Source organism: Rhodococcus sp. F64268 (assembly GCF_023015605.1).
In the GTDB taxonomy this organism is placed as follows: domain Bacteria; phylum Actinomycetota; class Actinomycetes; order Mycobacteriales; family Mycobacteriaceae; genus Rhodococcus.
Map to the genome: position 1 here is coordinate 57,672 of NZ_JALKAI010000013.1, position 48,180 is coordinate 105,851.

The 48,180-nt window shown below is 65.9% G+C and carries 47 protein-coding genes, 1 tRNA gene, 2 rRNA genes and 1 riboswitch (1 of these 51 cut by a window edge); of the genes, 15 read left to right on the forward strand and 35 right to left on the reverse strand.

The features are described from left to right. The 6 genes in view from MWU77_RS22385 to MWU77_RS22410 are tightly spaced (at most 57 nt apart) and all read left to right on the forward strand, a layout consistent with a single transcriptional unit that may run on beyond the window. A protein-coding gene (locus tag MWU77_RS22385; protein ID WP_281499551.1) for an iron chelate uptake ABC transporter family permease subunit crosses the window boundary here: on the forward strand, positions 1 to 60 show its 3' end. The gene continues 1,074 nt to the left of window position 1, outside the view; only the last 60 of its 1,134 coding nucleotides appear in the window; the start codon falls outside the window, past its left edge; the stop codon is at positions 58 to 60. After that, a complete protein-coding gene (locus MWU77_RS22390; protein WP_247274809.1) occupies positions 57 to 932 on the forward strand; it encodes an ABC transporter ATP-binding protein in 876 nt (291 codons plus the stop codon). The genes MWU77_RS22385 and MWU77_RS22390 overlap by 4 nt, the downstream gene beginning before the upstream one ends. 52 nt (positions 933 to 984) lie before the next feature. Continuing rightward, positions 985 to 1,386, forward strand: a complete 402-nt coding sequence (locus tag MWU77_RS22395; RefSeq protein ID WP_247274810.1) for a BlaI/MecI/CopY family transcriptional regulator — start codon at positions 985 to 987, stop codon at positions 1,384 to 1,386. Between the two features lie 13 nt (positions 1,387 to 1,399). After that, positions 1,400 to 2,350 (forward strand): M56 family metallopeptidase, encoded by a 951-nt coding sequence (locus tag MWU77_RS22400; RefSeq protein ID WP_169690175.1) that lies wholly within the window; start codon positions 1,400 to 1,402, stop codon positions 2,348 to 2,350. A gap of 57 nt (positions 2,351 to 2,407) precedes the next feature. Continuing rightward, positions 2,408 to 3,859, forward strand: a complete 1,452-nt coding sequence (gene gndA, locus MWU77_RS22405) for an NADP-dependent phosphogluconate dehydrogenase (RefSeq protein ID WP_247274811.1) — start codon at positions 2,408 to 2,410, stop codon at positions 3,857 to 3,859. Between the two features lie 13 nt (positions 3,860 to 3,872). After that, on the forward strand, positions 3,873 to 4,757 hold the full coding sequence (locus MWU77_RS22410) for a DMT family transporter (RefSeq protein ID WP_247274812.1): 885 nt from the start codon (positions 3,873 to 3,875) through the stop codon (positions 4,755 to 4,757). Here the strand turns inward: MWU77_RS22410 and MWU77_RS22415 are convergent, their stop codons facing one another. Continuing rightward, the gene (locus tag MWU77_RS22415) at positions 4,758 to 5,414 is read right to left on the reverse strand and encodes a trans-aconitate 2-methyltransferase (RefSeq protein WP_374229951.1); all 657 of its coding nucleotides are present in this window, start codon (positions 5,412 to 5,414) and stop codon (positions 4,758 to 4,760) included. A gap of 196 nt (positions 5,415 to 5,610) precedes the next feature. Here MWU77_RS22415 and MWU77_RS22420 point away from each other — a divergent pair, with 196 nt between their 5' ends. The 6 genes from MWU77_RS22420 to MWU77_RS22445 all read left to right on the forward strand — a co-directional run bounded on the left by MWU77_RS22420 (position 5,611) and on the right by MWU77_RS22445 (position 14,333). Continuing rightward, positions 5,611 to 6,957 (forward strand): hemolysin family protein, encoded by a 1,347-nt coding sequence (locus MWU77_RS22420; protein ID WP_169690171.1) that lies wholly within the window; start codon positions 5,611 to 5,613, stop codon positions 6,955 to 6,957. Next, positions 6,954 to 8,054: a hemolysin family protein gene (locus tag MWU77_RS22425; RefSeq protein WP_169690170.1), complete on the forward strand. Its 1,101-nt coding sequence runs from the start codon at positions 6,954 to 6,956 to the stop codon at positions 8,052 to 8,054. Before MWU77_RS22420 ends, MWU77_RS22425 begins: the two co-directional genes overlap by 4 nt. After that, positions 8,051 to 8,968 (forward strand): 3-methyladenine DNA glycosylase, encoded by a 918-nt coding sequence (locus MWU77_RS22430; protein ID WP_169690169.1) that lies wholly within the window; start codon positions 8,051 to 8,053, stop codon positions 8,966 to 8,968. The genes MWU77_RS22425 and MWU77_RS22430 overlap by 4 nt, the downstream gene beginning before the upstream one ends. A 90-nt stretch (positions 8,969 to 9,058) precedes the next feature. Next, positions 9,059 to 11,242: a malate synthase G gene (locus MWU77_RS22435; RefSeq protein ID WP_247274813.1), complete on the forward strand. Its 2,184-nt coding sequence runs from the start codon at positions 9,059 to 9,061 to the stop codon at positions 11,240 to 11,242. 146 nt (positions 11,243 to 11,388) lie between these two features. Continuing rightward, a complete protein-coding gene (locus MWU77_RS22440) occupies positions 11,389 to 13,161 on the forward strand; it encodes a substrate-binding domain-containing protein (protein WP_169690167.1) in 1,773 nt (590 codons plus the stop codon). Between the two features lie 2 nt (positions 13,162 to 13,163). Continuing rightward, a complete protein-coding gene (locus MWU77_RS22445; protein ID WP_169690166.1) occupies positions 13,164 to 14,333 on the forward strand; it encodes a metallophosphoesterase in 1,170 nt (389 codons plus the stop codon). Positions 14,334 to 14,493: 160 nt separating this feature from the next. On the opposite strand, the gene gcvP is transcribed toward MWU77_RS22445, so the two are convergent. The 11 genes from gcvP to MWU77_RS22500 all read right to left on the reverse strand — a co-directional run bounded on the left by gcvP (position 14,494) and on the right by MWU77_RS22500 (position 24,265). Next, positions 14,494 to 17,352 carry an aminomethyl-transferring glycine dehydrogenase gene (gene gcvP, locus MWU77_RS22450; protein WP_169690165.1) on the reverse strand — a complete coding sequence of 953 codons (2,859 nt, stop codon included), beginning with the start codon at positions 17,350 to 17,352 and terminating at the stop codon, positions 14,494 to 14,496. Between the two features lie 166 nt (positions 17,353 to 17,518). Beyond that, a riboswitch (glycine riboswitch) is annotated at positions 17,519 to 17,616 on the reverse strand. 68 nt (positions 17,617 to 17,684) lie between these two features. Beyond that, the gene (locus MWU77_RS22455; RefSeq protein ID WP_374229952.1) at positions 17,685 to 18,311 is read right to left on the reverse strand and encodes a MerR family transcriptional regulator; all 627 of its coding nucleotides are present in this window, start codon (positions 18,309 to 18,311) and stop codon (positions 17,685 to 17,687) included. 250 nt (positions 18,312 to 18,561) lie between these two features. Further along, the gene (locus MWU77_RS22460; RefSeq protein ID WP_169690164.1) at positions 18,562 to 19,035 is read right to left on the reverse strand and encodes a bifunctional nuclease family protein; all 474 of its coding nucleotides are present in this window, start codon (positions 19,033 to 19,035) and stop codon (positions 18,562 to 18,564) included. Between the two features lie 157 nt (positions 19,036 to 19,192). Continuing rightward, complete coding sequence (locus MWU77_RS22465; RefSeq protein ID WP_169690163.1) at positions 19,193 to 19,930, reverse strand: MerR family transcriptional regulator; 738 nt, start codon at positions 19,928 to 19,930, stop codon at positions 19,193 to 19,195. Further along, positions 19,930 to 20,394, reverse strand: a complete 465-nt coding sequence (garA, locus tag MWU77_RS22470) for a glycogen accumulation regulator GarA (RefSeq protein WP_169690162.1) — start codon at positions 20,392 to 20,394, stop codon at positions 19,930 to 19,932. The genes MWU77_RS22465 and garA overlap by 1 nt, the downstream gene beginning before the upstream one ends. Positions 20,395 to 20,546: 152 nt before the next feature. Beyond that, positions 20,547 to 20,951 carry a glycine cleavage system protein GcvH gene (gene gcvH / locus MWU77_RS22475; protein ID WP_169690161.1) on the reverse strand — a complete coding sequence of 135 codons (405 nt, stop codon included), beginning with the start codon at positions 20,949 to 20,951 and terminating at the stop codon, positions 20,547 to 20,549. A 43-nt stretch (positions 20,952 to 20,994) separates the two neighbouring features. Next, on the reverse strand, positions 20,995 to 21,732 hold the full coding sequence (locus tag MWU77_RS22480) for a DUF881 domain-containing protein (protein WP_169690160.1): 738 nt from the start codon (positions 21,730 to 21,732) through the stop codon (positions 20,995 to 20,997). A gap of 3 nt (positions 21,733 to 21,735) precedes the next feature. Then, on the reverse strand, positions 21,736 to 22,095 hold the full coding sequence (locus tag MWU77_RS22485; RefSeq protein ID WP_169690159.1) for a small basic family protein: 360 nt from the start codon (positions 22,093 to 22,095) through the stop codon (positions 21,736 to 21,738). After that, complete coding sequence (locus MWU77_RS22490; RefSeq protein WP_169690158.1) at positions 22,092 to 22,955, reverse strand: DUF881 domain-containing protein; 864 nt, start codon at positions 22,953 to 22,955, stop codon at positions 22,092 to 22,094. Before MWU77_RS22490 ends, MWU77_RS22485 begins: the two co-directional genes overlap by 4 nt. Further along, positions 22,952 to 23,572 (reverse strand): CDP-alcohol phosphatidyltransferase family protein, encoded by a 621-nt coding sequence (locus MWU77_RS22495; RefSeq protein ID WP_169690157.1) that lies wholly within the window; start codon positions 23,570 to 23,572, stop codon positions 22,952 to 22,954. Before MWU77_RS22495 ends, MWU77_RS22490 begins: the two co-directional genes overlap by 4 nt. Before the next feature lie 75 nt (positions 23,573 to 23,647). Next, positions 23,648 to 24,265: a CoA pyrophosphatase gene (locus tag MWU77_RS22500; RefSeq protein WP_169690156.1), complete on the reverse strand. Its 618-nt coding sequence runs from the start codon at positions 24,263 to 24,265 to the stop codon at positions 23,648 to 23,650. Between the two features lie 283 nt (positions 24,266 to 24,548). Here MWU77_RS22500 and MWU77_RS22505 point away from each other — a divergent pair, with 283 nt between their 5' ends. Continuing rightward, on the forward strand, positions 24,549 to 25,436 hold the full coding sequence (locus tag MWU77_RS22505) for a phosphotransferase family protein (protein ID WP_247274815.1): 888 nt from the start codon (positions 24,549 to 24,551) through the stop codon (positions 25,434 to 25,436). A gap of 9 nt (positions 25,437 to 25,445) precedes the next feature. Continuing rightward, the gene (locus MWU77_RS22510) at positions 25,446 to 25,841 is read left to right on the forward strand and encodes an MmcQ/YjbR family DNA-binding protein (protein ID WP_169690155.1); all 396 of its coding nucleotides are present in this window, start codon (positions 25,446 to 25,448) and stop codon (positions 25,839 to 25,841) included. A gap of 36 nt (positions 25,842 to 25,877) precedes the next feature. On the opposite strand, the gene MWU77_RS22515 is transcribed toward MWU77_RS22510, so the two are convergent. Beyond that, positions 25,878 to 26,294 (reverse strand): VOC family protein, encoded by a 417-nt coding sequence (locus tag MWU77_RS22515; RefSeq protein WP_169690154.1) that lies wholly within the window; start codon positions 26,292 to 26,294, stop codon positions 25,878 to 25,880. Positions 26,295 to 26,412: 118 nt separating this feature from the next. Beyond that, positions 26,413 to 27,063 (reverse strand): NAD(P)-dependent oxidoreductase, encoded by a 651-nt coding sequence (locus MWU77_RS22520; protein WP_169690153.1) that lies wholly within the window; start codon positions 27,061 to 27,063, stop codon positions 26,413 to 26,415. Between the two features lie 141 nt (positions 27,064 to 27,204). Here MWU77_RS22520 and MWU77_RS22525 point away from each other — a divergent pair, with 141 nt between their 5' ends. Then, entirely contained in the window at positions 27,205 to 28,212 is a 1,008-nt protein-coding gene (locus MWU77_RS22525) for an AraC family transcriptional regulator (RefSeq protein WP_169690152.1), read from the forward strand. Positions 28,213 to 28,273: 61 nt separating this feature from the next. Here the strand turns inward: MWU77_RS22525 and MWU77_RS22530 are convergent. The 21 genes from MWU77_RS22530 to MWU77_RS22625 form a co-directional block, all read right to left on the reverse strand. Next, positions 28,274 to 28,347, reverse strand: a tRNA-Pro gene (locus MWU77_RS22530). A 91-nt stretch (positions 28,348 to 28,438) separates the two neighbouring features. Then, complete coding sequence (gene der / locus MWU77_RS22535; protein ID WP_247274816.1) at positions 28,439 to 29,869, reverse strand: ribosome biogenesis GTPase Der; 1,431 nt, start codon at positions 29,867 to 29,869, stop codon at positions 28,439 to 28,441. Further along, entirely contained in the window at positions 29,866 to 30,528 is a 663-nt protein-coding gene (gene cmk, locus MWU77_RS22540; RefSeq protein WP_247274824.1) for a (d)CMP kinase, read from the reverse strand. The genes der and cmk overlap by 4 nt, the downstream gene beginning before the upstream one ends. Positions 30,529 to 30,557: 29 nt before the next feature. Then, positions 30,558 to 31,610 carry a pseudouridine synthase gene (locus MWU77_RS22545; protein ID WP_247274817.1) on the reverse strand — a complete coding sequence of 351 codons (1,053 nt, stop codon included), beginning with the start codon at positions 31,608 to 31,610 and terminating at the stop codon, positions 30,558 to 30,560. Between the two features lie 10 nt (positions 31,611 to 31,620). Then, positions 31,621 to 32,253, reverse strand: coding sequence for an SMC-Scp complex subunit ScpB (gene scpB, locus MWU77_RS22550; RefSeq protein ID WP_247274825.1), 633 nt, complete (start codon positions 32,251 to 32,253; stop codon positions 31,621 to 31,623). An 89-nt stretch (positions 32,254 to 32,342) separates the two neighbouring features. After that, complete coding sequence (locus MWU77_RS22555; RefSeq protein ID WP_247274818.1) at positions 32,343 to 33,221, reverse strand: ScpA family protein; 879 nt, start codon at positions 33,219 to 33,221, stop codon at positions 32,343 to 32,345. A 3-nt stretch (positions 33,222 to 33,224) separates the two neighbouring features. After that, positions 33,225 to 34,112 carry a ParA family protein gene (locus tag MWU77_RS22560; RefSeq protein WP_169690284.1) on the reverse strand — a complete coding sequence of 296 codons (888 nt, stop codon included), beginning with the start codon at positions 34,110 to 34,112 and terminating at the stop codon, positions 33,225 to 33,227. A 324-nt stretch (positions 34,113 to 34,436) separates the two neighbouring features. Beyond that, positions 34,437 to 35,360, reverse strand: coding sequence for a site-specific tyrosine recombinase XerD (gene xerD, locus MWU77_RS22565; protein ID WP_169690149.1), 924 nt, complete (start codon positions 35,358 to 35,360; stop codon positions 34,437 to 34,439). After that, positions 35,360 to 35,986 (reverse strand): NUDIX hydrolase, encoded by a 627-nt coding sequence (locus MWU77_RS22570; RefSeq protein ID WP_247274819.1) that lies wholly within the window; start codon positions 35,984 to 35,986, stop codon positions 35,360 to 35,362. Before MWU77_RS22570 ends, xerD begins: the two co-directional genes overlap by 1 nt. A 3-nt stretch (positions 35,987 to 35,989) precedes the next feature. Beyond that, on the reverse strand, positions 35,990 to 37,750 hold the full coding sequence (locus MWU77_RS22575) for a CTP synthase (protein ID WP_247274820.1): 1,761 nt from the start codon (positions 37,748 to 37,750) through the stop codon (positions 35,990 to 35,992). Between the two features lie 172 nt (positions 37,751 to 37,922). Continuing rightward, the gene (locus tag MWU77_RS22580) at positions 37,923 to 38,867 is read right to left on the reverse strand and encodes a copper transporter (RefSeq protein ID WP_169690147.1); all 945 of its coding nucleotides are present in this window, start codon (positions 38,865 to 38,867) and stop codon (positions 37,923 to 37,925) included. Next, a complete protein-coding gene (gene steA / locus MWU77_RS22585) occupies positions 38,864 to 40,048 on the reverse strand; it encodes a putative cytokinetic ring protein SteA (RefSeq protein ID WP_169690146.1) in 1,185 nt (394 codons plus the stop codon). The genes MWU77_RS22580 and steA overlap by 4 nt, the downstream gene beginning before the upstream one ends. A gap of 98 nt (positions 40,049 to 40,146) precedes the next feature. Further along, the gene (gene recN / locus MWU77_RS22590; RefSeq protein WP_169690145.1) at positions 40,147 to 41,916 is read right to left on the reverse strand and encodes a DNA repair protein RecN; all 1,770 of its coding nucleotides are present in this window, start codon (positions 41,914 to 41,916) and stop codon (positions 40,147 to 40,149) included. After that, a complete protein-coding gene (locus MWU77_RS22595) occupies positions 41,917 to 42,861 on the reverse strand; it encodes an NAD kinase (RefSeq protein WP_169690144.1) in 945 nt (314 codons plus the stop codon). Further along, the gene (locus MWU77_RS22600; protein ID WP_169690143.1) at positions 42,858 to 43,682 is read right to left on the reverse strand and encodes a TlyA family RNA methyltransferase; all 825 of its coding nucleotides are present in this window, start codon (positions 43,680 to 43,682) and stop codon (positions 42,858 to 42,860) included. Before MWU77_RS22600 ends, MWU77_RS22595 begins: the two co-directional genes overlap by 4 nt. A gap of 1 nt (position 43,683) precedes the next feature. After that, a complete protein-coding gene (locus tag MWU77_RS22605) occupies positions 43,684 to 43,902 on the reverse strand; it encodes a hypothetical protein (RefSeq protein WP_169690142.1) in 219 nt (72 codons plus the stop codon). Positions 43,903 to 43,955: 53 nt separating this feature from the next. After that, complete coding sequence (locus MWU77_RS22610) at positions 43,956 to 44,972, reverse strand: HAD-IIA family hydrolase (RefSeq protein ID WP_169690141.1); 1,017 nt, start codon at positions 44,970 to 44,972, stop codon at positions 43,956 to 43,958. After that, positions 44,969 to 45,526 carry a hypothetical protein gene (locus MWU77_RS25055; RefSeq protein WP_374229953.1) on the reverse strand — a complete coding sequence of 186 codons (558 nt, stop codon included), beginning with the start codon at positions 45,524 to 45,526 and terminating at the stop codon, positions 44,969 to 44,971. The genes MWU77_RS22610 and MWU77_RS25055 overlap by 4 nt, the downstream gene beginning before the upstream one ends. A 44-nt stretch (positions 45,527 to 45,570) precedes the next feature. Next, the gene (locus MWU77_RS25165; RefSeq protein WP_374229954.1) at positions 45,571 to 46,419 is read right to left on the reverse strand and encodes a hypothetical protein; all 849 of its coding nucleotides are present in this window, start codon (positions 46,417 to 46,419) and stop codon (positions 45,571 to 45,573) included. Next, positions 46,416 to 46,532: ribosomal RNA gene (rrf, locus tag MWU77_RS22620) — 5S ribosomal RNA — on the reverse strand. Before rrf ends, MWU77_RS25165 begins: the two co-directional genes overlap by 4 nt. A gap of 131 nt (positions 46,533 to 46,663) precedes the next feature. Beyond that, positions 46,664 to 48,180: ribosomal RNA gene (locus MWU77_RS22625) — 23S ribosomal RNA — on the reverse strand; the annotation flags it as partial.

Genomic DNA, 48,180 nt, shown 5'->3' on the forward strand with positions numbered 1-48,180 from the left:
CTCGGCGGCCCGTTCCTGCTGTACCTGCTCGTGCGCTCCAACCGGAAGGTGTCCGTGTGACCCCCACCCAGCCCCTCGACACACACGCCGACGGCGCCACCGACCTCACCGGCTCGCGACTCATCGCCGAACATCTCGCACTCGGCTACGGAGACCGTCTCATCGTCGACGACCTCGGCCTCGAGATCCCCACCGGCGTGATCACCACCATCATCGGACCCAACGGCTGCGGCAAGTCCACCCTGCTGCGCGCCCTGAGTCGACTGCTCAAACCCCGCAGCGGGCAGGTCGTGCTCGACGGCCGCCGAATCACCACGATGCGCACCCGCGACGTGGCCCGCGTCCTCGGCATGCTCCCCCAGGCACCCACCGCGCCCGAAGGACTGACCGTCGGCGACCTCGTCGCCCGCGGCCGCCACCCCCACCAGTCGTGGATGCGGCAATGGTCCGGCGACGACGAGGACGTCGTATCCACCGCACTCGCCCGCACCGGCATCGCCGACCTCGCCGACCGCCCCGTCGACGAACTCTCCGGTGGCCAACGCCAACGCGCCTGGATCTCGATGGCCCTCGCACAAGGCACCGACATCCTGCTGCTCGACGAACCCACCACCTACCTCGACCTCGCACACTCCATCGAGGTCCTCGACCTCGTCGATCAACTCCACAGCGAACTCGGTCGCACCGTGGTGATGGTGCTGCACGACCTCAACCTCGCCGTCCGCTACAGCGACCACCTCGTCGTCATGCGCGACGGGAAAGTCATCGCGTCCGGCCCTCCCACCGACGTCATCTCCGTCGAACTGCTCCGCGATGTGTTCGGACTCGACGCCTCCGTCATCAGCGATCCGGTCTCCGGCCGACCCCTGATCGTGCCCATCGGCACCCGCCACGTCTACGGCACCGTCGGCGGCGACACCCCGCCCGAATAACTACGACCCTAGGTAGTACGCGCAAATGTCGGAGACTCCGTAGAATCACGGTATGGCAGCACTAGGCGAACTCGAGCGAGCAGTGATGGACCACCTGTGGTCCTCCACCGAACCCCAAACCGTGCGACAGGTCCACGACGGCCTCTCCGCCCAACGCTCCCTCGCGTACACCACCGTCATGACTGTCCTTCAACGCCTCGCGAAGAAGAACCTCGTCATCCAGCAACGCGATGACCGCGCCCACCGCTACCTCCCGGTACACGGCCGCGACGAACTCGTCGCCGGCCTCATGGTCGACGCCCTCGACCAGGCCGACGAAACCGCCGGACGCACCGCCGCCCTCGTCCACTTCGTCGGCCGCGTCGGCGCCGACGAAGCAGCCGCACTGCGCGCAGCCCTCGCCGAGCTCGAAGCCCAACACAGCACCGACCGGTCCCCCGGACGCGCAAGCTGACACACTCGACTACATGAATGCGACCACAGCGCTCGTATTCGGCATACTTGCGCTTCTCCTCGCGGGCCCGGTGCCCGGCCTCCTCGCCCGCGCCACCTGGCCACACCGCAACCCACGAGCCGCCCTCGTCCTGTGGCAGGCCGTTGCCCTCGCCGCCGTACTCTCCGCATTCAGCTCCGGCCTGGCCATCGCCGCGCTCCTGCTGGTCCCCGGCGAAGACGGCCGCCCCACCACCGGGCCCCTCGAAGAAATCGACGCGCTCGGACTACCCCTGTGGCTGACCTACGTCGTCGTGTTCATGCTCACCCTGCTCATCGGCGGCCGCCTCATCTACTCGACCCTGCGCGTCGGTGTCCGCACCCGCCGCCGCCGCGCCCGCCACCGCATGCTCGTCGACCTCCTCGACCGCCGCGACAACCTCTCCGCCGTCCGCACCCTCCCCCACGTACGGATCCTCGACAGCGCCGACCCCATCGCCTACTGCCTACCCGGCATCCGGCACCGCGTCGTCCTCTCCGAAGGCACCCTCGACAACCTCGACGACGACGAACTGAGCGCCGTCCTGCGCCACGAACACTCCCACCTGCGCGCCCGCCACGACCTGATCCTCGAAGCATTCACCGCCGTCTACGAAGCGTTCCCCCGCTGGGTCCGCTCCGGCTCCGCCCTCGGCTCCGTACAACTCCTCGTCGAAATGCTCGCCGACGACTCCGCCATCCGCCGCACCGGCCCCGCACCCCTGGCCCGGGCCCTCATCACCTGCGCCGACGCCCGCACCCCCACCGGCGCCCTCGCCGTCGGCGGCCCCTCCACCCTGCTGCGAGTACAGCGACTCGCCTCCCCCGGCCCCGACCTGACCATTTCCGCGTGCGCCTACATCACCGCCGCCGCAATCCTCATCATCCCCACCGTCGCCGTCGCCGTCCCCTGGCTCACCGAACTGACCCGCCTGTTCGCCCACTGACACACCTCCTCCCCCGTTCGATTTCGATCACGCCCCATTTCGGGGGAAGCTGTACCCATGACCGTCGAACCCACCGAGACCCCACTCGCCCAGATCGGCGTGACCGGCCTGGCCGTCATGGGGTCCAACATCGCCCGGAACTTCGCCCGCCACGGCTACACCGTCGCGTTGCACAACCGCAGCATCGCCAAAACCGACGCCCTGCTCGCCGAACACAGCAGCGACGGCACCTTCGTCCGCACCGAAACGATCGACGAGTTCGTCGCCTCCCTGGAAAAACCCCGCCGCGTCCTGATCATGGTCAAAGCCGGCGACGCCACCGACGCCGTCATCGAAGAACTCGCCGACGCCATGGAACCGGGCGACATCATCATCGACGGCGGCAACGCCCTCTACACCGACACCATCCGCCGCGAAGCCGCCCTACGCGAACGCGGCCTGCACTTCGTCGGCGCGGGCATCTCCGGCGGCGAAGAAGGCGCCCTCAACGGACCGTCCATCATGCCCGGCGGCCCCGCCGAGTCCTACGCTGCACTCGGCCCACTCCTCGAAGCCGTCTCCGCCAAGGTCGACGGCACCCCCTGCTGCACCCATGTCGGCCCCGACGGCGCCGGACACTTCGTCAAGATGGTGCACAACGGCATCGAATACGCCGACATGCAGCTCATCGGCGAGGCCTATCACCTGCTGCGCGACGCACTGGGCTACGACGCCGCGAAGATCGCCGACGTGTTCGCCGACTGGAACACCGGCACCCTCGAGTCGTATCTCATCGAAATCACCGCCGAAGTGCTCCGCCAGACCGACGCCACCACCGGCAAACCCCTCGTCGACGTCATCGTCGACGCCGCCGAACAGAAGGGCACCGGCCGCTGGACCGTCAAAGCAGCCCTCGACCTCGGCATCCCCGTCACCGGCATCGCCGAAGCCGTCTTCGCCCGCGCCTTGTCCGGCTCCCGCACCCAACGTGCCGCAGCCCGCAACCTGGCCACCGGCACCCTCGGCGCCACCCCCACCGACGCCGCCCAGTTCACCGAAGACATCCGCGCCGCCCTCTACGCTTCCAAGATCGTCGCCTACGCCCAGGGCTTCGACCAGATCGCCGCAGGCAGCGCCGAATACGGCTGGAACATCGACCGCGCCGCCATGGCCACCATCTGGCGCGGCGGCTGCATCATCCGTGCCCAGTTCCTCAACCGCATCAAAGAGGCCTACGACGCCGATCCGGAACTGCCCAGCCTGATCCTCGCCCCCTACTTCCGCGACGCGATCGAAGCCGGCATCGACAGCTGGCGACGCGTCGTGGTCACCGCCACCACCCTCGGCATCCCCATCCCCGCCTTCGGGTCCTCCCTGTCCTACTACGACGGACTTCGCGCCGAACGCCTCCCCGCCGCACTCACCCAAGGCCAACGCGACTACTTCGGGGCGCACACCTACGAGCGCACCGACAAGCCCGGCAAGTTCCACACCCTGTGGAGCGGCGACCACAGCGAAGTCCAAGCCTGACCCGCCCCCGACCATGACCGGCACCGCGGCAGCATCTGTGACGTGCGCACTCGCCGCCGCGGTGCTGCTCGCCGTCAGCATGGTCGCCCAGCAACGCACCGCCGCCGCCGTTCCCACCTCCGGTCCACTCGTCGCCAGCCTCATCCGCAACCCACGCTGGTGGGCGGCGGTGGTCGTGGACGGCGGCGGCTACACCCTCCAAGTTCTCGCGCTCGCTCTCGGCACCGTCCTGATCGTGCAACCCCTGCTCGTCTCGTCGCTGCTGTTCGCCATCCCCATCTCCGCCTACTACACCCGACGACGACCCGACCGCCGCACCCTCCTGCTCGCCGCGGCCCTCTGCATCGCGTTGGCCATGTTCCTGATCGCCGGCAATCCCACCGCGGGAAACATCGACGCTGCCGCCACCCGATGGGCACTGCCCCTCACGATCACCCTGGCCGTCGCCGCCTGCACCGCCGCACTCGGCACCGCCCCCGGAACGCCGAGACGCCGCGCCATGCTGCTCGGCACCGCCGCGGGCATCCTCTACGGCGTCGCGGCCGCCCTCACCAAACATGTCACCGACCTGATGGAACGCGGCCTACCCACCGTTCTCGGTTCATGGCAGCTCTGGACCGTGATCACCGCCGGGCTCACCGGCATGTACCTGCAGCAACGCGCCTTCCAGGCCGGGCCGCTCACAGCCTCCCTACCCACCCTGACGATCGCCGAACCGCTCGCCGCCGCGGTCCTCGGCATCACCGTGCTCGGCGAACACCTCGACACCGACGGACTCGGCCTCATCGCCACCGCCATCGCCATCGCGGTCATGGCCGTGACCACGCTCGCGCTCGCCCGCACCGTCACCACACCGGTGACGGACAAGACCGCAACGACCGAACCCACCCGGTCCTGATCAGGTCCCCGACCGCGACAACACCGCAACCAAGAAATCCGAATCCTCCGCGAACGGGCGCAGATCCCATGTCGACAGCAACAGCTCCGGAGTGAGCCCTCCGGCTGCGGCATCAGCAAGGAACTCTGCGAAGTCGTAGTCGCGGCCCGCACCGAACCCCACCACCGCACGCCCTGACGGCGCCAGATGCCGCGCCAACCCGGCCAACGTCGCCCGACGCGTCGACGGCGCCAAGAACGTCATCACATTGCCCGCACACACGATCGCGTCGAACTCCGCCGCCACACCACGACTCGGCAGATCCAACTCGGCCAGATCCCCGACCAACCACGTCGGGCCCGGATAGTCCTCCTCGGCCGCCGCAATCAGCACCGGGTCGACATCGACCCCCACCACGACATGCCCCACCCCGTGGAGATAGCCACCCAACCGGCCCGGACCACACCCCGCATCGAGCACCCGCGCACCCCGCGTCAACATCGCGTCGATCAACCGGGCCTCGCCCACGATGTCCTCACCCTGCGCCGCCATCGTGCGGAAACGCTCGACATACCAACTCGAATGCGACGGATCCGCGGCGGTGATGTCCTCCCACTGGCTTCGAATGCGCTCGGCCAACGTCCCACCTCCTCGATCGGGCCGCCCAGTGCGAGCCACGTACGTCCCACCCTATGCACTGCACCGCAGCACGAGACAGCCCACGACCCCCGAACTAGAATGACCACTTTCACCACACTGTCCAGGACCAGAGCATCCATCCCGGACCCGACGAGAGGAACACGGTGCCCGCGGCACCCACTATCGGCATGCCCCCGGCCGAAGCCGCCGCCACCCCGACACCGGAGCGGCACTGATGTCCGTCGCCCTGTCCATCCTCAGCCTCCTCGGCTTCGTCGCACTCACCGCAGGCACCGCACTGTTCGTCGCTGCCGAGTTCTCCCTGACCGCCCTCGAACGCAGCACCGTCGAAGCACACGCCCGAGGCGGCGACGCCCGCGCCCGCCAGGTACAGCACGCCCACAGCACCCTCTCGTTCCAACTGTCCGGCGCCCAACTCGGCATCACCATCACCACCCTGATCACCGGCTACCTCGCCGAACCCGTCCTCGCCCGCTTCCTCAACCCGGTATTCGGGGCCATCGGGCTGTCCGAGAACACTGCCGGCACCCTGTCCCTGATCGTCGCGCTCGTCCTCGCAACGTCCTTCTCCATGATCTTCGGTGAACTCGTCCCGAAGAACATCGCCATCTCCCGGCCCATGGCCACCGCCCGCACCACCGCCGGCCTCCAAGCCGGCTTCTCGCTGGTCTTCCGCTGGGCCATCAACGGCCTCAACGGCACCGCCAACCGCATCCTGCGGCGCATGGGCATCGAACCCGCAGAAGAATTACGCTCGGCGCGCTCTCCTCAGGAACTCGGCTCCCTCGTCCGCGCCTCCGCTGAAGGCGGAGTCCTCGACGAATCCACAGCCCGCCTCGTCGACCGTTCACTGCGCTTCGGTGAACGCACTGCCGAAGACCTCATGACCCCGCGCGTGACCATCGAATGCCTCGATCAGCGCGACACCGTCCTCGACCTGATCGCATTGTCCTCCCGCACCGGATACTCCCGATTCCCGGTGATCGACGCCGATCTGGACTCCACACTCGGCGTTGTCCACGTCAAACACGCATTCACTGTCACCGCCGACCGGCGCGGCACCACCGCCGTCCGGGATCTCGCCCGAAAAGTGCCGATCGTGCCGTCGACCCTCGACGGCGACACCGTCATGGAGCGAGTCCGCGCCCACGGAATGCAGGTCGCCCTCGTCGCCGACGAATACGGCGGCACCGCCGGGATCGTGACCATGGAGGACCTCGTCGAGGAGATCATCGGAGACGTCCGCGACGAACACGACGAACCACAACCCGACGCGCACCCACTCGGCAACGGATGGTCGTGCTCCGGGCTCCTGCGCATCGACGAGGTCGAACGCCTCACCGGCTACCGCGCGCCCGACGGCGACTACGAGACGATCGGCGGGCTCGTCCTCACCGAACTCGGTCGCATCCCCGAGATCCACGACGAAATCCCGCTCCCTGCCCGCGACCACGACGACCCCCCGTGGCTCGCCCGGATCCTAGAGATGGACGGCCACCGCATCGACCGTCTATTGCTGACCCCCACCGACCACGACGATCCGGGTCAGGAGCAGCCATGAACGACCTGCTCGCCGTCGCCCTGACCATACTGCTCCTCGCCGGCAACGCCTTCTTCGTCGGCGCCGAATTCTCGCTGATCACCGCCCGGCGCGACCGACTCGAAGCGCTTCACGCCCAAGGCAAGAAACGTGCCCACACCGTCATCGCCGCCGGCGAACACCTCTCCCTCATGCTCGCCGGCTCCCAACTCGGCATCACGATCTGCTCGATCCTCCTCGGTCGCGTCGGCGAACCCGCAATCGCCCACCTCATCGAGAGCCCACTTCACCTGATCGGCCTCCCCGTCCAACTCCTGCACCCCATCGCGTTCGCCATCTCGATCACGCTCGTGGTGACACTGCACATCCTGCTCGGCGAGATGGTGCCCAAGAACATCGCGATCGCCGGACCCGAACGCACCGCCATGCTCCTCGTCCCGATCCACCTGCAGTTCATGCGCCCCGCCCGACCCTTGATCGCCTTCTACAACTGGTGCGCCAACATCACCTTGCGACTGGTACGTATCGAACCCAAAGACGAACTCGACGCGACCGTCACCGCAGTCGAACTGACCGAGATGATCGGTGAATCGCGATCCGAAGGCCTGATCGACGAAGAAGAACACCGTCGCCTGATCCACGCACTGAACACCGGTGGACGCACCGTCTCCGATGTCCTCATCCCGGTCGACGATGTCCGCACCGTGCCCGCCACCACTGCCGGCGTCGCCCTCGGCGCCATCGAACTGGCCGTCACCACCACCGGATTCTCGCGCTATCCCACCCGCACCGCCGCCGGCGGCTACACCGGATACCTCCACGTCAAGGACATCCTCGACCTCGTCCACGACCACACCGCGGGCCCCGACACCGTGATTCCACCAAGCACCATCCGACGGCTCCCGTCACTCCCGCTCGACACCGCACTCGACGATGCCCTGTCCCAACTCCGCCGTACCCGCTCCCACCTCGGCTGCGTAGTCGACCTCACCGGCGCCACGCTCGGCATCGTCGCCCTCGAAGACCTGGTCGAAGAATTCGTCGGCACGGTCCGCGACGCCACCCACCGCATCACCGATCCCACTCCCGGGAAACGCACAGGAGGCACACCCGAGTGACCGAGGCCCCGACCGCCCACCGCGAGGTGATTCTCACCGAGAGCCAATGGACCGCGCGCCGCGACCGACATCGGCACGAGGTCGACGACCTGCTCGCCGCGTATCTGCGCCGGCGCGCGGCGCACGAGAAACATCCCGTTCACGATTTCCTGTTCACGTACTACAGCCACCGGCCCGCTCAGCTGCGGCGGTGGCATCCCGGATTCGGCACCGTTCTGCTCGGGGCGGGTCGCGACTACCGCAACCATCCCGCCTACGAGCGGGTCGTCATCGACGGCACGCCCGGGGTCCGGGTGAGCTCCGACACCCTCGGGCGTCGGTCCGGCACCGTCGAGTTCGTGACCGAACTGCTGACGCGCACTGGTTCGAGGCCCGCTCAGCTCGGCTGTTTCGGGCTCCACGAATGGGCGATGGTGTACCGCACGAGCAGCGACGATGTGCGGCATTCGGCGGTGCCGCTGCGGCTCGGCCACGCCGGCACCGATGCGGTGGTGGAATCAATGCAGTTGCGCTGCAGTCATTATGACGCCTATCGGTTCTTCAGCCCGGAAGCGACGCCTCGCAACGTCGAGCCCCTCACCCGCGATACCCAACTCGATCACGAGCAGCCCGGATGCCTGCACGCTGGTATGGATCTCTACAAGTGGTGTTACAAGCTCTCTCCCCTGGTGGATTCGGACCTGCTGTTGCGTTGTTTCCGGCACGCCGCCGCGGCACGCGAACTCGATATGAGGGCGAGCCCGTATGATCTGGGCGACTACGGCTACTCGCCCATCACGATCGAGACTGCCGCCGGACGCGCACAGTACGTCCGCGAGCAGTCGGCGCTCACCTCTCGCGCCGCGGACCTGCGACAGGACCTGCTCGAACGATGCACCGCCCTGCGCGCGCGTCGAACCGACGTACGCCCCTAGCTACCGGCGGGTAACATAATTGGTGAATTTTCGTGCGGCTCCCGGAACGTGACAACACCGGGCGCACAGCAACCGGAAAGAGTGAGGGTAATGACTGAACGCGTGACCGTCGGCGGACTGCAGATCGCCAAGGTGCTCTACGACTTCGTCAACAACGAGGCGCTCCCCGGCACCGGAGTGGACGCCGAGGCGTTCTGGACCGGAGCCGACAAGATCGTCGAAGAGCTCGCCCCCAAGAACCGCGCCCTGCTCGCCAAGCGCGACGACCTTCAGGCCCAGATCGACACCTGGCACCGCGACCGCGCCGGAACCCCCCACGACGCAGCCGCCTACAAGGCCTTCCTCGAAGAAATCGGCTACCTCGTCCCCGTGCCCGCACCCTTCGAGGTCACTACCGCCGGAGTCGACAGCGAGATCACCTCCACCGCCGGCCCGCAGCTCGTGGTGCCGATCCTCAACGCCCGCTTCGCACTCAACGCCTCCAACGCCCGATGGGGTTCGCTGTACGACGCGCTGTACGGCACCGACGCCATCTCCGAAGACGACGGCGCGGAGAAGACCGCAGGCTACAACAAGGTCCGCGGCGACAAGGTCATCGCCTGGGCCCGCGACTTCCTCGACAAGGCCGCCCCGCTGGCGACCGGCTCCCACACCGGCACCACCGCCTACGTCATCGAGGACGGCGCGCTGAAGGTCACGCTCGCCGACGGCACCGTCACCACCCTCGCCCAGCCCGAGAAGCTCGTCGGCTACCTCGGCGAGACCACCGCCCCCACCTCGGTCCTGCTGCGCAACAACGGCCTGCACATCGACATCCAGATCGACCCCCAGTCCCCGATCGGCAGCACCGACACCGCCGGCATCAAGGACCTCGTCCTCGAATCGGCCGTCACCACGATCATGGACTTCGAGGACTCCGTGGCCGCCGTCGACGCCGACGACAAAACCCTCGGCTACCGCAACTGGCTCGGACTCAACCGCGGCGACCTGACCGAGTCGTTCGACAAGGGCGGTAAGACCCTCACCCGCACCCTCAACGCCAACCGCGTCTACACCGGTATCGACGGCAACGACCTCGAACTGCACGGCCGCTCCCTGCTGTTCGTGCGCAACGTCGGCCACCTCATGACCACCCCCGCCATCCTCGACGCCGACGGCAACGAAATCCCCGAAGGCATCCTCGACGCCCTGATCACCAGCCTCTGCGCCGTCCACGGCCTGCACACCGACGACGCACACGGCGCCCTGGCCAACAGCCGCACCGGCTCGATCTACATCGTCAAGCCCAAGCAACACGGCCCCGAGGAATCCGCCTTCACCACCGAACTGTTCGGCCGCGTCGAACAGGTGCTCGGCCTTCCCGCCAACACCCTCAAAGTCGGCATCATGGACGAGGAGCGGCGCACCACCGTCAACCTCGCCGCCTGCATCGAAGCCGCCTCCGAGCGCGTCGTGTTCATCAACACCGGCTTCCTCGATCGCACCGGCGACGAAATCCACACCTCCATGGAGGCCGGCGCCGTCGTGCGCAAGGCAGCCATGAAGCAGCAGAAGTGGATCGCCGCGTACGAGGACTGGAACGTCGACACCGGACTCGCCGCCGGGCTGCAGGGCAAGGCACAGATCGGCAAGGGCATGTGGGCGATGACCGACCTCATGGCCGACATGCTCGAGCAGAAGATCGGCCAGCCCAAGGCCGGCGCCAACACCGCGTGGGTCCCGTCCCCGACCGGCGCCACCCTGCACGCCACCCACTACCACGAGGTCGATGTCTTCGCAGTGCAGGACGCATTGAAGGGCGCGCCCCGCGCCACCGTCGACGACATCCTCACCATCCCGCTCGCCGAGAACACCGACTGGTCCGACGCCGAGAAGCGCGAAGAACTCGACAACAACTGCCAGTCCATCCTCGGCTACGTGGTCCGCTGGATCGACGCCGGTGTCGGCTGCTCCAAGGTTCCCGACATCCACGACGTCGCACTGATGGAAGACCGCGCGACCCTGCGCATCTCGAGCCAGCTCCTCGCGAACTGGATCCGCCACGGCATCGTCACCGAGGACGAGGTCGTCGCCGCCCTCGAGCGGATGGCACCGGTCGTCGACCGTCAGAACGAAGGCGATGCCACCTACCGGAACATGGCACCGAACTTCGACACCAACATCGCCTTCCAGGCCGCGAAGGAACTGATCCTCGAAGGCGGCACGCAGCCCAGCGGCTACACCGAGCCGATCCTGCACCGTCGCCGCCGGGAGTACAAGGCCGCAAACGCCTGACCCCGACACCCCCAGGAGGAGCGATGGGCCCCGATCCGCGTGGATCGGGGCCCATCGTCACACCACCGGGGCAGGCATAGACCGGTACTCTCGACACCTCACTAGACTGCTGGGGCCCGACCACAACGAAACGAGGCGAGAAACCCGTGGCTCGACATCGCGGATCCGGTGGAACACGTGGCGTCAGCACAGGCATCATCGTTTCCCTGGTCGCGGTCGCCCTACTGGTTCTCGGCATCATCGGCTGGCTCCAGCTCCGCAATCGAATCGACGAACAGGCCACCGAAGCAGCCAGGACCTGCGTAGAAGGCGACGTCGAACTGCGCATCGCCGCCGACCCGCTCATTGCCCCCACCCTCTCCGACCTCGCCGACACGTGGAACGCCGACGTCGCACCCGTGATCCGCGACTATTGCGTCACCGCTCACGTCGCCGCCACCGAATCCACCACGGCCGCCGCGACCCTCGCCGACGGCACCTGGAACCCCGAACTCGGACCCGAACCCGCTCTCTGGGTGCCCATCGACACCCGCGCCGCCGACCGTGCGGGCTCGAGCGCGAGCGGGCAACGTCGATCCCTCGCCACCTCACCGCTCGTCCTCGCCACTCCCACAGCCCTGAACAACGGACTCACCACAGCCGGGGTCGATTGGCGCGACCTACCGTCGCTGCAGTCCGTGCCCGGATCCCTCAGCGCCCTCGGCCTGGCCCCTTGGGAATCTCTGCGCATGGCACTGCCCACCGGAACAGACAGCGATGCCACGACGTCCGCCCTCGAAGCCGTCGCCACCACCGGGACAGGACCGCTGACACGCGACGAAGCACAGTCACCGGACGTCGTGACTGCAATCACCGAACTCGCACTCGGCGCCGACGCACTCGACATCGCGGCAGGCCCTTCCACCGCGGACGCGCTCACGGCACTCGCCACGAACACCGCCCCCGATTCCCCGATCCACGCAGTGCCCGCGGTAGAAAAACAACTGCACGACGCAGTCACTAATGGAACCGCCGCAGACCTTGCCGGATTTCGTCCCGCAGGTGCCACGCCCATCGCCGACTTCCCCGCAGTGATCCCGAGCGCCCCCTGGATCGACGAAACACTCTCCCGGGCCGCCGGAGAGTTCATCGACTACGTGCGCAACCCCGACCAGGCCCAGGACTTCCTCGATGCCGGCTTCCGGAACCACGACGGTGATTCCCCCGTTCGATCCGACTTCTCATTCGCGCCGGTCGTCGAGGTCCTCACCCCGGCAGATCCCTCCGCCGGCGACGCCCTCCTCGATATCCGCCTCGACCCCCAACCGCCTGTCAAGACCACCGTGCTCGTGGACACCACCACCTCCATGGCCACCACCGCAGAAAATGGCAACACCCGACTCGACGACACTGCGACCGCAATAGAGAACGTTCTCCGCCGTTCCCCGAACTCCTCGATCATCGGGATACATGTCTTCGACGACACATCGTCCTCCCGAGTCGCTGTTGCCCGCGATGCGCTCACCGGCGAGCAGCGCGCGGCGCTGAACTCTGCACTCGACGCAGTCACCCCCACCGAGACTGCGCCGGTGTACGAATCGATCCTCGCCGCGTACGCCGATGCCGTCGACAACTACGATCCGTCCAGACCGAACTCGGTGCTCGTGATCCTCGACAGCGACGACGAGAGCCTGGACGGCAACGAGACGAACACCGACGTCGATTCCGGCACCGGTACAGGCGACGAGCTTCTCGACGGAATCAGCGAGCTCACCGACAGCGCATCACCGGTTCGGGTGGACATCGTCGTACTCGGCGACGATGTCACCGACCCCGAGACACTGCAAGACCTCACCGCCCGCACCGGCGGGTCGTACTCCACGCTCGCCACCACCGCGAACGACGATCTGACCGCCTTACTCCGAAAGCTCACTTCCTGACCGTGATCCGACTGCTCGTCGCGGGGACGTTCCTCGCCCTCATCACCTACTGGTTCCACCGTCGCCTCGTACGAGCGCCCGGCCTCACCGGGAGAGCCGCACTGGCGGCCGATATCGTCCTCGTAGCGTTACTCGCGGCCGCCTCGATCGCGTCCGTCACCGGCACTGTTCTCGACCCCGCTTGGGCACGTCCGCTGGGCTTCCTCGGCTACAGCTGGTTCGCCGCAGGTCTCTACTTGATCATCGGTCTCCTCGTCATCGGCGCTTTCTGCCTCGGGGCACGGCTCGTGCGACGATTCCGCAGGGGTAAGTCCCCCTCGGAGGAAGCCGGCGCATCGCACCGACCACCACGCCGTGCACTCCGGATCGCAACGGCCACCCTCGTTGCCGCCACCGTCGCCACGATCGGCTATGGAAGTCTGATCGAGGCAGCCAATCCTCGGCTCGTTCACTCCACCATCGCCCTGCCCGGGCTTCCGGACGAGTTCGACGGCATCCGCGTCGCCTTGATCACCGACTTGCACGTCGGTCCGGCACGCGGCGCCGGGTTCGTGCGGGGAGTCGTCGATCAGGTTAACGAACAGCGACCCGACCTCATCGTTCTCGGCGGGGATCTCGCTGACGGCACCGTCGAATTGGTAGGTGACGACCTCGCGCCCCTCAGCGAGCTTCGTGCCCCGCTCGGGATCTACGGGGTGAGTGGCAATCACGAGTACTACTCGGACGACGCCTCGTCCTGGCTCGATCATTGGGAAACTCTGGGTGTGAAGACCCTGCGAAACGAAAACGTCCTCGTGACGCACAACGGCGAGCAGATCGCACTGGCAGGCGTGCACGACTACACCGCTCCCGCACCGGATGCAGCGGATCTACCTCGAGCCATCGAGGGACTGGCTCCGGAGACCTTCGTTCTTCTTGCCGCACACCAGCCGAAACACGTCCTCGAAGCACAGGATCTCGGTGTGGACCTTCAGTTGTCCGGGCATACGCACGGCGGCCAGATGTGGCCCCTCGGATACATCGTCGCTGCTGCAAATCCCACTGTCACCGGGCTGGACCACTTCGGCGACACCGCAATTTACACGTCGCTAGGAGCCGGTGCGTGGGGCCCACCGGTCCGCGTCGCAACTCCGCCCGAAGTTTCCATTCTCGAGCTCGTCACACAGAAGTAGCTGCGCCGCTGCCTGAACAGACCTCCCTTCGATGGTTTTTCAGAGGGGAAGTTCGGTGCCTGAGAGAGCATATATTCGGTATATCTATGTTTTCCGTACGGTACCGAATATTTCGGTCGAAGAGTGTGTGGCTGCGGGCGTTGCCCGCAGCCACAGGACGTCAGCTGCTGTATGCCTCCAGCGGAGGGCACGAGCAGACCAGGTTGCGGTCGCCGTGGGCCCCGTCGATTCGACGGACCGCCGGCCACACCTTTGCGCGCCCCTTCCCCAGCGGAAACACTGCAGTTTCACGCGGATACGGGTGAGTCCACTCCCCCACGAGGCACTCTGCGGTGTGCGGTGCGCCTCGCAGAGGATTGTCGTCGACCGGCCATTCTCCGGCTCCGACCCTGTCGATCTCCGCGCGAATCGAGATCATCGCATCGACGAACTCGTCGATCTCGTTCAAGTCCTCACTTTCGGTCGGTTCGACCATAAGCGTGCCCGCGACGGGGAAACTCATGGTCGGCGCATGGAATCCGTAGTCTGCGAGACGCTTGGCCACGTCATCGACGGTGACACCGGTGTCCCTGGTCAGCTGACGCAGATCGAGGATGCACTCGTGCGCCACCATCCCGTTCGCACCCGTGTACAGCACCGGGAAGTACTCGTCGAGGCGACGCGCAATGTAGTTCGCCGAAGCGATCGCAGTGAGCGAAGCCCGGCGAAGCCCGGAAGCCCCCATCAGCTTGATGTATGCCCACGTGATCGGCAGGATCGACGCCGACCCGTAAGGCGCAGCCGACACCGGCCCCACGCCGCCGAGACCAGGTACAGCGGGGTGACCCGGGAGGAACGGCGTGAGATGCGAACGAACGCCGATCGGACCGACTCCCGGCCCGCCACCACCGTGTGGAATGCAGAAGGTCTTGTGCAGGTTCAGGTGGCTCACATCGCCACCGAACCTGCCCGGCCGGGCCAGACCCACGAGTGCGTTGAGGTTTGCACCATCGATGTACACCTGCCCGCCTGCGTCGTGCACGGCACCGCAGATGTCCTCGATCTCGTGTTCGTAGACGCCGTGGGTCGACGGGTAGGTGATCATGATCGCGGCCAGCCGTTCAGCGTGGTCGGCGATCTTCGCTCGCAGATCGTCGAGGTCGACGTCACCGTTGGGACGGCACGCCACCACCTCGACACGCATACCTGCCATCACCGCAGAGGCGGCATTGGTTCCGTGCGCGCTCGACGGAATCAAGCAGGTGTCGCGGTGGTCGTCACCGCGGCTCAGGTGGTAATGGCGGATAGCGAGCAGACCTGCGTATTCACCCTGACTGCCTGCGTTGGGCTGCAAGGTCACGGCGTCGTACCCGGTCACTGCGGCGAGCCAGCGTTCGAGATCCGAGATCAGGTCCCGGATTCCGACGGTCTGATCCGCGGGAGCGAACGGGTGCAAGCCCGCGAACTCCGGCCACGTGATGGCTTCCATCTCAGCCGCGGCGTTGAGTTTCATCGTGCAGGACCCGAGCGGGATCATGGTGCGGTCAAGCGCGAGATCCTTGTCGGACAACCGCCGCAGATACCGCATCATCGCGGTCTCCGTCCGGTACTTCGTGAACGCCTCGTGCTTCAGGAAGTCACTGGTTCGGCCGAGCGCCTCCGGGATGGATGCTCGATCGGCTGCGACCGTCTCCTCAGCGGCGATACCGAACGCGGAAAGCACACTCGCCACGTGTGCATCCGTCGTCGCTTCGTCGCAGGAGATCGACACGTGGTCCGCGTCGACGAGATACAGATTGACCGACCGCTCGGCCGCCGCTGCTACGACCTCGCCGGCGCGCCCCGGAACCCGGACCAGGACGGTATCGAAGAAGTCGTCGTGAACGACCTCGACTCCCCCGCGTCGCAGCGAGGCAGCGAGCCCGGCCGCATGGGCAGCCACTCGTCGCGCGATTCCGGTCAGTCCCTCCGCGCCGTGATACGACGCGTACATCGCGGCGAGGACCGCCAGAAGCACCTGAGCGGTACAGATGTTGCTGGTCGCCTTCTCACGGCGAATATGCTGTTCACGGGTCTGCAACGCAAGCCGGTAGGCCGAGGTACCGTCGGCGTCGACCGAGACACCGACGAGACGTCCCGGCAGATTCCGCGTGTGCGCCGCGTTTACCGCCAAATATCCCGCATGTGGGCCACCGAATCCCATCGGCACCCCGAATCGCTGGGTGGTGCCGAAGCAGGCATCGGCGCCCTTCTCCCCGGGCGGAGTCATCAGCGTCATTGCCAGGAGGTCCGCGCCCACCGCGACCATCGCACCGCGCTCATGTGCCGCATCGATCACGGGAGCAACATCGAACACCCGGCCCGACGCACCCGGCACCTGCAGGATCACACCGAAGAACTCCCCCTCGGGAAGTCCCTCCTCCACAAGGTCAGCGGTGACGAGCTCGATGCCGAGCGGCTCGGCGCGGGTTGCGAGCACCGCGGCGGTCTGAGTGAACAGATCGGAATCGACGACGAACCGGTGGCTCTTGGACTTGCGGTTGGCACGACGCAGCAAGGTCATCGCTTCCGCCGCAGCAGTAGCTTCGTCGAGCATCGAGGAGTTCGCGACTTCCATACCGGTCAGGTCTGCGACCATCGTCTGGAAATTGAGCAACGCTTCGAGCCGGCCCTGACTGATCTCCGGCTGATACGGCGTGTAGGCCGTGTACCACGCGGGATTCTCGATGATGTTGCGCAGCAGTACCGGCGGAGTGAGCGTGTCGTAGTAACCGTGCCCGATCATGGAGGTCGCGACCGTGTTGCGCGACGCCAGGGCTTTCAGGCCGGCGAGGACCTCGTGTTCGCTGAGCGGCGCGTCGAGGACATCGAGTCCGTCGGCAACTTCGCCCGCGCAGTGGTCGAGAATGCCCGCGGGCAGTGCCTTTGCGACGAGGTCCTCGAGCGTATCGACTCCGACAACGTCGAGGATCCGACGCATCTCCTGCGCATCGGGTCCGATGTGACGATCGGCGAAATTCCAGGTGACGGCATCTGTCATCGCAGCTCCCAGGCTGGTCGGCGAGGTTCGCACGTGCGCGGTCGGCACGGGCGGTTCCTCCCCCTCTGTCCTGAGCTCGCGAGGCGAGCGCCTGAGAGATTCGGTCCTGGTCGGCGAACCTTTCCCCGTGGGCGGGTGGGTGCTCCCACCACTTTCCAGAGACGTCGTAGCTCACGCGGTCCTGGGTGCCTGAGAGATTGACGGGGAGGTGCTGCTCCTTCGGCGCCCGGACATGTTGGTCCGGGGCTCTCCCGCGGGACGGCGACGCATACCGATTCTAGAGCACGAGCGGGCCGATCGAGTCCACCCTCTTCCGGAGGGTGACATACGCCCTATCCGATGCGGCGGTTGATGCGGTTTCGACGGCGGGAAGCCAGTTCGTCCTCGGGCTTCTCTTCGACGTCGTATCCCTCTGCGCGCTCGGCCGGGAAGTCCGCGATACTGCCCGTCAATTCCCGGACTGCCCCACTGACTGCGATACCGAACACACCTTGCCCGCCTTGAAGCAGGTCGACGACCTCTTCCGGGGATGTGCATTCGTAGACAGTGGTGCCGTCGGAGAAAAGGGTGATCTTGGCCAGGTCCCGTACGCCACGGCTCCGGAGGTGGTCGACCGCCACGCGAATGTTCTGCAGCGAGACGCCGGTATCGAGAAGGCGCTTGACTATCTTGAGGACCAAAATGTCCTTGAACGAGTACAGCCGTTGGCTTCCGGAACCCGCCGCGCTCCTGATCGAAGGCACTACCAGATTGGTTCGCGCCCAGTAGTCGAGCTGACGGTAGCTGATACCCGCAATCTGGCACGCGATCGGGACCCGATAGCCGACAAGTTCATCGGGGACCGAGTTGTCGGGAAACAGCCCCGGCTGCAGATCCTCGGAAGTGTCCGATACCGGTACCGGAGCCACGCGATCGCCGGTGCCGGCACCGAGTTGCTGTCCTTGCGGCCGATCTCGCACTTTGTGACTTCCTCTCGCGCGCCCCGTTGTCCCTCGCCACCACGGACCAGGCGGATCCCCTCCGCATCCGATCCCGTACATCCCCCGGTTCACCCGACTTGTCCCGTAACGGATCAACCAAGCGTACGCCCTGTGTGATTCAGGTCGAGCAGCAACACGCCGACTCGGAAAGTAACGTTCGACGATACACGGGTTCGTCGCGGTGCGTCGTCGAACAACTTCGACCCGACCCGTCGGCGCGACGAGCAGATCAGCCGTCTGTTGCCTTGAAGTCGTCGGGCGAGACCGATTCGAGGAATTCCTTGAACTTCTCGACCTCGTCTTCCTTCTCCTCAGGCATCGCGAGGCCCGCTTCCGCCAGAACTGATTCCTCGGCAAATACCGGTGCACCGGTGCGCAACGCGACGGCAACTGCGTCCGAAGGACGACACGAGACCCGCATCTCCCCTTCGAAGAGGAGATCGGCGTAGAACGTACCCTCCTGAAGATCCACTATCCGGACCTCGAGGAGGGCGTGACCGAACGCGTCGAGAAGATTCTTGATCAGATCGTGCGTGAGCGGCCGGGCCGGCTCCACTCCCTGCTGTTCCAGCGCAATGGCGGTCGCCTCCATCTGACCGATCCAGATCGGTAGGTACCGCTCGCCCTCTGCTTCGCGCAGCAGAAGGACAGGCTGGTTCTGGGGTTGCTCGACTCGGATACCGACGATCCTCATCTCGCTCATAACGGCGCCTCCGTCCCGGTGCCTGTCAGTCGCGTGGTCGCTGACACGTACTGCCTGAATTCTAGTGCGCTCGTTCGTGTACGTCAGGTGCCCGAAACCCGAAGACCCACCGCTTCTCGTGCGCAATACCGCTGCAGGGCTACCTCGACGATCGAGGTCAACGATCGAGTGACCCCTGCACCGCCGACTTGACGAGGCATGTATGCAACGTCAGAGACAGCGCAGCCAACTCACGAACCATCTCTTCGGCGCGTTCCCGGGCCCCTGCATCGCGTCCCTTGGCGACAGGACCGGCGATCTGGGCGACGAGGCCCGCTTCGCGGTCTGCCGCCAATTTGAACGCGCGTAGGTGCCGGACTTCCAGTCCGAACCGGGACATTGCCTTCGCTGTCCGCGCCAGCAATACCGCATCGTCGTCGAAGAAGCCTGCCGCACCCGGCGTGAGGAGCCCCGCGCCCACCAGCTCGGTGAGGAACACGGTGTCGATGCCGGCCCGTTCACAGAGGTCGTCTCGACTCACTCGGATCTGGCGGTCGGTACGAAGGTCCTCGGGAGAAACCTCGCCCCGCGCGACCGCGAGCTGGCGCGGTCGCTTGGGGCGAGTTTCGACGGCTCCCACCGTTGCGGCACCACGGTCGATCGCCTCGAGCTGTTCCTTGATCACCTTCAGCGGGAGGTACTGATCGCGCTGCGCGGTGAGCACGTACCGGAGTCGCTCACAGTCCGCGATCGAGAACCGCCGGTAACCCGACGGTGTGCGCTCCGGACTGATCAGTCCTTCGGCTTCGAGAAATCTGATCTTCGAGATCGTCACGTCCGGGAACTCCGGGCGGAGTCGATCGAGTACGGACCCGATCGACATACCTGCCGGCGCCGGCTGGCGGGCAGCGGTCATCAGCTACCTGCGCCCTGAGTGCCCCGCGGGCCTGTCAAGAACACCAGACGGAACTTTCCGATCTGGACCTCGTCGCCATTCGCGAGTACTGCCGAGTCGACGGGCTCACGATTGACGTAGGTGCCATTGAGGCTTCCCACATCGACGACCTGGAACTCGCCGTCGTCCTGGCGGAACTCTGCGTGACGACGGCTGACAGTGACATCATCGAGGAAGATGTCGCTGTCGGGGTGTCGTCCGGCGGACGTGGTGGGCTGGTCGAGCAGGAATCGCGACCCCGCGTTGGGACCGCGCTTGACGACGAGCAGGGCCGCCCCGGCCGGAAGACCTTCGACTCCCGAGACCGGTGCTTCGGTCGTCGCAGCCGCGCCGGTGTTCTCCAATTCGTTCAGGAAGTCGGCACGAAACACCGAAGTGGTTTCCGCTGGGGTCTCTTCGTAGCCCGCGTTGCCGTTCTCGCTCACCGTTTCTCCTTATCCGTTCGATAGTCCGGGTGGTCCCGGACGATCGTCATTCGTTCGCCACCACCACGGTCGGACACGGCACACGCCATACCCGACCGTACCCTGCGCATGCCCCTGGTGCAGGTAGTCGCGGTTACGTCACCCAGGGGATCTCATCCTTCTGTGATCGTTCTGTATCCGGCGGCGTCGAGGGTCCGTTCCAAGGCAGCGTCGAGATCCGACTCGCTACTCGATTCGATATCGATCAGCCACCCTTCTGCATACGGCGCGCTGTTGACCAACTCGGGGCTCGCCTCGAGGTCGCCGTTCACCGCCACGACCGTTGCGGCAAAGGGCGCATAGACATCCGAGACACTCTTGGTGGATTCGACCTCACCGAACGAATCGCCTGCAGCGAGGGCGGATCCGGTGTCGGGCAACTGCACGAACACCACATCACCGAGCTGGGATTGAGCGTAGTCGGTGATACCGATCCGGGCGGTGGTCGCCCCAGTCCGCTGGACCCACTCGTGCTCCGCGGTGTATCGCAGATCGGCGGGCGTCTCGAACTCACTCACGGCAGTTCCTTTCGGGGGCGACGATTCGGCACGAACGTCTGTTTCAGTTTCCTGGCTGAGCGTATTGGCGCGGCTCGATTTCCCGCAAGGCGGGCACCTCGACCTGCGACAACTGCTCGACAGTCAAAGTTCCACCGCGGCGAGCGACCGTATCCACCACACCGCCGGGGATGTTCAACGCCGCAGCGAGCGTCGGCCCGTCCCCGATAGCAGTAACCGTATAGGGCGCCGGGAGATTTCGATCGTCGACAGTGATATCGCCGCCCTGCCCTCCGAACCACGAATCGACGCCGATGCGCACCGCTGTCCCGTCGGCTCCGGCGATCTGCATGGTGTCCGCACCCGCCGCACGGAGTTCCTGAATCGTGTCGAGGACGACCTCGGAGCCGACTCCGTCGAGCGGGTCGTCGATCGTCAGGACGACACCCGGCCCCGACGCGGGAACCGTACCCAGCTGGATCGACAGGTTCTGCAGACGAGCACGGGCTTCGGACAGAGCGGCATCCGAACCGTTCTGCTCGAATCCTTCGAGAGTGCGCTCGAGGCCTGTGATCTCTTGCCGCAGCGCCGCCTCGCGTCGGTTGAGGCTGTCGAGGAGCACGAGCAGGTCGGCGGGGCGGGCGGAGTCGAGAGTGTCTCCCGTCTCGGTATTCTTCACCTGGGTGGCGATAGCCGTGCCGAGCAGGGCGACGAGCAACATTGCAAGCACCGCGTACACCCGGCGCTTGCGCCCGGAGTCCGGCGTGCCCGACAGAGCGTGTCCGGAGGTGTCCTCGGCCATCGCTCACGCCCCGAAAAGTCTGCGGCGCAAGGCCGACGCGTTCCCGAAAATGCGGATCCCGAGGACGACGATGACCGCGGTCGAGAGCTGGGTACCCACGCCGAGCTGGTCCCCGAGCCACACGATGAGTGCGGCGACGAGGACGTTGAACACGAAGGAGACGACGAAGACCTTCGCGTCGAAAATGTCGTCCAGATAGGCACGCAGTCCACCGAATACCGTATCGAGCGCAGCGACCACCGCTATCGGCAGGTACGGCTGAACCAGGTCGGGTACCTGGGGACTGAACACGATTCCGGCTACGATGCCGATCACAAGTGCCAGTACCGCATACAGCGCCTGACCGTGCCGAAGGTGCTTCACCGATTCCCCTCTTCCCGAGCCGATTCGACTGTACGTACCGTGGCTGCCGGCAGTTCGAGCTCTCCTGCCTCGGCGATCGTGAAACCTACCCCGTAGAGTTGTTTGATTCCCGAGAGCCTGAGATAGGCGTCGCTCACCACGAAATCCGTCTGCATCCGGGCCTGCGGTCCGACGGCGGAGACGACGTAGGGCGAGAACACCGGTCGGTTGTCGACGAGCATCGCTCCCCCTGCCTGCCGGACGGTCACGCCGGGTCCGATGCGCACGTCGCCGACCGACACTGCCTCGGCACCGCCTGCCCACAGTGCGTTGACCACCGATTGCAGGTCTCGGTCGAGGACGGTCGCGGCGTCGCCGGTGTCGTGCACCGACGGGTCCGACAGGTTCGGCCGACCCGTCGGATCGGAAAGGGTGACGGTGATCCCGGGGCCGACGACAGGCACGCCGGCAGCCGCGATCTGCGCTGCGCGCAGCGCGTCGAGCGCCATCGCACCCTCGGCATCGTGGGCCACCAGTTCAGCGCTGCGCTGCTCGACCGTGTCGGTCAGTTCATCGCGGCGGGCCACGAGGGTGGCGATGCGTTCCTCACTGGTACGTAGCGAATCGAGAATCTCGGCGCGCGCCTGATCTGCTCCCGGTTCACGATCGAGGTTCTCGGCGTAGGCCGCGCCGAGAACGAGACCGGCAAGAATACAGCCGATGACGAGCCAGGCCCTGGTGCGTGCCGGCGATGCGGCAGCGCGACCCGCAGCCCGGTCCTCGGCGGCGGCACCGTAACCAGGATCGAGGTGGTCCTCGAGCAGCGACTTGAGCAGCGAGGGGACCGGGTTCCGGGGGATCTGTTCCCAGCGACGATTCACTCGGCTGGTCGCTCCTCGTTCGGAGGCACTGCACGGGCGATCCATACGGCCTGACCGATGTAGAGCAGCCCGGTCCAGATGTAGAGCGCCGAACCCCAGATCAGGGCGGCCCAGCCGAGTGGGTGCGCCACGACGGACGTCGCGGGTAGCGCCAGGTCGAGCAGCAGCAGCGGCAATGCGCACATGAGCAGGAATGTCGCGCCTTTACCCAGGTACAGAACGTCGGGCGGGGGCATGCCCCGACGCCGGTATACGGCGAGGGTCGGGACCAGCACGAGTTCGCGCCCGACCAGGATCGCGGCGATCCACCACGGGATGACGTCCCGCACGACCAACGCGAGCAGCGTGGTGACTATGTAGAGCCGATCGACCATGGGGTCGAGCAGCGCGCCGAGCCGGGACGCCTGGTCGAGCAGGCGGGCGAGCTTGCCGTCGGCCCAGTCGGTGAATCCGCTGAGGAAGAGGATCGCGAGCGCCCAGCCGTCCGCGTGGACAACGAGGATCAAGTAGAGGAACAGGGGTATTCCGAGAAGCCGCACGAAGCTGAGCAGGTTCGGGATGGTGAGGATGCGATCGGCACCCGGGCGGACGTCGTCCGGAGTCGTCACGTCACCCATCGTGCCCCCTGTCTTGTCTACGCGGTACGGTCCACCAACCTTTTCACACCGGCCGTGGGGGTCGCCGCGAGGTGGTCAGCGCCATGCGAACACCGGTTGCTCGAGTCCGTCGATACGAGTGTGCCGACCATGGAGGGCAACTTCACGGAACTGGTAGACCACTGCGGCGGTGGGTGCGTGAATGAGGTGACCACGGAACGGCCACTGGATGACCGGCTTGTCCGACTCAGGGATGTCCACGAATCGAGGCTCGCTGTCCAACTCGGCCTCCGTGACGGAGAACAAGACGTCGACCTCGTCGGGGCTCGGTTTCAGATCGGCGATCGTCGTGTCGGACCACACGACGAACGGTGACATCACATATCCGGATCGGGTGACGTAGTCGTCGAGGCGCCCGACGATGGAGTTCGGCGCGGCGTCGAGTCCGAGCTCCTCGTGCAGTTCCCTCAGCGCTGCTTCCTCGGGCGTCTCCCCGGGGTCGAGTCGCCCGCCGGGGAGCGCGAACTGGCCGGGATGTGCACGTAATCTCGTCGGCCTGCGGGTCAGAGGCATGACCGGTTTGCCTGCATCGTCGTTCAGGACAGCGATGACGACCGCGGCATGGCGGCGCCCTTCGAGCGGAATCCGACGCGACTCGAAGCAGGCGAGCGAGTCCTGAAGTGCCGTGTGCGTCAGTGCGTTCGATATGGGCATGGTGCGACATTATCTCACTCGAGTTCGGTTTACCCAGTTATTCCGTGCAATCCGAAATCCGCTAGCCTTTCTGGAGACAGGTGTACTCAGTGCGACTACGCTCTCTCCCACGTTCCGCCGAATCCCACCCCGAAATCCGCGGAGGACCTCATGACCGCCGACCCCGCAGGACTGGACACCGCAGCACTTCGCACCCATCTGCAGACCGCCGCCCCCCGGTCTGCTCGACGGGCCGCTGACCGCCCGCCTCATCAGTGGCGGGCGATCGAACCTCACCTACGGCGTGAGCAACGGCGAGCGGGAACTGGTCCTGCGGCGCCCACCGCTCGGGCATGTACTGGAGACCGCGCACGACATGGCACGCGAGCACCGCGTGATCACGGCGCTGGCAGGAACCGAGGTTCCTGTGCCGCGTACTCATCTCCTGTGCACGGACACCGAGGTCATCGGCGCACCGTTCTACCTCATGGATCTCGTCCCGGGCACTCCCTTCCGTACTGCCGAGGAACTCGCTCCGCTCGGGGAGGATCGGGTGCGTGCGATCTCCGAGCGGACGATCGACACCCTGGCGAGACTCCACTCAGTGGTGCCTGCGACGGTCGGGCTCGAGGACTTCGGCCGGCCCGAGGGCTTCCTCGAACGACAGGTTCACCGATGGAAGACTCAGCTCGATGCGTCCCGGAGCCGTACGCTCGACGGCGCCGACGAGCTATACCGGCTACTGGTCGAGCAGCTGCCTTCGGCGAGCGGCGCTGCGATCGTGCACGGCGACTACCGCCTCGACAACGCACTCATCGACGAACGTGATCAGGTTGCGGCGGTGCTGGATTGGGAGATGGCGACGCTCGGCGATCCGCTCACCGATGTCGCGCTCCTCGTGGTCTACCAACAACTCGCGGACCGGGACGGGCCAGTGCCGGTGTCGACCGTATCGCGTGCGCCGGGGTTCCTCGGCGAGGACGCGATGCTGTCGCGCTACGCGAACGCGAGCGGCAGGAACCTGTCGGAGATGGCTTTTCACCTCGGCCTGGCCTATTTCAAGCTCGCGGTGATTCTCGAGGGCATTCATTTCCGGTTCCTGCAGGGTCAGACCGTGGGTGACGGCTTCAGTGCGTTCGGTGATGCTGTGGAACCCCTCCTCCGCGAGGGGCTTTCGGCTCTGCGACGGTAAGGTACATTCATGCCGCATCCGATCATGTTCGACGAGACGGATCCGTTGCTGGCTCGGGTGCGCACCCTCGCTCTCGCATACCCGGGCGCACACGAGAAGATCTCGCACGGTCGCCCGTTCTTCTTCACCAAGACCTCGTTCGCGGTCTATGGCGGCTCCGAGAAGGACACCCGGGCCCCGTTTCCCCGATCGTTGATCGTCAAGCCCGACCGCGACGAACGGCTTGCCCTCCTCGGTGAACCCCACACGTATCTGCCGATGTATCTGGGTCCGTCGGGGTGGATCGGGTACGACCTCGACCGCCGCGAGGTGGATTGGGAGGAGGTTGCGGAACTGATCGACATGTCGTTCCGCGAGACTGCTCCTGCGAAGCTGGTACGCGAACTGGACGCGCGTCTCGGTTGAGTCGCCCGTCCGGCTCGTGTGCGGGTTCCCTCTCGATCAGTCGGTACTGCCGCTGATGTTGACCATCCACTGGACACCGAACTTGTCGATGCACATTCCGAAGCTGTCGCCCCACGGCGCCTTCTCGAGGGGTATCGCCTCGGTGCCGCCGGCGACGAGTTCATTCCAGTAACCGCGGAGTTCGGATTCGTCGTCGCCGCTGAGGGATATCGAGTAGTTGTTTCCGGGGGTGTGGTCCATTCCGGGGGGCGTGTCCGAGGCCATGAGCACGAAACCGCTCGTGGTGGTGAGCATCGCATGCATCACCTTGCTGTCCACCGCGGCGTCGCCGGTGGGTTGCCCCTCCCCGAACGTGCTGATCTCGAGTTCCCCGCCGAAGACGGTCTTGTAGAACTCGATCGCGTCACGCGCGTTGTCACGGAAGCTGATGTACGGATTGAGTCGAGTGGTCATCGCGAACTCCTGATCTGTTCGGAGGGAAAGTCGGCACTACACGGATGGACTCTGCGTAGTGCCGTTTCTCATCGTGTCCTGTCCGACTTGCTCGCGGAGCCTTTCGACGGATCCCGGCTCAGGACACCGACACGGTTCGCCGCAGGTTCTCCTCGTCGTCGACAGCGGAGGCGAGAACCTGGCCGACCTTGTTGCGCGAGACCTGCCAGCCTGCGAGCTCACCGCGAGTCGAGGTGAACGCGTCTCCGCCGCCTGGCGAGTCGTTCAGGTTGACCGGTTGTACGAGGGTCCAGTCGAGGCCGCTCTCGTGCACGAAGCGATCCTGGATCACGGTGTCGGCGATCTGTGGCCCGAGAAGCAGCGAGAACATGAGCTTGTAACGCAACGGCAGGCGGCCGTCGGTGTCACCCACTCCGTAGGTGGTCTGGACGATCAGGCGCCGCACACCGTGACGTGTCATCGCGTCGATGATGTTGCGGGTCCCGGTGGACCGCACGTCGAGTGCTGTACGCGCCGGGCCGCGCAGCCGTACTCGGACGGGATTCTCGGTGATGCCGAGGGTGACGATGACAGCGTCCTGGCCGCGGACCGCGCGGTCGACGTCATCGAGACAGGTGGCATCCCCGATCACACCCAAGGTTCGGTCGCCGAAGGTGTGCTGCGCATCGGGTGTACGGACCATGACGGTCACGTCGTGGCCGCGGTCGAGGAGTGCGGTGACGGCTGCGCGACCGGAACCGCCTGTTGCGCCGATGACAAGTACTTTCATGGTGTTCTCCTGAGTTCGTTGGTGACGATGTGTCCACCGTATGAACGTTCCTCGAGACGTTCTATGGTCCTCCGTCCGGCCCTTGTGTTCATTCGTCCTACGGGGTTGGACGAATGGACACCCAGCGGCGAGGGTGGACATATGACGATCGACAGGGCTCGGGAGACCACCGACGTGCACTTTCCGTGGACACCGGTCGATCCCCTCGCACATGCCCTTCACCTGCTGCGCATGCGCGGCGGCTTCTACTGCCGGTCGGAGCTGAGTGCGCCCTGGGCGCTGGAGATGCCACCGGTGGCCGACAGCGTGAGCTTCCATCTGGTCGTCTCGGGCGAAATGTGGCTGGAGGTCCCCGGTTCGGCATCAGCGCGGCTTCTCCCCGGAGATTTCGTCATCGTCCCGCACGGCTCGGGACACGTGATGGGCAGCGACCCGAGCATCACCAGCGCGGGGAGTCCGGGGCGCGTGGATCTACTCCCCCAGACGATGATCGGCGACCACTATTCGGTTCTGCACTACGGCGGAGGTGGCGAGCACTCCACCTTGGTGTGCGGGGTCGTCGAGTTCGATCATCCGACTGCGCGACGTCTGGTGGCGTTGCTGCCTCCCCTCCTGCGGATGGACACGACCGGGTCGGCGAGGCACAGCGCGCCGACACAGGTGTTGTCGTTGATGGCCGAGGAAGCGCAGCACGTGCAGCCCGGTGGCGAAGCGGTGCTCACTCGACTGGCGGACATTCTTGTGATCATGGCGATCCGGAGTTGGATCGACTCCGCGCCGGCGGCCCGACACGGATGGATCGGCGCTCTGCAGGACCCACAGGTGGGCCGTGCGCTCGCCGCGGTTCACCACGCCCCCGAGCGGCCGTGGACAGTCGAGTCTCTTGCGCGGGAAGCGGCGATGTCGCGGTCGGCGTTCGCGGCGCGGTTCACCGAGCTGGTCGGGGAACCCGCCATGCGGTACGTCGGTCGATGGCGGATGGAGTCTGCGACCGTCGCGTTGCAGGACGGCGCAACGATCGCCGAACTCGCATCGAGATCGGGCTACGAGTCGGAAGCGGCGTTCTCGAAGGCCTTCAAGAGGATCACAGGCGTATCTCCCGGATCGGTTCGCCGCCGAACGGACGGCACCTTCACCGGCCGCCGGTAGCGCACCGGCCCGGCAGCACGAAGAAGCCCCGGTGAGATCAGATCTCACCGGGGCTTCTCGGTCGGGCTGACAGGATTTGAACCTGCGACCACTTGACCCCCAGTCAAGTGCGCTACCAAGCTGCGCCACAGCCCGCCCGCGCTCTCGTCGAGCGCTCGTTGAGATTACAACAGGTACGGACCGAAAGGCGAATCGGCTGGTCAGCGCCGTTTCCGGGGATTCGGGTCTACTTGCGGCGGTCGCGCTTCTCCCGCACTCGCACGGAGACACGGACGGGGCTGCCGTCGAAGTTGAACTCTTCACGCAGCTTCCGTTCGAGGAAGCGGCGATAGCCTGCTTCGAGGAAGCCGGTGGTGAACAACACGAACGTCGGCGGACGCGTCGCCGCCTGGGTCGCAAACATGACACGAGGCAATCGCCCCCCGCGCATCGGCGGCGGTGTCGCGGCCACCACTTCCTTGAGCCACGTGTTGAGCCGGCCCGTGGAGATGCGCTTGTCCCATGATTCGAGTGCGGTCTCCATCGCCGGCACGAGCTTCTGCACGGCACGGCCGGTCTTGGCGGAGATGTTGACTCGCGCCGCCCACGGCACCCGCAGCAAGTCACGTTCGATCTCGCGACCCAACTCGTGGCGGCGGTCCTCGTCGACCAGATCCCACTTGTTGAACGCGATCACCAGTGCGCGACCCGATTCGACGATCATCGAGATCACCCGCTGGTCCTGCTCGGTGATCGGCTGCGAAGCATCGATGAGCAACACCGCTACCTCTGCAGCATCGATCGCCGCCCGGGTGCGCAAGGATGCGTAGAACTCCGCGCCCGACGCATGGCTGACCCGCTTGCGCAGTCCGGCAGTGTCGACGAACCGCCACGGCTTGCCGCCGAGTTCGACCACCGAGTCCACGGGGTCGACGGTCGTGCCTGCGACGTCGTGCACCACCGACCGCTCGTCACCCGAGAGCTTGTTGATCAGGCTGGACTTGCCGACGTTCGGCTTGCCCACCAGGGCGACGCGGCGGGGTCCTCCCCCACCCGTGCCTTCGCGCGGTGTGGGCGGCATCTTCTCGAGCAGGTCGTCGAGCAGGTCCCCTGTGCCACGACCGTGGGTAGCGGACACCGAATAGGGCTGGCCGAGCCCTAGCGACCACAACGCCGCGGCTTCGGCTTCGACGCGGTCGTCGTCGACCTTGTTCGCGACGAGCAGCACCGGCGTCTTCGACCGGCGCAGCACCTTGGCGACAGCCTCGTCCACCGAGGTCGCGCCGACGGTGGCGTCGACAACGACAAGGATCGCGTCGGCGGTACGCATGGCAACCTCGGCCTGACGAGCAACCGACTGCTGCATCCCTTTGGCGTCGGGTTCCCAGCCGCCGGTGTCCTGGACCATGAAGCGTCGGCCGTTCCAGTTCGCCTCGTACGACACGCGGTCGCGGGTCACGCCCGGGATGTCCTCAACAACGGCTTCCCGGCGACCGATGATGCGGTTGACCAGGGTGGACTTGCCGACATTGGGGCGGCCGACAACCGCCACTGTCGGGATGGGTACGAACTCTTCGAGCTCGGCTCCGGTTTCGAAGTCGAGGTCCCAGTCCGATTCTTCGGACCAGGTGCCGTCGGAATTCCCGTCGATGTACTCCGTTGTGACGTCGTCGCTCACAGCGCCGCTCCCGTCTGTTCGGTGACCAGTGCCGTCAGCATCGAGGTCACCTCGTCGATGTCCATGTCGCTGGTGTCCACGACGACAGCGTCGTCCGCGGCGCGCAGAGGCGACACTGCGCGTGTGGAATCGAGGTGGTCACGGCGCTGCACCGACGCGAGTACCGCGTCGTAGTCGTCGCCGCGGCCTTCCACGATGTTCTGGGCGTTGCGGCGCTGAGCGCGTGCTTCCGCGGATGCGGTGAGGAAGATCTTCACATCGGCATCCGGGAATACCGCGGTGCCGATGTCGCGTCCTTCGACGACGACTCGGTGCGCTGCGAGTCCGAGACGCTGCTGCGCTGCGACGAGCAGTTCGCGTACTTCGGGCACCGCGGAGACGGCGGAGACCGCTGCGGTGACCTCCCCGCCGCGGATCTCTCCGCGCACGTCCCGGCCGTCGAGCCGAATGTCCTCGACGTCGGGGTCGGTACCGATCGACCAGGGCAGGCCGGCGACAGCCTCGGCAATGGCGGCAGGGTCGGTCAGGTCGGCGCCCCGACGTAACACGTACAACGTCGCGATCCGGTACATGGCACCGGTGTCGAGGTATGCGGCACCGAGGTGCCGGGCGAGCCGCTTGGAGACGCTGGACTTGCCCGTTCCCGAGGGGCCGTCCATCGCGACGATCAATGCTCCTGCGGTATCGGTCACAACCCCACCGCCTGGTAGAGACCGCCGACCTCGTTGCGCCCGAGGACACGAAGCGTGCCGGGACGCTGATCGCCGAGCGCGACGGGACCGATATTGGTGCGCACGAGCCGGATCACGGGATGGCCCACGGAGTCGAGCAGTCGTCGCACGATGTGTTTGCGGCCTTCGTGCAGGTCCAGGCGCACGAGGGACTGGCCTTCGTTCACCTCGAGCAACGCGAACCTGTCGACTTTGGCGGGGCCGTCCTCGAGCTCGACGCCCGTCTTGAGCTGCTTGCCGACGCCTCGCGCGAGCACACCCTTGACCGTGGCAAGGTAGGTCTTGTTGACCTCGAAGGACGGATGCATGAGGCGGTGTGCGAGTTCACCGTCGTTGGTCAGTAGCAACAGACCCTCGGTGTCGGCATCGAGCCTGCCGACGTGGAAGAGGCGTTGACCCGCGGCGACACGCTCTGAAACGATGTCGCCGACGCACGGGCGACCCAGATCGTCCGACATGGTGGACTGCCACCCGCGCGGCTTGTTGAGCACGAGGTGAACGAGATCCTTCTTGACGACCACACGGACACCGTCGACGCGGATCACGGCGTTCTCAGGGTCGACACGCAACCCCTGCTCTCGAACGATGACCCCATCGACTTCGATGCGGCCGCGGTCGATCATTTCCTCGGCGGCACGGCGTGAGGCCACCCCTGCCTGGGCGAGGACCTTCTGCAGACGCACGCCTTCGCCGGCAGGCAGTTTCGTCGGTGCGGCTGTGCTGTGCTGGTGGCGGGCGGGCTTGGCGTTGCTGATGGTCGGCGTTGCCGAGGTCCGGCGGGCCTGGGGTTTCGGTGCAGCAGGCCTGCCTCGCTTGTTCAGCGGAGCGCTTCCTCGACCCCGATGAGGCTTCTTGGCTGCCCCCGCGTTCCCTGCGGTGGAGCTCGGAGCGTCCTGGGTTCGGGGATCCGACCGGCGGGCGGAAGAAGATCTGCCGGTGGCCTGTCCCTTCACGGGGCGGGCGGTTTGCTTTCGGTCCGGTGTGCCATCACGGCGAGCGGGCTTTTTCACTTTTTTCCTGTCAGTTCTCTGGATCGAACTCCGCGTGTGAGAGTGTCTCGGCGCGCGCGTTCTTTCCCATTCTCTCAAACCTCGGGTCTGCTTCGAGGCTGTCGCTGATGTCATCGATCACATCTACATCGGGCAACAGGGGACCAACCGGTGGTAGATCGCTCAGCGATGCAAGGCCGAGACGTTCCAGGAACAGTTCGGTGGTGATGTAGAGGGTACCGCCGGTCTCGGGATCGGTGCCCGCTTCGGCGATGAGATCCCGCGCGAGCAAGGTGCGCATCACTCCGTCGACGTTGACGCCGCGCACAGCGCTGACCCGGCTACGGGTCACCGGTTGCCGGTAGGCGACGACCGCGAGGGTTTCCAACGCCGCGCGGGTGAGCTTGGTGCGCGCCCCGCCTTGGAGGAGCTTCTCGACGTACGGTGCGTAGTCGCGGCGGGTGTAGAACCGCCAGCCGTCACCCGCGAACCGCAGATCGATTCCGGAGCTGCGCGCATCCAGGCCCGCCGCGAGTGCACGAAGGGCACGCTCGGCGCGGTCGGCGGTGACGCCGATCGCGGCGGCGAGCTGGTCGGCGGACGCGGGAGTGTCGACCATCAGGAGCAATGCTTCGAGCGCGGCGGTGAGTTCGTCATCGGCCATGTCGAGCAGTTCACCGTCCCAGGCCCGCTCGTCGCCGGACGGATCGGGCTGCTGCTGCGCGGGTAAGGCGCGGTCCGGGATGTGCGAACTCACCCGTAGTCCTCCTCGAAATCGATGGCGTTCTCGTCGTTCTCACCGGTCCATGCCACCTGGAGTGGCCCGAGTGGGTCGGGTTGCTCGAAAGTGACTGCACGTTCGCGATAGAGCTCGAGCAGCGCGAGGAACCGCGCGACTACGAGCAGTCCGTGATCGCAATCTGCGGTGAGGACGTCGAAGCCGACCCATTGTCCGGCACCGTTGTCCCTCAGCAGGGCGAGAACGTATGCGGCCTGCTCCGGCACCGAGACCGTCTGGACGTGCAGGTGGTCGAGCCCGACACTGGGTGTCGGTTTGGGTCGGAACGCCGCCGCTGCGATCTCGGCGAAGCGCTGTGCATCGACACCGAGGACGACCTCGGGCACGAGATTCTCGAAGCACTCCTCGAGGGACACCGCGCGCGGGTAACGACGGAGGGCAGCGCTTTCGAGTTCGGCGAAGTGCTCGGCGATCTGTTTGTAGGCCCGATACTGCAACAGCCGCGCGAACAGCAGGTCGCGAGCCTCGAGCAACGCGAGGTCCTCTGGATCGTCGACGTCGCCGGCGGGCAGCAGGCGGGCCGCTTTGAGGTCGAGCAGAGTCGAGGCGACGACGAGGAACTGTGTTGTCTGGTCGAGTCCGAGTTCCGGACCGAGCTTCCTCGTGTATGCGATGAAGTCGTCGGTCACCTCATGTAGTGCGACTTCGGTGACGTCCAGGCGACGTTGTGAGATCAGAGTGAGGAGCAGATCGAAGGGGCCCTCGAAGTTGCGGAGCCGGACCTGGAATCCGCCGGTGTCGGTGTGTTCGGAGGTCCGGTCGGTGGCCGACGCCTCGCCGGTGACGGGAGCAGCGGATTCCGCCTCGGCGGAATCCTGGGTGGGGGCAGACACGGATCAGCGGCCGGCCCGATGGATCACTTCGCGGGCGAGCGACCGATACGACTCGGCACCACCGGATCGCGGCGCCCAGGTGATGATCGGCTCGCCGGCGACGCTGGTTTCGGGGAACTTGACGGTGCGGGAGATGACGCTGTCGTAGACGAGGTCTCCGAAGACCTCGACCACCCGGGACATCACTTCACGGCCGTGCAGTGTCCGCGAGTCGAACATGGTCACGAGGATCCCGGCCACGGCGAGGCGTGGATTGAGCCGGTCCCTGACCTTGGCGACGGTGTCGTTGAGCAACGCCAGACCGCGGAGGCTGAAGAATTCGCACTCCATCGGGATCAGTACCGAATCGGCGCAGGCCAGAGCATTGACGGTGAGCAGGCCGAGAGAAGGCTGGCAGTCGACGAGGATGTAGTCGTAGCGCTCGAGGACGGGGAACAGGGCGCGGCCGAGAGCCTGTTCGCGCCCGACCTCGGAGACGAGTTGGATCTCGGCGGCGGACAGGTCGATGTTGCTGGGTAGCAGATCGAGGTTCTCGATGTGTGTGTCGAGCAGTACGTCGTCGGTGTCCGCGCGGGGTTCGACCAGCAGGTTGTGGACGGTCGACTCGAGGTCGTGGTGGGCCACGCCCAGTCCGGCAGACAGAGCACCCTGTGGGTCGAGGTCGACGAGGAGTACGCGGCGTCCGCATTCGGCGAGGGCAGCACCCAGGTTGATAGTGGAGGTGGTTTTGCCCACTCCACCTTTCTGGTTGCACATCGCGATGATCTTGGCTGGTCCGTGCGAGGTCAGTGCCGGCGGTTCGGGAATGTGCCTGCGCGGACGGCCGGTGGGGCCGAGGTCGGAGTCGTCGATCGGCGCGGTCTCTCTGCGATCCGATTCGGTGTCGTCGATGGGGTCGTCGGTTTCCGACGGTCGTGGTTCGGCAGGTGGAAGGTAGCCGTCGGCTACGGACCGGACCGGAGTCGGCCAGCCCTGCGTCGCCGCGTGTGCGATGTTCAGGTGTGTGTCGTCTGTGGCAGATGGCCGAGGTGTGCCCACGAGCGGTGCTCCCCCTGTTCTGCGTCCCACTGTGCGTCTAGCGAGCACTATCGTTGCCGTCGGGTTGTCGAACGGTTGCTGTTCCGTATCCGGAACGCTACCGCCTTTCTACCTCCTGAACGCTACCGCCTGGTCGACGTGTTGCGCGGGTGGACACGCGTTTCCGGTGTCGACCGATCAGCGTGCGCGCGGGTGCGCACCGGCCCAGACCTCCCGCAACGCACCCACGGTGACCAGCGTGTAGATCTGCGTTGTCGTCACAGAGGCATGCCCGAGTAACTCCTGCACCACCCGTACATCGGCGCCACCTTCGAGCAGGTGGGTCGCGAACGAATGCCGCAGTGTGTGCGGTGACACCGCCGTGCTGATACCCGCTCGCTCGGCCGCGGTCTGCAGGACCTGCCACGCGCTCTGCCGCGATAATCGTCCGCCGCGTGCGTTGAGGAACAGCGCGGCGGTGTGTCCGGCGGCAAGGACGGGCCTACCCCGCACGAGATAGGCGTCGAGCGCCGCGAGCGCAGGACGCCCGACAGGCACAAGTCGTTCCTTGCCGCCCTTTCCGCGCAGGAGCACCGCGCGGGCGTCGGAGTCGACGTCGTCGACATCGAGTCCGACCGCCTCGGAGATGCGGGCGCCGGTCGAGTACAACAATTCCAGCAGCGCGCGGTCGCGCAGGCCGCGTGGACCGTCCGCTTCGTTCCCGACCGCATCGAGAATCGCCGTCACCTGGGCGACGGTGAGCGACTTCGGGAGGCGTCGCCCCGCGGTGGGTGGTTTGACGGCACGTGCCACGTCCGTGGGGGTCCGACCCTCGGCGGCGGCGAATCGGTGCAGACCCCGCACTGCGATGAGGGCACGGGCGACCGAACTCGCGGCGAGCGCCGGACGATCCCGGTCCGGGTCTCCGCCACGCAACACCGCCACGAAGTCAGCGACGTGCGTTTCGCTGACCTGAGCGAGATCGCTGATACCGCAGTCCGTGAGGTAGTCCCGGTAGCGGTCGAGGTCTCGCCGGTAGGACGACAAGGTGTTCGCGGCAACGCCGCGTTCCACGGTGAGATGGTCGAGGTACGTGTCGAGCTGCCCCTCCAGCACCGACATCACTCCGCAGCGCGGGTGCGGGAGAAGGCGGATGGCCGGTCGGGCCAGGGCGCGTCGGAGGGACGCAGTTCGGTCCGGGAGGTACGTGTGGCGGACGAAGCGAGGATGCCCGCCACCGCGGTCGCGTTGACGATCTCGCCCCGCAATGCCATCGACACCGCCTCGTCGAGTGGGACCTTGTGAATCTCGAGGTCGGCTTCCTCATGTTCGGGTTCGGGCCGGTCCACCTCGGACAGGCCGCGAGCCACGAAGACACGGACTGCTTCGTCGGTGAAACCGGGCGAGAGTGCGACGTCGACGAGTGTGTCCCAGCGCTCCGCTGCCAGCCCGGTCTCCTCCGCGAGTTCACGTTTCGCGGCGTCGAGGGGCGACTCGCCGGCCTCGTCGAGGAGACCGGCGGGCAGCTCCCACAATCGTCGCCCGAGCGGATGCCGGTACTGGTGGACCAGCACCAGCCGGTCTCGATCGTCGATAGCGACGATGGCTACCGCACCGAAGTGCTCGACCACTTCACGGTGGGCGGAGTGCCCATCCGGCATCGTCACCTCGTCGACGCGCAGCGACACGATGGCACCTGTGTAGATGCGCTGCGTAGACAGAGTCCGGAAGTCGTGTCGCTGCGTCACGTGTCAGTCCGCGTCGACGCTGCCGGACGCGGATACCACGGCCTCGGCAGGCTCGTCGGCGTCGTGCTTGCGGTCGCCTCCGTGAACGTCGACGGGCAAGCGTTCGGCCGCCTTGTACTTCAGCGCCGCGGAGACCAGCCCTGCGAACAGCGGGTGTGGGCGCGTCGGGCGGCTCTTGAGTTCCGGATGCGCCTGGGTGGCGACGAAGAACGGATGGATGTCCGCCGGGTACTCGACGAACTCGACCAGCCGCCCGTCCGGCGAGGTCCCGGAGAACACGAGCCCGGACTTCGCGATCCGGTCACGGTAGGCGTTGTTGACCTCGAAGCGGTGGCGGTGGCGCTCGGATACCTTGTCGCTGTCGTAGGCCTTCGCGACGACCGAGCCCTTGGCCAGAACAGCGGGATACGCGCCGAGACGCATGGTGCCGCCCAGGTCGGCTTCACCGGCGACGGCCTGTTCCTGGTCGGCCATCGTGGAGATCACCGGCGCCGTGGTGTCCGGGTCGAATTCGGTGGACGACGCGTCGGCGATACCGACCGAGCGTGCCGCCTCGATGACGACACACTGCAGCCCGAGACACAGACCCAGGAGCGGGATCTTCCGGGACCGCGCGAAGCTGATCGCGCCGAGCTTGCCCTCGATACCGCGGATCCCGAAGCCCCCTGGAATCAGGACCGCGTCGACATCGCCGAGATGCGTCTGCGCACCGGATTCGGTTTCGCATTCATCGGATGCGACCCAGCGGATCTTGACCTTCGCCCGGTGCGCGAATCCTCCCGCACGTAGCGCTTCGGTGACAGAGAGGTAGGCGTCGGGCAGGTCGATGTACTTGCCGACGAGGGCCACCTCGACGGTTTCCCGCGGCTTGTGGACGCGGTCGAGGAGATCGCCCCACACTGTCCAGTCGACGTCGCGGAACGGGAGCCCGAGCTGGCGTACGACATACGCGTCGAGGCCTTCGCTGTGCAGGACCTTGGGTATGTCGTAGATGCTCGGTGCGTCGGGACACGAGATGCAGCCTGCGACGTCGACGTCGCACATCAGGGAGATCTTCGCTTTGAGGGACGCGGGCACGTCGCGATCACACCGCAGCACGAGTGCGTCGGGCTGGATGCCGATGTTGCGCAACGCGGCCACGGAGTGCTGGGTGGGCTTGGTCTTCAGCTCACCGGAAGGACCGAGGTACGGCACCAACGACACGTGCAGGAAGAAACAGTTGTCACGACCCACTTCGTGGCGCACCTGCCTGGCTGCCTCGAGGAACGGCTGGGATTCGATGTCGCCGACCGTGCCGCCGATCTCGGTGATCACGACGTCGGGTGTGTGGCCTTCGGTATCGGGAGCCGACATCGCCAGGATTCGCCGTTTGATCTCGTCGGTGATGTGCGGAATCACCTGGACGGTGTCGCCGAGGTACTCGCCGCGACGTTCCTTCGCGATGACGGTCGAGTACACCTGGCCCGTGGTGACGTTCGCGTCGGCGTTGAGGTTGCGGTCGAGGAAGCGCTCGTAGTGACCCACGTCGAGGTCGGTTTCGGCGCCGTCCTCAGTGACGAACACCTCACCGTGCTGGAACGGATTCATCGTTCCGGGATCGACGTTGAGGTACGGATCGAGTTTCTGCATGGTCACGCGCATTCCGCGCGCTGTGAGCAATGCACCGAGACTCGACGCGGTGAGTCCCTTGCCCAGCGAGGATGCGACGCCCCCACTGACGAAGATGTGCTTGGTAGGGGTACGCGATTGGCGTGACTGTGGCAACGAAGCTCCCGTGACGTCAGGTGCAGGACTTTTGGACTTCAGACGATACAGCTGGGGCCTGCCGACCCACGGAACTTCACGGTAACACCTGCAGCCGCCCCGGCGTACCCGGATCGCGGTTGTGAGGCTCCGGTGCCGCGGACGTCACAGCTCCGGACAGATCGGAGTTCGGTCACCGCGCGGTGGATCCCACGGTGACCGCAGCTGCGCCGGGTCCTGTTCCGTAGCGGCCGGCTCCGCCGTCGAACTGTTCGCGCAGGGCCAGTATCGCAGTGCTCCGTCCCGCTTCGCGGTCGAGATTGTCGACGGTCGACAGCCCCGCTGACAACGCCGCGTCGGCGCGAACCACAGCGAGCGGGCCGTTGCCTACGGCCGATTCCGATCGTCCGGCGAGCACGGCCCCCGCACCACGGGCGTCGACAGCTGCTGCAAAACGGGCGATGAGTGCCCCGCGGTTGCCCCCGTCGACCTCTTCGACACCGCTTCCGGTCAGAATCAGGGCGGATTGGGCCGGCTCGACCGTTCCGTCATACGTGACGAAGCCGCCGCTGCGCAGCGCAGACAACGCGAGTTCACGTTCCTCCGGGGTGCTGCGCGGCGCACCGGTCGCCGGATCGACGAGCAGTGCCGCACCGAGCAGATCACCCGCGAGACTGCCTGGGTCGACGGCCCCGGTCTGCAGCTGTACCCCTGCGGGGATGATGTTGGTGACCGTGGTACGGAGCATGTCGGCGCCCGCGGCGTCGAGGAACGACTCCGTCAGCGACAGTCGACCGGTGACTGCGCCACCTGCGGAGGCCACCGTCCGCATCACCGCATCGAAATCGGCGGGATCGGTGTCGGGCGTCGTCGCCACGAGGACCGTACGGCCGGAGAGTTCGTCGCGGACCACGCGGGGAGCAACGGTGGCATCGAACTCGTCGGCGGCACGCAGCTCGGAGTCAAGCCGATTGGCTCGATCGTGCTCGGCCTGAAGCTCACGACCCATGTCCGCTTTGTCATCACGCAGACCGGCCACGAGACTGTTCGACAACAGCCCGGAACCGAGAACCACTCCGAGGCCGAGTGCCAAGAACACCGCGATCAGGGAGACGGCGTGCTGGCGCATCGAGATCACTCGAACTGACCCCGGACCCACTCGACGGAGTCTGCCGACCAGGTCGTGACCCAGTCGACGACATCGCCACCCAGGTTGGACACGACCAATGCGGCGATGACCGCGATCAGCGCAGCGAAGACCAGTAGCGCGATCACCCCACCGGAGACCCGACTGCGATACAAGGTGGCAACGGCCTTCGAATCGACCAGTTTCGGACCGACCTTCAGACGCGTCATCACCGCAGACGGGTTGGTGTCGCGGCGACCCTGATCGAAGAACTCGTCGAGGGAGACCGTGCTGCCCACCGTGACGACGAGTGCCGCACCGTGATGATCGACGAGGAGCAGAGCGAGGTCGGTGGAAGTACCTGCCGCGGGGAACGTCATCGCACCGATCCCGAGGTCCTGGATGCGTTCGAGTCCGGGGGCATGTCCGTCCGGGTCCGCGGGCAGGACCACCTCGGCACCGGACTGGAGGGTCGCGGTGCCGATGCCATCAGGGTCACCGATGATCAGGTCGGGCCGGTAGCCGGCCTTGGTCAGGGCATCCGCACCCGAGTCGACACCCACCAGGATCGGTGCATACTCCTTGATGAAGGGTCGCAGGTTCTTCAGATCCTGCACGTGGTCGGGGCCGGGACTGACCACCACGACATGCCTGTCTCTCAGATCGAGATCGATCTCGGGAATACCCACCCCGTCGATCAGTAGTGGGCTCTCCGACCGGATGAATTCGATGGTATTGCCCGAGAACGCCTCGAGATGGTCGACCAGGCCGGTTTTCGCTTCGATCATGCGATCCGAGATCTCGGCTTCGGTCTGTTCCTCACCTTCGACGAGCAGGCGATCCCCGGCATAGAGTCCGCCCTCGTGCAGCCGGATCTTCGCGCCGTCCTTGACCTTCTTGAACAGCTCCGACCCGACACTGTCGATCAGAACGATGTCGTTGGCGACAAGGACTTCCGGGCCGAGGTTCGGGTAACGACCGGAAATCGAGGCCGAGGCGTTGACGACCGCGGCGACCCCCGCTTCGACGAGTGCGTCGGCGGTGACCCGATCGAGGTCCACGGCGTCGAGGATGACGATGTCGCCGGGGCCGACCCGGCGGACCAGCTTCGCGGTGTTCTTGTCCACCCGGGCGATACCGCTCACTCCGGGCAGCGTTTCGTTGTTGCGGGACAGCAGCGCCGGCATCTTCATGGTGAGAATGATGCTCCTGAGGTGCAACGCGATTGCGGAGGCGCGCCGGACGACGCGGCTTTCACCCTCGCTTCACACCTCGTCGGTCGCGACGGCGCTCAGCTCTCCCGCTCGGCATGCGCCACGGCGAGCAATTCCTCGGCGTGCGCGCGGCCGGTCTCGGTGTCGTCGAGGCCGGCGAGCATCCGCGCCAGCTCGGTGACCCGCTCCGCCTCGGTCAGAGTGCGCACCCCGCTGCTCACCACACCGGCCCTGTCGTCGACCTTGTCGACCACCAGATGAGTGTCGGCGAACGCAGCGACCTGCGGCAGGTGCGTGACGACGATGACCTGATGTGTGCGCGAGAGCCTGGCCAGACGACGGCCGATCTCGACTGCGGCACGGCCGCCCACACCGGCATCCACCTCATCGAAGACCATGGTGGCTCCGCGCTCCGAGGCTGCGAGAACCACCTCGAGCGCGAGCATCACCCGTGACATCTCACCGCCTGACGCACTCCGCGATATCGGCAGAGCCGGCGCGCCGGCATGCGCGGCGAGACGGAACTCGACGTCGTCGACACCCGACTCGCCCGCGTGCAACGTACGGTCGCCCACAGGAAGCGGCGCGGAATCGCCCGCACCGGCGTCACGATCACGGACATGTACATCGAGCACGGCGCGTCCCATCGCGAGACCGGCAAGTTCTCTGCTCACCGCCTTCGCGAGCTTGGTGGCCGCTTTACGTCGCGCAGTCGTCAGCGCAGCTGCCGCTTCTGCTGTCGCGGACGCTTCGCTGTCCACTTCGCCGGCCAGTTTCTCGAGCGCCTCGGACGACACGTCCAGCCTCGAAAGGCGATCACGCGCATCGTCCGCCCAGTCGAGTACGCCGTCGATATCGGCGGCGTACTTGCGGGTGAGGGTCTTCAATTCCGCTTGGCGGGTCAGCAGCGATTCGAGTGTGCCTTGATCGGACGGCAGATCCCCTAGATAGCCGGAGAGGTCCGCGGTCACATCGGTGACCACCGTGATGGCCTCCGCCAGCCTCGGTCCGAGCTCGCGCAGCGCCGCATCGTCGCTCCCCTCCACACGCGCCCGGGCCTCACCGAGCAGATCCAGTGCCGACGCGGCCTCTCCTGCGTCGGCACTGTCGTATCCGGCAAGGACGCCGTGTGCAGCCACCGCCGCCTCGCGTAGCGAGTCGAGATCCGACAGGCGCAGGACGTCGGCGACGATCTGCTTGTCTTCGCCTCGCTCGGGAGCGACCGCGTCGATCTCATCCAGACCGAACTGCAGCCGGTCCGCTTCCTGAGCCAACTCGCGCGCCCGGTTCGTACGGTCGAGGAGTTCGCTTCGGGCATCGAGCCACCGTCGTCGGTGTGTGCGGTAACGCTCGCGGAGCGATGTGATCGTTTTGCCGCCGAATCTGTCGAGGGCAGCACGTTGCTGGTCGGGCCGCAACAGCCGAAGTTGATCGTTCTGCCCGTGCACCGTCAGGAGCGGGCCGGTGAATTCGGCGAGCAATCCGACAGGAATGCTGCGGCCCCCGAGGTGTGCACGCGACCCTCCGTCGCTGTTGACCGTGCGCACCGCAATGATGCTGCCGTCTTCGTCGCGTTGCGCGCCTGCGGATTCGAGCAGCCGCGCCACTTCCTTCTCGACGTGGCTGTTGCCTCCGTCGACGCTGAACCGACCTTCGACCACAGCACGTGACGCTCCCACCCGCACCCGCGCGGAATCCGCGCGCACGCCGGACAGCAGATGCAAGCTGGTCACGACCATGGTCTTGCCGGCGCCGGTCTCGCCGGTCAGCACGGTCAAGCCTCCGTCGAACCGGGCACTCGCCTCGGTGATCACACCGAGGTTGTCGATCCGGATCTCTGCGAGCACCTAGAGTTTCCTTCCCCGCCAGCCCTTCACCGGAAGTTCGAACTTGCGCACCATCCGATCGGCGAACGGCGCCGAATCCAGCCTTACCCACCGCACGGGATGTTGCCCTCGGACAACCTCGAGGCGGCCTCCGGCCGGGAGCTCGAGAGTGCGGCGTCCATCACAGAACACCAGCCCGGCGTGGCTTCCCGCGAGGGTCTCGACCGCAATGACCGATTTCGGGCTGGTTACGAGCGGGCGCGCGAACAGCGCGTGGGCGTTGCTCGGGATCACGAGCAGCGCTTCGAGTTCCGGCCACACGATCGGGCCACCCGCGGAAAAAGCATAGGCTGTCGACCCGGTCGGGGTAGCGATCAGTACTCCGTCGCCGCCGAACGACGACACCGGGCGTCCATCGACTTCGAGAACCACTTCGAGGACGCCGAGCCGGGATTGATTCTCGAGACTGGCCTCGTTGAGCGCCCAGCCGCGATCGACGATCACATCGTCGACGCGGATCGTCACGTCGAGTGTCATCCGGTTCTCGACCGAGTACTGCTGTCGCACCACCTGATGCAAGGCTTCTTCGAGATGGTCGGCTTCGGCTTCGGCCAGGAAGCCGATTCGGCCCAGATTGATGCCGAGTACAGGTACCGAGGCGAGTTGTGCGAGTTCGGCTGCCCGCAGGAAGCTACCGTCGCCGCCGAGCACGATGACCATTTCACATCCGGCAGCTGCATCGGGACCCGATTCGACGATCCGGATCCTGCTGCCGGGCACCTCCGCCGCTCCGAGGCCGGTGCTGATCGATTCGTCCTCGAGGACTCGCAGGACGATTCCTGCGTCGCCGAAGAGTTTCGCGACCCGCTGGGCGGTCACGGCAATTTCGTCCCTGCCCGAATGCGACACGAGCAGAACCTCACGGCCCTGCGTACCGGGCGTCGATTCGCCCGACCCTGTTGTCACTGAGGTCCTTCCTGCACCGCGTGCTCGACGAGTTCGATCACGCTGCTGTCGAGGTCACCTGTGTCCGGCTCGCCGGCCCGAAGCCACAGGAAGTACTCGACGTTCCCCGACGGGCCGGGGAGCGGGCTGGCGACCGCACCCAGTGTGCGGAGCCCGAGCTTCTGGGCGTCCATTGCCACGTCGAGCACCGCCTCGGTCCGCAACGCGGGGTCGCGCACGACCCCGCCACTGCCGACGCGTTCCTTGCCCACTTCGAACTGCGGCTTGATCATAGGGAGCAAGTCGGCGCCTGGCCTGGCGCACCGCACGAACGCCGGGAGCACCAAGCGCAACGAAATGAACGACAGGTCCGCCACGACGACGTCGACCTGCCCCCCGATCACCTCGGCGTCGATGTTACGCACATTTGTTCGATCGATCACGTGGACGCGTTCGTCGGACTGCAGTCGCCACACCAACTGGCCGTAGCCGACGTCGACCGCGACGACCTCGGAGGCGCCCTCGTGGAGCAGGACATCGGTGAATCCACCGGTGGACGCGCCCGCATCGAGGCATCTGCGACCGGAGATCTGCAGTCCGGACGGAGTGAACGCTTCGAGGGCGCCGAGCAGCTTGTGTGCGCCTCGGGAAGCCCACGACACCTCGTCCGACACCTCATTGACGATCAGCGGTGTGTTCGCCTCCACAGCGGTTGCCGGTTTGGTCGCCACGGTTCCGGCGATCAGAACCCGCCCTGCCGCGATCAGGTCACTGGCATGCTCGCGTGAGCGTGCCAGGCCCCGACGGACCAATTCCGCATCGACCCGTGCTCTCCGCGCCATGTCAGATCTTGTCCACGGTCGACAGTGCCTGGACGAGCACCTCGTGCGCCTGCTCGAGCAGCTGCGCCTGCTTCCCGATCGCAACGGCCGGATCTCCGGCGACGCCTTCCTCCTGCACCTGCGCAAGTATGCGGTCGACCTCGGCGTGCACAGCAGCTGGATCGACGCTGGGCGCAGCATCGGGAAGGTGTTCTCCTGGACGTGGAATCGGCATGCTCATCGCCGACCACGCTAGTCCATGATCGGTACGACGGACACATCGCACGACCTCTGTCAGGACACCGGGGTCCATCGGGCGACGACGCGGCGGGCAACATCATCCAGACCCACGATGCTACGGAAACCCGGGTGCGCCCACGCGAGGTCGAGGACGCCTCGCAGCGCCCCCATGGATTCGTCCTCGGAACCGGGTGCGGGTTCTCCGACGGCGGTGGACGCGAGGTGCAGGTCGTCGCCGTCGACTGCGACCGACCACTCGTTCCCGGGTTCCACTCGCAACTTCGATGCGGTGGTGTCCAGGCTCTCCAGGGAGGCCGCGACATAGGTGGGTCGTTGATGGGCGGGCGCACGCAACAGATCCTCGATCGTGCTGACGCCGGTCAGGACCAGCAGCGAGTCGGCGCCTACAGCGTTCGCTCCCTCGATGTCGGTGTCGAGCCGATCACCGATCACGAGGGGCCGATCGGCCGAGGACCGACGGATTGCATCCTCGAGAAGTGGTGCCGCGGGTTTCCCCGCCACGATCGGCGTGCGGCCGGTGGCAGACTCCAACGCCGCGACCATCGAACCGTTGCCGAGGACCAGCCCCCGCTCGGTCGGGAGCGTGGAGTCGACGTTGGTGGCCACCCACAACGCTCCCGCCCGGATCGCGAGGGTCGCCTCCGCGAGGATGCGCCAACCGGTCTCTGGAGAATGACCCTGCACGACCGCGATCGGCTCCGCGTCCGCTGTCCGGACCGGCTCCAGCGACACCGCGGCGATCTCCTCCGCGAGCGCGTCCGTACCCACCACCAGAATCTTCGAGCCGGAAGGGACACGTTCGGCCAGGAGCCGAGCCGCCGATTGTGAACTCGTCACCACGGAATCGGTCGTGGCCACGAATCCGAGTCCCTGCAAGTGCTCCGCGACCTCGACCGGGCGGCGACTCGCATTATTCGTCACATACAACATTCGATCGCCGGCGCTGAGGGCTTCGAGTGCACCGGGAACCGCTTCGGCTCCGCGGTAGACGGTGCCGTCGAGATCGAGCAGCAACACGTCGTACCGGGACCGCAGGGTATGTGAACTCACCTGTGGTCTCCGGTCAGTTCCTCCACCCGATCCTCTGCGTCGGTGACGCCCTCGAGATCAGCTGCCGCCGAGTGCAGGAACCATTGCAGACCTTCGTCGGTACGACCGGCAGCCACCAGCGCATCGGCATAGGCGTAGAACAACCGTGCCGCTGGGGTGCCTACCCGCTCCGGGTCGAGGTCAGGTGTCTGCAGGGTCACCACTGCCTGATCGATCTGACCCAGGTCCATCCGGGCACCTGCGACGACGATGCGCAACTCCGACGCTTCCTCACCGGTCAACTTGCGCGCATCCTCGCTGCGGCCGATTTCGACGGCCTTCTCCGGGCGGCCGAGACCGCGCTCGCAGTCGGCCATGACGGCCAGCAGGCCGGTGCCACCGGACATCCGACGTGCAGCGCGGAGCTCGGACAGTGCTTCGGCCCACTCGCCGGCGTGGTAGGCCGTGATACCCGCTGCTTCACGCACGACCGCGATCCGGCCGGCACGCTGTCGAGCGGCACGTGCGTGGGACAGTGCGGTCCGTGGATCGTCGTCGATCAGACGTCCGGCCATGACAAGGTGGCGCGCAACGGCGTTCGCATTTGCCTTGTCCAAGCTCAACAGGTCGCGACGGATGGTCGGATCGAGTTCCGAGGCCTCGATGTCGTCCGGCAGATCGGGTTCGTCCGGACGGGCCTCACGACGTTGGGGCCGAACCCCTTCGCGACCGTGCGGGTCGAATCCGCCTTCGCCACCTCGCCGACGGGGCGCTCCCCCAGTGTGGCGATCCGGACCACTTCCACGCCGATCGCTTCCGCCACTGTGACCACTGCGACGGTCGGCTCCGCCAGCGCGACGGTCGGCTCCGCCTCCCCATCGTTCCGCGCCAGAACCTCCACGGTTGCCGTCCCGAGGACGTCGGTCATCGGAAGCACGACGGTCATCGGAAGAACGGTTGGAGCGTTCGGGATTTCCGGGGCGGGTTCCGCGCCGGTCCTCGCGTCCACTCCGGTCTGCACTGCTCCGCCGATCCTCACTGCTCCGCCGATCGTCGCTGCGACCGAAGCCGGAGCCTTGTCGGCCTCGGTCGTCACGGCCTCGATCGTTGCGTCGGCGGTCTCCCTCATTGCGTTCGCCGCCAGAGGACCCCTGGCGCGGCCGGTCCCCGTAGGGACGCCCACCGCGGGAATCGCCGCTCCGGCGATCGTCAACACGATGGTCCTCGCGACCTCGAGCCGGCCGTCCCTCACCGGCGTGGGACGGTCGCCGGTCGCCTTTCCGTTCGTCATCGCGGGCGTTGTCTCGCCGGCGGTCATCGCTCCCTCGGCCCGACCACGGAGTAGATCCTCCGCTTCGGAAGGACCTACGTTCACCGTTGCTGTCGGACACAGCAAAATCCTTTCATGGAAAAACGAAAAAGACGAAGGGGGACCCACAAAGTGAGTCCCCCTTCGGAACGAATGCACGGCGGCGACCTACTCTCCCACACCCTGACGAGTGCAGTACCATCGGCGCAATGAGGCTTAGCTTCCGGGTTCGGAAAGGGACCGGGCGTTTCCCCCACGCTATAACCACCGTAACTCTATGAAACACAACCCACGCTCACGCGTGCCGAACCAAGTGAACACAACCCCCACAGGAGCCCCGCCCACCCAATTCCGACGAAACGGGTGCTGTCTCAGACACCGCACAGTGGACGCGTAACACCTTCATGATAAGTCCTCGGCCTATTAGTACCAGTCACCTCCACACATTACTGCGCTTCCAGTTCCGGCCTATCAACCCGGTGGTCTGCCGGGGGCCTTACCCCAATAAGGGTGAGAAACCTCATCTTGGAACAGGCTTCCCGCTTAGATGCTTTCAGCGGTTATCCCTTCCGAACGTAGCCAACCAGCCATGCCCCTGGCGGGACAACTGGCACACCAGAGGTTCGTCCGTCCCGGTCCTCTCGTACTAGGGACAGCCTTCCTCAAGTTTCTTACGCGCGCGGCGGATAGAGACCGAACTGTCTCACGACGTTCTAAACCCAGCTCGCGTGCCGCTTTAATGGGCGAACAGCCCAACCCTTGGGACCTACTCCAGCCCCAGGATGCGACGAGCCGACATCGAGGTGCCAAACCATCCCGTCGATATGGACTCTTGGGGAAGATCAGCCTGTTATCCCCGGGGTACCTTTTATCCGTTGAGCGACACCGCTTCCACATGCCGGTGCCGGATCACTAGTCCCGACTTTCGTCCCTGCTCGACCTGTCAGTCTCACAGTCAAGCTCCCTTGTGCACTTACACTCAACACCTGATTGCCAACCAGGCTGAGGGAACCTTTGGGCGCCTCCGTTACATTTTAGGAGGCAACCGCCCCAGTTAAACTACCCACCAGGCACTGTCCCTGAACCCGATCAGGGCCCGAGGTTAGACATCCAATACGATCAGAGTGGTATTTCAACAACGACTCCACAAACACTGGCGTGCCCGCTTCACAGTCTCCCACCTATCCTACACAAACCGAACCGAACACCAATACCAAGCTATAGTGAAGGTCCCGGGGTCTTTTCGTCCTGCCGCGCGTAACGAGCATCTTTACTCGTAATGCAATTTCGCCGAGTCTGTGGTCGAGACAGCAGAGAAGTCGTTACGCCATTCGTGCAGGTCGGAACTTACCCGACAAGGAATTTCGCTACCTTAGGATGGTTATAGTTACCACCGCCGTTTACTGGGGCTTAAATTCTCAGCTTCGCCACACAAGTGCAGCTAACCGGTCCTCTTAACCTTCCAGCACCGGGCAGGCGTCAGTCCGTATACATCGTCTTACGACTTCGCACGGACCTGTGTTTTTAGTAAACAGTCGCTTCTCTCTGGTCTCTGCGACCCCACCCAGCTCAGAGTGCAAGACTCATCACCAGACGAGGTCCCCCTTCTCCCGAAGTTACGGGGGCATTTTGCCGAGTTCCTTAACCACAGTTATCTCGATCGCCTCAGTATTCTCTACCTGACCACCTGTGTCGGTTTGGGGTACGGGCCATGTGAAAGCTCGCTAGAGGCTTTTCTCGGCAGCATAGGATCACTGAATTCACCACAACGGCTACGCATCACCTCTCAGGCATCATGAGTGGCGGATTTGCCTACCACTCGCCCTACAGGCTTACACCGGCTATTCCACCAGCCGGCCCAGCTACCTTCCTGCGTCACCCCATCGCTTGACTACTACCACCGAAGGTCCCATGCATCCA

What these genes read in the sequence shown, in the direction of transcription:
- MWU77_RS22460 (WP_169690164.1), bottom strand. Translation starts at nt 19,035, where the DNA reads ATGAGCGAGATGAGGATCGTCGGTATCCGAGTCGAGCAACCCCAGAAC.
- MWU77_RS22600 (WP_169690143.1), bottom strand. Translation starts at nt 43,682, where the DNA reads ATGGCGCGGAGAGCACGGGTCGATGCGGAATTGGTCCGTCGGGGCCTG.
- MWU77_RS22605 (WP_169690142.1), bottom strand. Translation starts at nt 43,902, where the DNA reads ATGAGCATGCCGATTCCACGTCCAGGAGAACACCTTCCCGATGCTGCG.
- MWU77_RS22520 (WP_169690153.1), bottom strand. Translation starts at nt 27,063, where the DNA reads ATGAAAGTACTTGTCATCGGCGCAACAGGCGGTTCCGGTCGCGCAGCC.
- MWU77_RS22425 (WP_169690170.1), top strand. Translation starts at nt 6,954, where the DNA reads ATGAACGACCTGCTCGCCGTCGCCCTGACCATACTGCTCCTCGCCGGC.
- MWU77_RS22525 (WP_169690152.1), top strand. Translation starts at nt 27,205, where the DNA reads ATGACGATCGACAGGGCTCGGGAGACCACCGACGTGCACTTTCCGTGG.
- MWU77_RS22465 (WP_169690163.1), bottom strand. Translation starts at nt 19,930, where the DNA reads ATGACCGCTGCCCGCCAGCCGGCGCCGGCAGGTATGTCGATCGGGTCC.
- MWU77_RS22435 (WP_247274813.1), top strand. Translation starts at nt 9,059, where the DNA reads ATGACTGAACGCGTGACCGTCGGCGGACTGCAGATCGCCAAGGTGCTC.
- MWU77_RS22510 (WP_169690155.1), top strand. Translation starts at nt 25,446, where the DNA reads ATGCCGCATCCGATCATGTTCGACGAGACGGATCCGTTGCTGGCTCGG.
- steA (WP_169690146.1), bottom strand. Translation starts at nt 40,048, where the DNA reads ATGAAGATGCCGGCGCTGCTGTCCCGCAACAACGAAACGCTGCCCGGA.
- xerD (WP_169690149.1), bottom strand. Translation starts at nt 35,360, where the DNA reads ATGTCGGTGCTGGAGGGGCAGCTCGACACGTACCTCGACCATCTCACC.
- MWU77_RS22395 (WP_247274810.1), top strand. Translation starts at nt 985, where the DNA reads ATGGCAGCACTAGGCGAACTCGAGCGAGCAGTGATGGACCACCTGTGG.
- MWU77_RS22400 (WP_169690175.1), top strand. Translation starts at nt 1,400, where the DNA reads ATGAATGCGACCACAGCGCTCGTATTCGGCATACTTGCGCTTCTCCTC.
- gcvP (WP_169690165.1), bottom strand. Translation starts at nt 17,352, where the DNA reads ATGACAGATGCCGTCACCTGGAATTTCGCCGATCGTCACATCGGACCC.
- MWU77_RS22410 (WP_247274812.1), top strand. Translation starts at nt 3,873, where the DNA reads ATGACCGGCACCGCGGCAGCATCTGTGACGTGCGCACTCGCCGCCGCG.
- scpB (WP_247274825.1), bottom strand. Translation starts at nt 32,253, where the DNA reads ATGGCCGATGACGAACTCACCGCCGCGCTCGAAGCATTGCTCCTGATG.
- MWU77_RS25055 (WP_374229953.1), bottom strand. Translation starts at nt 45,526, where the DNA reads ATGGCCGGACGTCTGATCGACGACGATCCACGGACCGCACTGTCCCAC.
- MWU77_RS22515 (WP_169690154.1), bottom strand. Translation starts at nt 26,294, where the DNA reads ATGACCACTCGACTCAATCCGTACATCAGCTTCCGTGACAACGCGCGT.
- MWU77_RS22420 (WP_169690171.1), top strand. Translation starts at nt 5,611, where the DNA reads ATGTCCGTCGCCCTGTCCATCCTCAGCCTCCTCGGCTTCGTCGCACTC.
- cmk (WP_247274824.1), bottom strand. Translation starts at nt 30,528, where the DNA reads ATGGACGGCCCCTCGGGAACGGGCAAGTCCAGCGTCTCCAAGCGGCTC.
- MWU77_RS22500 (WP_169690156.1), bottom strand. Translation starts at nt 24,265, where the DNA reads ATGCCCATATCGAACGCACTGACGCACACGGCACTTCAGGACTCGCTC.
- gndA (WP_247274811.1), top strand. Translation starts at nt 2,408, where the DNA reads ATGACCGTCGAACCCACCGAGACCCCACTCGCCCAGATCGGCGTGACC.
- MWU77_RS22480 (WP_169690160.1), bottom strand. Translation starts at nt 21,732, where the DNA reads ATGGCCGAGGACACCTCCGGACACGCTCTGTCGGGCACGCCGGACTCC.
- MWU77_RS22495 (WP_169690157.1), bottom strand. Translation starts at nt 23,572, where the DNA reads ATGGGTGACGTGACGACTCCGGACGACGTCCGCCCGGGTGCCGATCGC.